The 57,671-nt window shown below is 52.6% G+C and carries 53 protein-coding genes (1 of these 53 running past the window's edge); 36 read left to right on the forward strand and 17 right to left on the reverse strand.

The window, feature by feature from the left end; genetic code table 11:
* Positions 1-147: 147 nt before the first annotated feature.
* Entirely contained in the window at positions 148-1,128 is a 981-nt protein-coding gene (locus tag OGV85_RS13355) for an IS5-like element ISKpn26 family transposase (protein WP_000019450.1), read from the reverse strand.
* Here OGV85_RS13355 and OGV85_RS13360 point away from each other — a divergent pair.
* The 5 genes from OGV85_RS13360 to OGV85_RS13380 all read left to right on the forward strand — a co-directional run bounded on the left by OGV85_RS13360 (position 1,127) and on the right by OGV85_RS13380 (position 5,186).
* Positions 1,127-2,812 carry an SGNH/GDSL hydrolase family protein gene (locus tag OGV85_RS13360; protein WP_286553652.1) on the forward strand — a complete coding sequence of 562 codons (1,686 nt, stop codon included), beginning with the start codon at positions 1,127-1,129 and terminating at the stop codon, positions 2,810-2,812. The two genes, OGV85_RS13355 and OGV85_RS13360, sit on opposite strands and share 2 nt — an antisense overlap.
* 573 nt (positions 2,813-3,385) lie before the next feature.
* On the forward strand, positions 3,386-3,790 hold the full coding sequence (locus tag OGV85_RS13365) for a putative holin (RefSeq protein ID WP_001275998.1): 405 nt from the start codon (positions 3,386-3,388) through the stop codon (positions 3,788-3,790).
* Positions 3,777-4,085 carry a phage holin family protein gene (locus OGV85_RS13370; RefSeq protein WP_016046623.1) on the forward strand — a complete coding sequence of 103 codons (309 nt, stop codon included), beginning with the start codon at positions 3,777-3,779 and terminating at the stop codon, positions 4,083-4,085. The genes OGV85_RS13365 and OGV85_RS13370 overlap by 14 nt, the downstream gene beginning before the upstream one ends.
* Positions 4,075-4,701 (forward strand): glycoside hydrolase family 19 protein, encoded by a 627-nt coding sequence (locus tag OGV85_RS13375; protein WP_181522741.1) that lies wholly within the window; start codon positions 4,075-4,077, stop codon positions 4,699-4,701. Before OGV85_RS13370 ends, OGV85_RS13375 begins: the two co-directional genes overlap by 11 nt.
* Complete coding sequence (locus tag OGV85_RS13380) at positions 4,698-5,186, forward strand: DUF2514 family protein (RefSeq protein WP_181522742.1); 489 nt, start codon at positions 4,698-4,700, stop codon at positions 5,184-5,186. The genes OGV85_RS13375 and OGV85_RS13380 overlap by 4 nt, the downstream gene beginning before the upstream one ends.
* A gap of 199 nt (positions 5,187-5,385) precedes the next feature.
* Here OGV85_RS13380 and mscS read toward each other — a convergent pair whose 3' ends face one another.
* Both mscS and OGV85_RS13390 read right to left on the reverse strand, forming a co-directional pair.
* The gene (mscS, locus tag OGV85_RS13385; RefSeq protein WP_181522743.1) at positions 5,386-6,264 is read right to left on the reverse strand and encodes a small-conductance mechanosensitive channel MscS; all 879 of its coding nucleotides are present in this window, start codon (positions 6,262-6,264) and stop codon (positions 5,386-5,388) included.
* A 364-nt stretch (positions 6,265-6,628) separates the two neighbouring features.
* A complete protein-coding gene (locus OGV85_RS13390; protein WP_071524479.1) occupies positions 6,629-6,832 on the reverse strand; it encodes a YfgG family protein in 204 nt (67 codons plus the stop codon).
* A 350-nt stretch (positions 6,833-7,182) separates the two neighbouring features.
* Here OGV85_RS13390 and OGV85_RS13395 point away from each other — a divergent pair, with 350 nt between their 5' ends.
* Complete coding sequence (locus tag OGV85_RS13395; RefSeq protein WP_061548215.1) at positions 7,183-9,453, forward strand: bifunctional diguanylate cyclase/phosphodiesterase; 2,271 nt, start codon at positions 7,183-7,185, stop codon at positions 9,451-9,453.
* On the opposite strand, the gene ppx is transcribed toward OGV85_RS13395, so the two are convergent.
* The 4 genes from ppx to purM all read right to left on the reverse strand — a co-directional run bounded on the left by ppx (position 9,433) and on the right by purM (position 14,935).
* Positions 9,433-10,974: an exopolyphosphatase gene (gene ppx, locus OGV85_RS13400; RefSeq protein ID WP_003037914.1), complete on the reverse strand. Its 1,542-nt coding sequence runs from the start codon at positions 10,972-10,974 to the stop codon at positions 9,433-9,435. The genes OGV85_RS13395 and ppx overlap by 21 nt on opposite strands.
* 4 nt (positions 10,975-10,978) lie before the next feature.
* A complete protein-coding gene (gene ppk1 / locus OGV85_RS13405; protein WP_003037917.1) occupies positions 10,979-13,045 on the reverse strand; it encodes a polyphosphate kinase 1 in 2,067 nt (688 codons plus the stop codon).
* A 214-nt stretch (positions 13,046-13,259) separates the two neighbouring features.
* The gene (purN, locus tag OGV85_RS13410; RefSeq protein WP_003037920.1) at positions 13,260-13,901 is read right to left on the reverse strand and encodes a phosphoribosylglycinamide formyltransferase; all 642 of its coding nucleotides are present in this window, start codon (positions 13,899-13,901) and stop codon (positions 13,260-13,262) included.
* Positions 13,898-14,935, reverse strand: a complete 1,038-nt coding sequence (gene purM, locus OGV85_RS13415; RefSeq protein ID WP_003838485.1) for a phosphoribosylformylglycinamidine cyclo-ligase — start codon at positions 14,933-14,935, stop codon at positions 13,898-13,900. The genes purN and purM overlap by 4 nt, the downstream gene beginning before the upstream one ends.
* Before the next feature lie 295 nt (positions 14,936-15,230).
* Between purM and OGV85_RS13420 the strand changes: the two genes are divergently transcribed.
* The 4 genes from OGV85_RS13420 to OGV85_RS13435 all read left to right on the forward strand — a co-directional run bounded on the left by OGV85_RS13420 (position 15,231) and on the right by OGV85_RS13435 (position 19,654).
* On the forward strand, positions 15,231-16,661 hold the full coding sequence (locus OGV85_RS13420) for a 6-phospho-beta-glucosidase (protein WP_016150748.1): 1,431 nt from the start codon (positions 15,231-15,233) through the stop codon (positions 16,659-16,661).
* A gap of 183 nt (positions 16,662-16,844) precedes the next feature.
* Positions 16,845-17,471: a uracil phosphoribosyltransferase gene (upp, locus tag OGV85_RS13425; RefSeq protein WP_003037929.1), complete on the forward strand. Its 627-nt coding sequence runs from the start codon at positions 16,845-16,847 to the stop codon at positions 17,469-17,471.
* Positions 17,472-17,567: 96 nt separating this feature from the next.
* Positions 17,568-18,857, forward strand: a complete 1,290-nt coding sequence (gene uraA / locus OGV85_RS13430; RefSeq protein ID WP_003037932.1) for a uracil permease — start codon at positions 17,568-17,570, stop codon at positions 18,855-18,857.
* 95 nt (positions 18,858-18,952) lie between these two features.
* A complete protein-coding gene (locus tag OGV85_RS13435; protein WP_211924219.1) occupies positions 18,953-19,654 on the forward strand; it encodes a DnaA inactivator Hda in 702 nt (233 codons plus the stop codon).
* A 33-nt stretch (positions 19,655-19,687) separates the two neighbouring features.
* Here OGV85_RS13435 and arsC read toward each other — a convergent pair whose 3' ends face one another.
* Entirely contained in the window at positions 19,688-20,047 is a 360-nt protein-coding gene (arsC, locus tag OGV85_RS13440) for an arsenate reductase (glutaredoxin) (RefSeq protein WP_003037937.1), read from the reverse strand.
* A gap of 123 nt (positions 20,048-20,170) precedes the next feature.
* A complete protein-coding gene (bepA, locus tag OGV85_RS13445; RefSeq protein WP_003037939.1) occupies positions 20,171-21,634 on the reverse strand; it encodes a beta-barrel assembly-enhancing protease in 1,464 nt (487 codons plus the stop codon).
* A 226-nt stretch (positions 21,635-21,860) separates the two neighbouring features.
* Between bepA and OGV85_RS13450 the strand changes: the two genes are divergently transcribed.
* The 4 genes from OGV85_RS13450 (at position 21,861) to iadA (ending at position 25,389) form a co-directional block, all read left to right on the forward strand.
* Positions 21,861-22,925 (forward strand): AI-2E family transporter, encoded by a 1,065-nt coding sequence (locus tag OGV85_RS13450; protein WP_003037941.1) that lies wholly within the window; start codon positions 21,861-21,863, stop codon positions 22,923-22,925.
* A 166-nt stretch (positions 22,926-23,091) separates the two neighbouring features.
* The gene (locus tag OGV85_RS13455; RefSeq protein ID WP_003847228.1) at positions 23,092-23,751 is read left to right on the forward strand and encodes a nucleoside recognition domain-containing protein; all 660 of its coding nucleotides are present in this window, start codon (positions 23,092-23,094) and stop codon (positions 23,749-23,751) included.
* Between the two features lies 1 nt (position 23,752).
* Positions 23,753-24,214 carry a YjiG family protein gene (locus tag OGV85_RS13460; RefSeq protein ID WP_003037948.1) on the forward strand — a complete coding sequence of 154 codons (462 nt, stop codon included), beginning with the start codon at positions 23,753-23,755 and terminating at the stop codon, positions 24,212-24,214.
* Between the two features lie 11 nt (positions 24,215-24,225).
* A complete protein-coding gene (iadA, locus tag OGV85_RS13465) occupies positions 24,226-25,389 on the forward strand; it encodes a beta-aspartyl-peptidase (protein ID WP_044714600.1) in 1,164 nt (387 codons plus the stop codon).
* A 153-nt stretch (positions 25,390-25,542) separates the two neighbouring features.
* Here the strand turns inward: iadA and bcp are convergent, their stop codons facing one another.
* Together bcp and OGV85_RS13475 are read right to left on the reverse strand one after the other, a co-directional pair.
* A complete protein-coding gene (bcp, locus tag OGV85_RS13470) occupies positions 25,543-26,013 on the reverse strand; it encodes a thioredoxin-dependent thiol peroxidase (protein WP_003037951.1) in 471 nt (156 codons plus the stop codon).
* Positions 26,013-26,585 (reverse strand): glycine cleavage system transcriptional repressor, encoded by a 573-nt coding sequence (locus tag OGV85_RS13475; protein ID WP_003037954.1) that lies wholly within the window; start codon positions 26,583-26,585, stop codon positions 26,013-26,015. Before OGV85_RS13475 ends, bcp begins: the two co-directional genes overlap by 1 nt.
* Before the next feature lie 145 nt (positions 26,586-26,730).
* Here OGV85_RS13475 and dapA point away from each other — a divergent pair, with 145 nt between their 5' ends.
* From dapA to ypfH, 6 genes are all read left to right on the forward strand, one after another.
* Entirely contained in the window at positions 26,731-27,609 is an 879-nt protein-coding gene (dapA, locus tag OGV85_RS13480; protein WP_003037957.1) for a 4-hydroxy-tetrahydrodipicolinate synthase, read from the forward strand.
* A 16-nt stretch (positions 27,610-27,625) separates the two neighbouring features.
* Positions 27,626-28,660 (forward strand): outer membrane protein assembly factor BamC, encoded by a 1,035-nt coding sequence (bamC, locus tag OGV85_RS13485; protein ID WP_032937846.1) that lies wholly within the window; start codon positions 27,626-27,628, stop codon positions 28,658-28,660.
* A gap of 111 nt (positions 28,661-28,771) precedes the next feature.
* Entirely contained in the window at positions 28,772-29,485 is a 714-nt protein-coding gene (gene purC / locus OGV85_RS13490) for a phosphoribosylaminoimidazolesuccinocarboxamide synthase (RefSeq protein ID WP_003037964.1), read from the forward strand.
* A 128-nt stretch (positions 29,486-29,613) separates the two neighbouring features.
* Positions 29,614-30,480 carry a KPN_02809 family neutral zinc metallopeptidase gene (gene ypfJ, locus OGV85_RS13495; protein ID WP_003037967.1) on the forward strand — a complete coding sequence of 289 codons (867 nt, stop codon included), beginning with the start codon at positions 29,614-29,616 and terminating at the stop codon, positions 30,478-30,480.
* A 15-nt stretch (positions 30,481-30,495) separates the two neighbouring features.
* Positions 30,496-32,511 carry a tRNA(Met) cytidine acetyltransferase TmcA gene (locus OGV85_RS13500; protein ID WP_061548212.1) on the forward strand — a complete coding sequence of 672 codons (2,016 nt, stop codon included), beginning with the start codon at positions 30,496-30,498 and terminating at the stop codon, positions 32,509-32,511.
* A 73-nt stretch (positions 32,512-32,584) separates the two neighbouring features.
* Entirely contained in the window at positions 32,585-33,283 is a 699-nt protein-coding gene (ypfH, locus tag OGV85_RS13505) for an esterase (RefSeq protein ID WP_003037972.1), read from the forward strand.
* Between the two features lie 103 nt (positions 33,284-33,386).
* On the opposite strand, the gene OGV85_RS13510 is transcribed toward ypfH, so the two are convergent.
* The 3 genes from OGV85_RS13510 to OGV85_RS13520 are packed head-to-tail and all read right to left on the reverse strand — an operon-like array spanning position 33,387 to position 35,102.
* Positions 33,387-33,587: a membrane protein gene (locus OGV85_RS13510; RefSeq protein WP_003037974.1), complete on the reverse strand. Its 201-nt coding sequence runs from the start codon at positions 33,585-33,587 to the stop codon at positions 33,387-33,389.
* Positions 33,588-33,614: 27 nt separating this feature from the next.
* Positions 33,615-34,742 carry a succinyl-diaminopimelate desuccinylase gene (dapE, locus tag OGV85_RS13515; protein ID WP_061548211.1) on the reverse strand — a complete coding sequence of 376 codons (1,128 nt, stop codon included), beginning with the start codon at positions 34,740-34,742 and terminating at the stop codon, positions 33,615-33,617.
* Between the two features lie 3 nt (positions 34,743-34,745).
* Positions 34,746-35,102 (reverse strand): ArsC family reductase, encoded by a 357-nt coding sequence (locus tag OGV85_RS13520; protein WP_003037978.1) that lies wholly within the window; start codon positions 35,100-35,102, stop codon positions 34,746-34,748.
* Between the two features lie 388 nt (positions 35,103-35,490).
* Here OGV85_RS13520 and ypfM point away from each other — a divergent pair, with 388 nt between their 5' ends.
* The gene (gene ypfM, locus OGV85_RS13525) at positions 35,491-35,550 is read left to right on the forward strand and encodes a protein YpfM (protein ID WP_001386977.1); all 60 of its coding nucleotides are present in this window, start codon (positions 35,491-35,493) and stop codon (positions 35,548-35,550) included.
* Between the two features lie 75 nt (positions 35,551-35,625).
* On the opposite strand, the gene acrD is transcribed toward ypfM, so the two are convergent.
* Both acrD and narQ read right to left on the reverse strand, forming a co-directional pair.
* Positions 35,626-38,739: a multidrug efflux RND transporter permease AcrD gene (gene acrD / locus OGV85_RS13530; protein WP_003847241.1), complete on the reverse strand. Its 3,114-nt coding sequence runs from the start codon at positions 38,737-38,739 to the stop codon at positions 35,626-35,628.
* Between the two features lie 184 nt (positions 38,740-38,923).
* Entirely contained in the window at positions 38,924-40,621 is a 1,698-nt protein-coding gene (gene narQ, locus OGV85_RS13535) for a nitrate/nitrite two-component system sensor histidine kinase NarQ (RefSeq protein ID WP_003037982.1), read from the reverse strand.
* 260 nt (positions 40,622-40,881) lie between these two features.
* On the opposite strand from narQ, the gene aegA reads away from it, so the two are divergent.
* From aegA to OGV85_RS13550, 3 genes are all read left to right on the forward strand, one after another.
* Positions 40,882-42,861: a formate-dependent uric acid utilization protein AegA gene (gene aegA, locus OGV85_RS13540; RefSeq protein ID WP_061547549.1), complete on the forward strand. Its 1,980-nt coding sequence runs from the start codon at positions 40,882-40,884 to the stop codon at positions 42,859-42,861.
* Between the two features lie 156 nt (positions 42,862-43,017).
* Positions 43,018-43,593: a GDP-mannose pyrophosphatase NudK gene (gene nudK / locus OGV85_RS13545; RefSeq protein ID WP_003838513.1), complete on the forward strand. Its 576-nt coding sequence runs from the start codon at positions 43,018-43,020 to the stop codon at positions 43,591-43,593.
* 123 nt (positions 43,594-43,716) lie between these two features.
* On the forward strand, positions 43,717-44,760 hold the full coding sequence (locus OGV85_RS13550; protein WP_003037987.1) for a DUF1176 domain-containing protein: 1,044 nt from the start codon (positions 43,717-43,719) through the stop codon (positions 44,758-44,760).
* Here OGV85_RS13550 and tkt read toward each other — a convergent pair.
* On the reverse strand, positions 44,750-46,744 hold the full coding sequence (tkt, locus tag OGV85_RS13555) for a transketolase (RefSeq protein ID WP_061547548.1): 1,995 nt from the start codon (positions 46,742-46,744) through the stop codon (positions 44,750-44,752). The genes OGV85_RS13550 and tkt overlap by 11 nt on opposite strands.
* A gap of 280 nt (positions 46,745-47,024) precedes the next feature.
* Between tkt and maeB the strand changes: the two genes are divergently transcribed.
* The 12 genes from maeB to eutH form a co-directional block, all read left to right on the forward strand.
* The gene (gene maeB, locus OGV85_RS13560) at positions 47,025-49,304 is read left to right on the forward strand and encodes an NADP-dependent oxaloacetate-decarboxylating malate dehydrogenase (protein ID WP_044714584.1); all 2,280 of its coding nucleotides are present in this window, start codon (positions 47,025-47,027) and stop codon (positions 49,302-49,304) included.
* Between the two features lie 160 nt (positions 49,305-49,464).
* A complete protein-coding gene (gene eutS / locus OGV85_RS13565; protein WP_003037995.1) occupies positions 49,465-49,800 on the forward strand; it encodes an ethanolamine utilization microcompartment protein EutS in 336 nt (111 codons plus the stop codon).
* 12 nt (positions 49,801-49,812) lie between these two features.
* Positions 49,813-50,292, forward strand: coding sequence for an ethanolamine utilization acetate kinase EutP (gene eutP / locus OGV85_RS13570; protein WP_003037998.1), 480 nt, complete (start codon positions 49,813-49,815; stop codon positions 50,290-50,292).
* Positions 50,270-50,974 carry an ethanolamine utilization acetate kinase EutQ gene (gene eutQ / locus OGV85_RS13575; RefSeq protein ID WP_003038001.1) on the forward strand — a complete coding sequence of 235 codons (705 nt, stop codon included), beginning with the start codon at positions 50,270-50,272 and terminating at the stop codon, positions 50,972-50,974. Before eutP ends, eutQ begins: the two co-directional genes overlap by 23 nt.
* A gap of 9 nt (positions 50,975-50,983) precedes the next feature.
* Positions 50,984-51,787 (forward strand): ethanolamine utilization cob(I)yrinic acid a,c-diamide adenosyltransferase EutT, encoded by an 804-nt coding sequence (gene eutT, locus OGV85_RS13580; RefSeq protein ID WP_003038004.1) that lies wholly within the window; start codon positions 50,984-50,986, stop codon positions 51,785-51,787.
* Positions 51,784-52,800 (forward strand): phosphate acetyltransferase, encoded by a 1,017-nt coding sequence (gene pta, locus OGV85_RS13585; RefSeq protein WP_048218375.1) that lies wholly within the window; start codon positions 51,784-51,786, stop codon positions 52,798-52,800. Before eutT ends, pta begins: the two co-directional genes overlap by 4 nt.
* Positions 52,801-52,837: 37 nt before the next feature.
* Complete coding sequence (gene eutM / locus OGV85_RS13590) at positions 52,838-53,131, forward strand: ethanolamine utilization microcompartment protein EutM (RefSeq protein WP_003835054.1); 294 nt, start codon at positions 52,838-52,840, stop codon at positions 53,129-53,131.
* Positions 53,132-53,245: 114 nt separating this feature from the next.
* A complete protein-coding gene (gene eutN / locus OGV85_RS13595) occupies positions 53,246-53,533 on the forward strand; it encodes an ethanolamine utilization microcompartment protein EutN (RefSeq protein ID WP_003038011.1) in 288 nt (95 codons plus the stop codon).
* A gap of 11 nt (positions 53,534-53,544) precedes the next feature.
* Positions 53,545-54,948 carry an aldehyde dehydrogenase family protein gene (locus tag OGV85_RS13600; RefSeq protein WP_061547547.1) on the forward strand — a complete coding sequence of 468 codons (1,404 nt, stop codon included), beginning with the start codon at positions 53,545-53,547 and terminating at the stop codon, positions 54,946-54,948.
* A 12-nt stretch (positions 54,949-54,960) separates the two neighbouring features.
* Positions 54,961-55,800 (forward strand): ethanolamine utilization protein EutJ, encoded by an 840-nt coding sequence (eutJ, locus tag OGV85_RS13605; protein WP_003838530.1) that lies wholly within the window; start codon positions 54,961-54,963, stop codon positions 55,798-55,800.
* Complete coding sequence (gene eutG / locus OGV85_RS13610; RefSeq protein WP_044701760.1) at positions 55,790-56,977, forward strand: ethanolamine utilization ethanol dehydrogenase EutG; 1,188 nt, start codon at positions 55,790-55,792, stop codon at positions 56,975-56,977. Before eutJ ends, eutG begins: the two co-directional genes overlap by 11 nt.
* A gap of 119 nt (positions 56,978-57,096) precedes the next feature.
* Positions 57,097-57,671: the 5' portion of an ethanolamine utilization protein EutH gene (eutH, locus tag OGV85_RS13615; protein ID WP_003038023.1), read on the forward strand. The gene runs 658 nt beyond the window's last position; only the first 575 of its 1,233 coding nucleotides appear in the window; its start codon is at positions 57,097-57,099; the stop codon falls past the right edge of the window.

Consider the following 57,671-nt stretch of genomic DNA (forward strand, 5'->3'; position numbering starts at 1 on the left):
GGAAGGTGCGAATAAGCAGGTCATTTCTTCCCAAGCTGACTCGCTGATTAAAATTTCGCGGATCTGGGCCGATTTTTTTCCCGCAAACACATCGAATCAGCCTATTTAGGCTATTTTTTCCACCATTTCTGGCGTTATTTCCGGTTTTTACTGAGATCTCTCCCACTGACGTATCATTTGGTCCACCCGAAACAGGTTGGCCAGGGTGAATAACATCGCCAGTTGGTTATCGTTTTTCAGCAGCCCCTTGTATCTGGCTTTCACGAAGCCGAACTGCCGCTTGATGATGCGAAACGGGTGCTCCACCCTGGCACGGATGCTGGCTTTCATGTATTCGATGTTGATGGCCGTTTTGTTCTTGCGCGGATGCTGCTTCAAGGTTTTTACCCTGCCGGGACGCTCGGCGATCAGCCAGTCCACATCCACCTCGGCCAGCTCCTCGCGCTGTGGCGCTCCTTGGTAGCCGGCATCGGCTGAGACAAATTGCTCCTCTCCATGAAGCAGATTACCCAGCTGATTGAGGTCATGCTCGTTGGCCGCGGTGGTGACCAGGCTGTGGGTCAGGCCACTCTTGGCATCGACACCAATGTGGGCCTTCATGCCAAAGTGCCACTGATTGCCTTTCTTGGTCTGATGCATCTCCGGATCGCGTTGCTGCTCTTTGTTCTTGGTCGAGCTGGGTGCCTCAATGATGGTGGCATCCACCAAAGTGCCTTGGGTCATCATGACGCCTGCTTCGGCCAGCCAGCGATTGATGGTCTTGAACAATTGACGGGCCAGTTGATGCTGCTCGAGCAGGTGGCGGAAATTCATGATGGTGGTGCGATCCGGCAGGGCGCTATCCAGGGATAATCGGGCAAACAGGCGCATGGAGGCGATTTCGTACAGGGCATCTTCCATGGCACCGTCGCTCAGGTTGTACCAATGCTGCATGCAGTGAATACGCAGCATGGTCTCCAGCGGATAGGGCCGTCGGCCATTGCCCGCCTTGGGATAAAACGGCTCGATGACAGCGGTCATATTCTGCCATGGCAGAATCTGCTCCATGCGGGAGAGGAAAATCTCTTTTCGGGTCTGACGGCGCTTAGTGCTGAATTCACTATCGGCGAAGGTGAGTTGATGGCTCATGATGTCCCTCTGGGATGCGCTCCGGATGAATATGATGATCTCATATCAGGAACTTGTTCGCACCTTCCCTAGATGGTACGCCAGAACAGACCCCTCAACATATAATCCACCAACTGCATACCCAGCGTATTTAAAAGATTTTATCTATCAAATAACTGGTAATGAACACGTCTCAGTATTCAACTGTGGTTACGGCGGGCAATCCGTTTCTGATTCCTGGGCTTTTGATTACTACGAGCCAACAGTTATAAATGTGTTTGGTATTCCAGATGTTGTTATGCTTGGATTTGGATTAAACGATATACAAAAGACTGATTACTCACCTGATATTTTTTTTAATGAATTTGAACGACTTGTTAAGAAGATAATCGCATATGGTAGTGTTCCAATAATTCTTACATCAAATCCGGTATGGCTCGTACGTAAAGGGCTTTTAAATAACTATGATATAACCACTTCTATTTGCTCAATACAAAAGCACATTGCAAAAAAATACTCTCTGATTTGCATTGATGCTAATTTAGAGTGCGAGAAATGGTTAATGAAAAATAACGAATCGCTCGGTAAATGGATGTCTGTAGAGCAGGACGGCGTGCATTTTACAGACAGTGGTTACGGTTTTATTGCCTCTGTAATTGCCAAGGAGTTAGTTGAAAGTATTGTTGACTCATCCGTTGGAGATATTCCTCCATGGATGGGAATATGCAGTTCAGGAGCGTCTGGTCTGGGAAATTTTACAGGGTCAAATAATAAATTTGGTGGCAATCTGATATGGAGTGAAAGTGACGTCACCCCGTTGTCGTCAATGTGCACGATATGGGTATGGAGCGATACAAGTGAAAATGTACTTCGTTATCGCTCAATCTCCAACGGTGGTGTTTCAGATAAATCTAACGCTCCGTCAGTAAAAGTCACGGCTGTTGGTTATTCCTACTCGATAATAGCTGACGAACCACTCATAAATTCTGGCATGGGTTTTTCGGGTGACTCCGTTCCATCAGAGCAATGTCAAATTATAGGTGTCCTCGCGTATGGTCTGAATAAAATAGAAGTAATTCCAAAACAATCCACATCTATGTTTTTAGGGTATTTTAACGTTAGTAATATACCAGTAAATGGCGTCAGCATAAAAAATGCCGGATTCTTTCCTGCGACTGGAGGTCCGTTCTTTATAAAAGAAATGTCTTTGTCTTCTGGCTTGATAGAGTCAGGGTTTGGTGCTGGGATAGCTAAAACAAACCTGTTCGGGGAAATAAATTTACCGATAGGCTCAGGGTTTATAATAAATCAATGCAACGCATATTACGAATCAACATCCGATAGGAATACAGGTAGCTCACCAGAGGTGGAGGGGTATCAGACAGGGATTATTCTATATAGAGATACAGGAGATATTCTTCTTGTCAGGCCTGTTCAGTGGAAAAGAAGTACTGGTGAAATATATTTTGGAGAAAGCAAGGCCAGCGCGGAAAATTTCATTCAGAACGGCGAGCAATTATGGTATATAGAACTTTCTACCGAACCATCAGGATATAGATTATCTGTGAGAGTTGGGGCAAATTCTACATCGTTCGATTATCCATATGGTAGTGAAATAGGCAGCATCGGCGGGGTGCACGGGGCTATCCTGAATGGCTTGCCAAACTCTTCATTCATCAGTGTATCGCTGACTAAAGTTTCCTAGAGTGAGATTGTTATTGTTAACCTCCTGTAATAAATTTACGGTAGGTTAACATCATTTTTTGCAATATACCTGTATTCATATTTTTCTCAAGACTATTATTTACATTTACAGATAATCCTCACATAGTATATGCATTATGTTTTTTTGTTGCAATTTTGATATCAACCGTCAGTAGATATACTCTCGAAAAAATAGATTTAATAGGAAATAATAAATAATACACTGAAATCGTAATACACGATTCTTGAAAATAAATGTGAAGTTATGTTTTTTTAATAGCTTGCTGAGTGACACCTTGCAAGCTATTAAGTAAAATTTAGCCGCATCATTCATAATCCAATATCATCAAAAAGGTAAAATACATATAAATATATTAGCGTGTTTAAATCGTAGATTTGAATACATCTATCCAATGACGAATGATTTTTTTAAGAATAAAATAAGATTATATTTATCACCCTTTTGGTAATTTCGTTAAGAGCTATCTTAGTTTTTCTAAACCATATATGGTTTATTGTGTATGATGGACTCACCAACTAAGGGGGTTTTTATGCACAGTAAACGGTGGTTGATATGTCAGCCCAGCTAACCAGTGAGTCTTTAAATCAGTGGCTTAGCATGGGTTCTCTGGCTGCGGTTATTGCCGGAGTTCCTCCAGAGGTGGCTCTTGGTGCTTTATCAGGTGCGGTAATATTTATTACCTCAGCTGTTGAGTATCCAATACGCCGAAGGGTTCTCCTGTCGATGCTCAGCTTTCTCTGCGGGCTTCTCTTCTACAAACCAACTGCATCAATCCTTATCGGCGTAGCCAGTCTGATCCCAACTATCACGCAGGATTCATTCGAGAAAGGGATCGTCTTCTCTGCTGGCGCGTTCGTGTCGGCAATCGTCGCAGTACGTATTGGTATCTGGCTCTATCACCGCTCCGACAATCCACGCGATTTAATCCCGGGGAGAAAAGACGATGACAACTCATGAGCTGCTTTTACTGATTGCCAATGCGGTTATCTGTTCTGCGATAGCAATCCGCGTCGGAACCTTCCGGCGTAATGGTTCGCAACATCGTCGGTGGGGGGGGTGGATAGCCTACTTCCTTATCGTGGCATCTGCCAGCATCCCCGTCCGCGCCGCATATGCAATCTGGTATCACACACCAATGGCCGCTGATTTATCAGAGGTAATCATCAATGCTGTCATGCTTGCCGCCGTTCTGAAGACACGCGGTAACGTCGTGCAGATATTCAAAATATCGAGGTCTCAACATGGACATTAACCAGTTCCGGCGTGCTGCCGGTATTACTGAGCAACTGGCCGCGCGCTGGTATCCACATATCTCCGCAGCCATGAATGAATTTGGCATTACCAAGCCAGATGACCAGGCGATGTTTATTGCGCAAGTCGGTCATGAGTCCGGAGGGTTTACCCGGTTACAGGAAAACTTCAACTACAGCGTATCAGGACTGTCGGGTTTCATCCGCGCCGGGCGTATCACTCCAGACCAGGCTAATGCGCTTGGCCGTAAAACGTATGAGAAGTCTCTTCCGCTGGAACGCCAGCGCGCGATCGCCAATCTGGTGTACAGCAAACGCATGGGCAACAACGGTCCTGGCGACGGATGGAATTACCGTGGTCGCGGGCTTATCCAGATCACCGGTCTGAACAACTACCGGGATTGCGGTAACAGTCTGAAGGTTGATCTGGTAGCGCAGCCTGAACTGCTGGCACAGGATGAATACGCAGCCCGTAGCGCGGCGTGGTTCTTCGCCAGTAAAGGTTGTATGAAGTATCCAGGCGACCTGGTGCGCGTCACGCAGATTATCAACGGTGGCCAGAACGGTATCGACGACCGGCGATCGCGTTACGGTGCTGCCCGTAAGGCGCTGTTATGATCTGTTCATTAGTCAAAGCGTACTGGAAACAGTTGCTTATCGTGGTGATGCTTGCTGCTCTGGTAGTCGGTGGCATGGTTGCCTGGAATGTTCATGGCAACCGCCAGTATGACGCCGGGTATGCGCAAGCGCAGGCAGATCAGAAACAGGCTGATGATAAGGCCAGGTCACAACGTGATCAGGAGAAGACGCAAATTGAACGTGAAGCACAATCCCGTATCGATGTGGCGCGTATTGACGCTGAGCATGCTAATACCGCTGCTGACGGCCTGCGCGCCGAGCTTGACAAAACCAAGCGACTCGCCGAACACTATACCGGATCTTTCCCCACTGGCACGCCAGCCAGCAAGGTCATCGGTGTGCTCGCCGACATGCTTGAAGAAAGCAACCGATCTTACATCGCAGCAGCAGAAGAGGCTGAGCGATATCGGTCTGCAGGACTCACATGCGAGCGACAGTACGACTCCCTGAAAGCGGGGTACTGATTTTCTGTGACGGTATATAAAACGGTATGAAAAATTTCGTTTATTTAAAAGTTGTTGCCAGTCAATTGCTTATGTTGTCCGTAAATAATTGAGTGGGAATAATAGCCTTTTCTGTTAGCGGTTTCTGAACCGGTAATATGTAAAAAAACCCTCTTTTTATAGAGGGTTTTTTATTGCGCTCATACCGAAGCGCTGTGAATTAATCAACCAATTGTAGCTGGGGTTGAGATTGGGGGGCTACGTTCTCAACGCGAATATCCATCTGCGGATACGGCAGGGAGATATGGTTGGCGTCCAGGGCTTCTTTAATGTTTTCCAGCAGATCGTAATAGGTATTCCAGTATTCGATGTTGGGCACCCATACGCGGACGTAAAAATTCAATGCTGAAGCGCCCAGTTCGCCCAGACGAACGGTTACCCCACGTTGCTTATCGATGCGGGTATCCTGCTCGATAATATGGTTAATCACGCGCTTAACGTCGGCTATCCGGCTCTGATAGCCGACGCCAATCACCAGATCGATTCGGCGGAAAGGGTGGCGGGAATAGTTAATGATATTGTCAGCGATGATCTTACCGTTTGGAATGACCACTTCTTTGCTGTCGGCGGTGAGCAAGGTAGTGGAGAAAATATGCACCTTTTCCACCGTTCCGGTAACTGCCCCAATTTGTACCAATTCTCCGGCGCGGAATGGACGCAGGGAGACCAATAATACGCCAGCGGCAAAGTTGGAAAGCGATCCTTGTAGCGCGAGTCCAATGGCCAACCCGGCGGCACCAATGACGGCAATAATGGAGGATGTTTCGATACCGACGCGACCCAATGCGGCAACAACGGCAAAGGCTAGGGTAATGTAACGTACCAGCGCGGTGAAGAACTGGATAATGGTTCGGTCAACTTTACGTTTTAACAGTAATTTTTCCAGACCACTGGAGATCAGGCGAGAGACAAATTTACCGACAAACAGTAAAATTACGGCGGCAACGATATTCCAGCCGAATTGAATAACCGCATCGCTGTGTCCAGCGATCCATTCAAGACCGCTGCTTATTTTCGGAAATAATGAAAAACCACTCATGGTATTACCCTGTAGAATTTAAAATGGTAATGATTCAAATAAGCATTTAATTTCATACACAATATTAATGCTTTCACCTGTGATATTTTCTGGTGATATTAATTGACGTCTATTTGAACACAGTGTGTCTTTTTATACCCAGTAAATCGGAACGTAAAAATGAACGCGAATGGTGCGGTGAAGTGGGATTAAAAGATTGTGAATTTGTGCGAAAAACACGGTCTATTATCCGATAACTCCGTGCGTGTGGTGGGTAAGGCAGCGTATTGTTTCATCACTCAAATCCCTTACCGGATGGTTAAATGTCAGGCGATTAGCCATCCGGTAAGGAATCTTAATGCTGAGATATTACAGGCGCGAGCGATCAGCGCACGTCGGTTTGAGCAGGAGATGCCTGTTGCGGCTGGGTGATCTGCTGAGAGTCTTTTTTGTTCTGGTGGTGGTGCCACGCACCTATAGCGGAGTAGACGAAGCGTCCGAAGAAGAAGAGAAAGCTGATAAGCAGTACGATCCGGATCATGCGACTATTAAATCGGTGTCGTTTGCGTAGGCTGGTAACCTGGCTCACAAAAGGTTCCTTGTAGTGTACCCAACTGAGGGCGATACTCACATTAAGGCATACTGTGAGGCAATGGTCAATTTTTCGTTATGTAAAATTGCTTCAGTTGTTTTATCCTCATATGTTATGAAAATTAATATTATTATTTGCATTAATAATGAATTAACGATAAGAAACGATGAAAATAGTAATAATTGATTAATGAGGGGCTTTTTTTTTGATATATATCAAACGTCACCCTTTACTGATAACTAAAATCGATGAGACATAGTAATGTATTTAACTTCATCGTTTTAGAGTCAGGTGGGATGCCTGTCTGAATACCCCCTGCAGGATGTGCGGGATTCTACTGAGCATCTATGAAACTCAATAAAAATTATATTTGTATGAGAGATAGATGGTGGGCGTTACCTCTCATCATACCATCTTTGCTGTTGCCTATATTGAGCACTGCCAATACCTATGCCCATATTAGTACTGGGACCGTAATTCTTTTCTACATGCCTTTGGCGTTGATGATTAGCCTGATGCTATTTTTTGGCTGGGCGGCATTGCCGGGAATTATCATTTCCATTATCTGCTACAAATATCCGCAGGTTGGGTTATTTGAAACGCTCTCAATAATTTCGCACTTTATTGTAACGATAGTGCTGAGTTGGGGAGGGTATAAAGTATTTGCACCCCGGCGGAACAACGTATCTCACGGTAACTCCCACCTGATGTTTCAGCGCATGTTTTGGCAGGTCTTCTGCCCGGCGACGCTGTTTCTGATCCTCTTCCAGTTTGCCGCATTTGTGGGCGTTTATGAGAGTAAATCCGGCATGGTGGGGGTTATGCCCTTTAATACTGGCACGTTGATCAACTATCAGGCTATGCTGGTCGGGAATCTGATTGGGGTTCCTTTGTGCTACTTTATTATTCGCACGATCCGCAACCCTTTGCATGTCAGAGGCTATTTTTCTCAATTAAAGCAGCAGTTTGATACCAAAGTTACCAAAACTGAGTTTGCGGTCTGGCTGATTATATTGGCTGTACTTATGGCATTGCTGTGTATGCCGTTAAATGAACAAAGCTCAATATTCAGCACAAATTATACTCTGTCGTTGTTGCTACCTGTCATGCTCTGGGGAGCAATGCGTTACGGTTACAGATTTATTTCGCTGATATGGTCTGTCGTACTTATTACCGCAATTCATTATTACCAGCGCTATATGCCCTGGTATTCTGGCTACGATACCCAGCTTGCCATTACCTCATCGAGTTATCTTGTTTTCTCCTTCATCGTGAACTTCATTGCCGTACTGGCAACGCGCCAACGCTTTGTTACCCGGCGCAACCATCGTCTGGCATTCTTTGATCCGATGGTGCATCTGCCAAATTTGCGCGCATTGAACCGGGATTTGAAAAAAACGCCATGGTCAGTGCTCTGCTTTTTGCGTGTTCCGGGCATGGAGCTACTGGTAAAAAATTACGGCATTATGCTGCGTATCCAGTACAAGCAAAAACTCTCACAGTGGATAACGCCACTGTTGGCACAGGATGAGCATGTCTATCAGTTATCGGGTAATGACTTAGTTTTGCGTTTTAACACTGAGTCGTATCAGGAGCGCATTGAAGCCCTGGACAGGCATATCAAGCAGTTCCGTTTTATTTGGGATGGCATGCTTTTACAGCCGCAGGTGGGGATCAGTTTTTGCTGTGTCCGTTCTCCTGTTAACCATATCTATCTGTTACTGGGAGAGTTAAGCACCATTGCCGAGCTTTCTCTGGCGACCAATTCACCAGAGAACTTGCAGCGCCGAGGCGTCATGCACTTGCAACGTGACCTGAAAGATAAGGTTGCGATGATGAATCGTCTACAGCTGGCGTTGGAGCACAATCGTTTTTTCCTGATGGCGCAGCCGATTTTTGGCGTACGCGGCGACGTTTATCATGAAATCCTGCTGCGCCTTGAGGGAGATGACGGTGAAACCATCCCGCCTGATTGCTTCTTGCCGATCGCGCATGAGTTTGGCTTGTCGTCCAGCATCGATATGTGGGTGATTGAAAATACGCTGAAGTTTATGGCACAGAATCAGGAAAAAATGCCCGCCCGTCGGTTTGCCATTAACTTGTCACCCACGTCGATATGTCGCGCCCGACTTCCGCATGACATCAACCAGCTACTGGTTAAGTACAAGGTTGAAGCGTGGCAGTTGATTTTTGAAGTCACGGAAAGCAACGCCTTAACCAATGCGGAACAGGCACAGGCAACGTTACTGCAGTTGCAATCACTGGGCTGTCAGATTGCGATTGATGATTTTGGGACGGGTTACGCCAGCTATGCGCGGCTGAAGAATGTGAGTGCCGATATCCTGAAAATTGATGGCAGCTTTATTCGCAGTATCGTTTCGAATAGCCTCGACTACCAAATCGTGGCCTCTATTTGCCATCTGGCTCGGATGAAAAGAATGCTGGTGGTTGCAGAGTACGTCGAAAGTGAAGAAATACGCAGTGCGGTAATTTCGCTGGGGATTGACTACATGCAGGGGTACTTGATTGGTAAACCACAGCCATTGCATGAAACGCTGGAAGAACAGGCGCCAGACGCGCTGGCACCTGTTCTGAGTTTATGCGGCGATATCGGGTGAGGTTTCTTCTTCAATTTTGAGACGCCAGCCGGTTACGCCCTCCCAGTATTGCTGCTCTTTTTCCAGATCGAGCAGCACCAGCGCATTTTGGCTAAACCAGTCATGCGGGAAACGTAAGGTCCAGTGGTTGTCGTCGGTTATCAGAGTCAGGGTTGGCGGCGTGGTGGTCGCCTGACGCTGATTATTCAGCAGCACGCCCAGGCGTAACAGTTGAATTAACGGCAGAAACTGTTTTTTCTTGAACAGTGTAAAGCGGGGCAAGTCATCCAGTTTCACCGCTTTGCGATGATAACGAACTAATGTTGCCATCATCAGTTGTTGTTCCTGATTAAACCCCGGTAAATCGCTGTTTTGTAAGATATAAGCAGAGTGGCGATGTAAGCCGCTGTGGTTGATGTTCAGCCCAACCTCATGCAGCATCGCTGCCCAGCGCAGTAATGCTTCCAGTTGAGGATTGGCCAGTTTGGGCTGTTGCGTATGCCACTGGTCGTACATTTGCATCGTTGTTTCCAGCACGCGCCGGGCCTGTTCACTGTCAATGTTGTACTGGTTCGCCAGACTACTGGCGGTACGACTACGAACGTCCTGGTGGCGAAAACGTCCTTCCATCTCGTACAGTACGCCTTCGCGTAGCGCGCCATCAGAAAGGCGAAGTTCGCGGATAGCCAGCGCGTCAAAAACGCCGCACAGAATCGCGAGCCCAGGAACAAATACCGCTTTTCGCTCCTCTGACAGCCCCGGCAGGCTGAGCGCATCAAATGACGCATGCTTCAGCACTTCAGATGTCAGTTTGTCCAGGCGTTCGGGGGTGATAAAACCGTCTTTTTCACCCATCTCCAGCAGCACTTCGTGTGCCGCTTTAATCGTGCCTGACGCGCCCATTGCGACGTTCCAGCCCTGAATGCGAAACTGCCACGTTAAAGTTTCAAGCTTTTGCGCTGCCGCCATGCGGGCACGCTGGAAGTTTTCCCGGCTGATAACACCGCCCGGGAAATACATCTGGGCAAAACTGACGCAGCCCATACGGCGGCTTTCGACCAGCTTGGGTTCGAAATCTTCGCCGATCACCAGTTCTGTTGAGCCACCGCCGATATCGATAACCAGCTTGCGGCCTTTTTCCGGCTGAGTATGCTCCACGCCCATAAAAATCAGTCGGGCTTCTTCGTTACCGGAGATAATCTCAATCGGGTAGGGGATGACTTTTTCCGCTCGCTTGAGAAAATCGGTCGCATTCAGCGCCTGACGCAAAGTATGGGTTCCCACGATGCATACGCTTGACGGGGGAAAGCCCTGCAGGCGTTCGGCGAACAGCGACAGGCAGCTTAATCCGCGTTCCATTGCCTCTTCGCTCAGCTTGTTATCTTCGCCGAGACCATCCGCCAGATGAACGCGCTGTTTCAGCCGCCCGATAATCTGCATTGCGCCATCAACCACGCGGGCAATGACCATATGGAAACTGTTTGAACCAAGGTCGACCGCAGCAAATTCCTGCGGTCGTGGAGTCTTGTCGTGTATTGGCATATCTTTAGTCAGGTTGCTCGAGTGATTTGATGTAGTCGTAAATCGCCAATTGTGACTGAACCTTACGGCGGTTTCCGCGCGGTACGTAGCGATTACTGAGTTCTTTATCGATGAAGCGGGCCTTCACCGTGTCGCTGAACAGGATATCGATAATATCCAGCACGCGCTGCTTAAGGCGTGGGTCAAGAAGCGGTGTAGCAACTTCGATACGATAATCGATGTTTCTTGTCATCCAGTCTGCGGAGGAGAGATACACCTGCTTGTCGCCCCCGTTCTCGAAGATGTAGACCCGGTCATGTTCAAGATAGCGATCAACGATGCTGATAACACGAATATTGTCGCTAATGCCTTCCAGGTTTGGAATCAGTGAGCACATTCCGCGAATCAACAAATTAACCGGTACGCCTGAGCTTGAGGCCGCATAGAGACGATCAACCAGGCCTTTATCGACCAGGTTGTTCAGTTTTAGCGTGATACCTGAAGGCTGGCCTTGCTGCGCATTGGCGATCTCTTTGTCGATCATCGCGTACAGCAGACGGCGTGAGTTCTGCGGAGAAACCAGCAGATAATCGAACGTCACCGGACGATACGGGTTTTCGATGAAGTTGAACACCCGACGCACTTCGTTGGTGATGCGTGAATCAGCGGTCAGCAACGAGTAGTCGGTGTACAGCCGCGCCGTTTTTTCGTTGAAGTTGCCCGTCCCGATATGCGCATAGCGCACGACTTCATCACCTTCTTTACGCGAGATAAGGAACAGTTTGGCGTGAATTTTCAGACCCGGCGCGGAGAAGATGACGTGAACGCCCGCTTCGGTCAGGCGCTTGGCCCAATGAATGTTGGCTTCTTCATCAAAGCGCGCCTGCAATTCCACTACCACGGTGACTTTTTTACTGTTATGCGCGGCATGGATCATCGCGTCGATGATGCGCGAGTCTTTTGCCACACGGTAGATGTTGATCTTTATCGCCAGCACGCTCGGGTCGAAAGACGCCTGGCGCAACAGTTCAAGAACGTGCTCAAAGGTGTGATACGGGTAATACAGCAGCACATCGCGCTCGCGGATTGCATCAAATCCGTTACGGAATTTCTCATTGTCGAACCAGATGTGGCGCAGACGCGGCAGCGGTTTATTCACCAGGTTGGCTTTGCCAACGTTGGGGAAGTTAATAAAGTCTTTGAAGTTATGGTAACGCCCGCCGGGAACAATTGAGTCGTAGCGAGAAATCGTCAGTTTTTCACGTAGCACCTCGACCAACGCATTGGGCATGTCGCGCTGATAGACAAAGCGTACAGGCTCTGCGGTCAGACGCTGTTTCAGGCTGGAGGACATCAGCTCCATCAGGCTCGATTCCATCTCGTGCACCAAATCGTATTCGGCGTCACGGGTCATTTTCATCGAATAGGCGTTAAGTGCGTCGTAATCAAAGAACCCTTTGAAAATATCGTCCAGGCAGTAGCGTAAGATGTTGTCCAGCAGGATCATCGGTTTGCGACGCCGCGGGGTTTCCGGCGGCAAATTCACAAAACGGGGAACCTTGTCGGAAGGGATTTCCAGCAGCGCGTAGCGGATTGTATCGCCGCGGATAATCTCTACCGCCAGATAGGTGTAGTCATCTTTCAAAAACTGGACTAAATCCGTCTCGCGGTTAATCAGGATCGGCGTGATGTGCTGGCGAAGATATTGCTTGAAGTAATGACGCAACCAGCTCTGCTGATTGGCCGATAGCTGACGTTCGTTGATTAAGAAAATCTGATTGCGCGCCATCTCCAGCAGCAACTCGTTGTACAGACCGTCAAATTCCTGATCGGCTTTTAATACGCGGGCCTGGATTTTGCCTAACAGATGGCGGGAGTGAGAGTTTGAACCCTGTTCTTCGCTAATAATGATTCGGCGCTTCAGTTCGGCAAAACGGACCTTATAAAACTCGTCGAGGTTATTGGAATAGATGCCTAAGAAACGCATCCGTTCGATCAACGGGTTTGACTTATCAGCAGCTTCCTGGAGTACGCGTTCGTTGAACGCTAACCAACTGAGTTCTTTCTCGATGTATAGCTTTTCCTGACCCATTACCACTTTTACTCCGTTTCATTCACGGGACACTACCGATTTATTATGGCGAGCATTGCTCTCAGATGTCCAACTGTGCCAGAAAAATATGACAATAAACCGTCTGATAGCAAAGAGAAAGGGGGGGCGTAGATGAATACCGGTGGTATTAACCGGAAAAGGTAGTTATGCCTGTAAGCCGGATGGTGACATGCGGCTTACAGGTTGAATTTTATTATTCGTCGGCGGCGTAGCCTTGCGGCGGCAGACGAACGCCATCCAGCCATGCAGCGTTATCACGCATCTTCAGGCGACCATCAATAAACCAGCTTACCACCAGTGGGTAAATGGTATGTTCCTGAGCCTGAACCCGTGCCGTGACATCATCTTCGCTGTCGCCTTCAAATACCGGAACTTTGGCCTGAAGAATAACCGGTCCGCCGTCCAGTTCATCAGTGACGAAGTGGACTGAGGTACCATGCTCTTCATCGCCGTTTTCCAGTACCTGGCGGTGCGTATGCAGGCCGGGATACTTTGGCAATAAAGACGGGTGGATATTCAGCAATCGTTCAGAATAGTGCGCGACAAACGCCGGGCTGAGAATGCGCATATAACCGGCCAGCACCACGACATCCGGCGCCCAGGCGTCAATTTCTTGTATCAGTTGGCGGTCGAAGGCTTCGCGACTTGCAAACTGGGCGGCTTCCAGCGAGTACGCTGGAATATTCGCTTCGCGTGCGCGTTCAAGGCCGAACGCATCGGCCTTGTTACTGAATACTGCACGTATGGTGCCATTGATTTTTTTCTGTTCGCAGGCGTCTATTATCGCCTGCAAATTGCTTCCGTTACCGGAAATGAGCACCACAATGTTTTTCATTCAATGACCACACGCTGTTCGGAATCAGAAGCTTTGATGATACCGATTTTCCATGCGTTTTCACCTTTCTCATTGAGCAAAGCCAGGGCTTTATCCACTTCCGGAGCTGGCAGGGCGATAACCATACCTACGCCGCAGTTAAAGGTGCGATACATCTCATGCTGGCTGACGTTACCCGCCGTTTGCAGCCAGTTGAAGACGGCTGGCCACTGCCAGGAAGACTCGTCGATCACGGCCTGCGTGTTGTCTGGCAGAACGCGTGGAATATTTTCCCAGAAGCCGCCGCCGGTCAGGTGGGCAATGGCGTGCACATCAACCTTCTCGATCAGTTCCAGAATGGATTTTACGTAAATGCGGGTCGGAGCCAGCAGGTGATCGGCCAGCGACTTGCCTTCAAGCTCGGTGGTTTCCGGGTCACAACCGCTGACTTCAACGATTTTACGCACCAGAGAGTAACCGTTGGAGTGCGGACCGCTGGAGCCGAGCGCAATCAGTACGTCGCCGTCAGCCACTTTAGAACCGTCGATAATCTCTGATTTTTCGACGACGCCAACGCAGAAACCTGCCACGTCGTAATCTTCGCCGTGGTACATCCCCGGCATTTCAGCTGTTTCCCCACCGACCAGCGCACAGCCAGACTGCAGGCAGCCTTCGGCAATCCCGTTAATGACGCTGGCTGCGGTGTCCACATCCAGTTTGCCGGTTGCATAGTAGTCGAGGAAGAACAGCGGCTCAGCGCCCTGAACCACGAGGTCGTTGACGCACATTGCGACGAGGTCAATGCCGATAGTGTCGTGGCGTTTCAGATCCATCGCCAGACGCAGTTTTGTACCAACGCCATCAGTGCCGGAAACCAGTACCGGTTCACGATATTTTTGCGGCAATGCGCACAGCGCACCGAAGCCACCCAGACCACCCATAACTTCCGGACGACGCGTTTTCTTTACTACGCCTTTGATTCGATCAACCAGAGCATTACCTGCATCAATATCAACACCGGCATCTTTGTAGCTAAGAGAGGTTTTATCGGTCACTGCCTGCTTCCCCACATGTTTACTTGCAGTAAAAGTTAAATTCGGCGCAATTCTAACAGGGAAAGCAAACGTTTGCGAGCCTGCTCTGCATCAAGTTTTATCTGCTGGTTTTTTCAGCATTTTACAATCATTTATCTATTTGTTTGAACTGCGCCACGAAAATGAAACCGGGTACAGCCTTGTGCTTGAAACCTGCCAGCCGAATGCACAGTATCGTACTGAAACCGGTTTCTGTTTTCTGTTGCGGGCCTCATTTGGAGCGTTTTGCGCAGAGTCATCACGATAGGGGAAGGGGATGTCAGGATTTAAAGCAGATTTCATGTGGGGTGGCGCTGTCGCCGCTCATCAACTGGAAGGTGGCTGGCAGGAGGGCGGTAAAGGAATTAGCGTTGCCGATGTCATGACGGCGGGGGCGCATGGCGTGGCGCGTGAAATTACTGACGGTGTGATTGCCGGTAAAAACTACCCTAACCACGATGCCATCGATTTTTATCATCGCTATAAAGACGACATCAAGCTGTTTGCCGAAATGGGGTTTAAATGTTTTCGCACTTCTATTGCCTGGACGCGGATTTTCCCTTTAGGTGACGAAGCGCAACCCAATGAAGCTGGCCTGCAGTTCTATGATGATCTGTTCGACGAATGTCTGAGATATGGCATTGAACCGGTGATTACGTTGTCGCACTTCGAGATGCCCTACCATCTGGTGACGGAGTACGGCGGCTGGCGCAACCGTAAGCTTATCGACTTTTTTGTCCGTTTTGCCCGGGTGGTTTTCACTCGTTACCAGCACAAAGTGAAGTACTGGATGACGTTTAATGAGATTAACAATCAGGCAAATTATCACGAAGACTTCGCGCCCTTTACTAACTCTGGCCTGAAATATCTGCCTGGTGAAGACCGCGAGCCGGTCATGTACCAGGCGGCGCACTACGAGCTGGTGGCAAGCGCGCTGGCGGTGAAGGTCGCGCGTGAAATTAACCCGGCGCTGCAAATTGGCTGCATGATTGCGATGTGCCCAATTTATCCGCTGACCTGTGCGCCGAACGACATGATGATGGCGATGAATGCTATGCACCGGCGTTACTGGTTTACTGACGTCCATGTGCGCGGCAAATACCCGCAGCATCTTCTCAATTACTTTACCCGTCGTGGCTTTGAACTGGATATCACCGAGGAAGACCGTCAGGCGCTGACCGAGGGCTGCGTTGATTACATCGGCTTTAGCTATTATATGTCTTTCGCGACCCAGGCAACGGCGGACAACCCACAACTGGATTACGACGAGTCGAAAAGCCTGGTTTCTAACCCGTACGTGCAGAAGTCGGACTGGGGCTGGCAGATTGATCCCGTCGGTCTGCGCTATTCGCTGAACTGGTTCTGGGATCATTATCAGTTGCCGCTGTTTATTGTTGAAAACGGCTTTGGGGCGATTGACGTGCAGCAGGCCGATGGCTCGGTGGATGATTCCTATCGTATTGACTATATGGCCGCGCATATCCGCGAAATGAAAAAAGCGGTGGTGGAAGATGGCGTGGATCTGATGGGTTATACCCCGTGGGGCTGTATTGATTTAGTCTCGGCCGGGACGGGGGAGATGAAAAAACGCTACGGCTTTATCTATGTTGATAAAAATAATGACGGGAGTGGGACATTAGCACGCTCGCCGAAGAAATCTTTTTCATGGTATCAAAACGTCATCCAGAGTAATGCTGAAAATCTATAAAATTCATAGCATTGATAACAACCCCCGCACTTATTGTGGGGGTTGTTTTATACTCATCATCCAGACGCAAACGATTTTGGTTGATCCATATCAAGCGTATGCAGTGTTGCGCCAGAGACGAAAAGCGGTATAATCCGGCGATTTTTTTTGTGGTTGCCACTCGTCTGAGGAAAGGAGAAGAGTATGAAGATCGTGGAAGTCAAACACCCACTCGTCAAACACAAGCTGGGACTGATGCGTGAAAACGACATCAGCACTAAACGCTTTCGTGAACTCGCCTCGGAAGTTGGCAGCCTGCTGACTTATGAAGCAACCGCCGGTCTGGAAACCGAAAAGGTGACCATCGAAGGCTGGAACGGCCCGGTTGAAGTTGACCAAATCAAAGGTAAAAAAATCACCGTTGTGCCAATCCTGCGTGCGGGCCTGGGCATGATGGAAGGCGTTCTGGAAAACGTTCCGAGCGCGCGTATCAGCGTGGTCGGTATGTACCGTAATGAAGAGACGCTGGAGCCGGTTCCGTACTTCCAGAAGCTGGTTTCTAACATTGATGAGCGTATGGCGCTGATCGTTGACCCGATGCTGGCAACCGGCGGTTCCGTTATCGCTACCATCGACCTGCTGAAAAAAGCAGGCTGCAGCAGCATTAAAGTCCTGGTGCTGGTTGCAGCGCCGGAAGGTATCGCGGCGCTGGAAAAAGCGCACCCGGATGTTGAGCTGTACACTGCCTCCATCGATCAGGGACTGAACGAGCACGGATACATTATTCCGGGGCTCGGCGATGCCGGCGATAAGATTTTTGGTACCAAGTAAACGAATAAGTGAAAAGAAGCCGACTTTAAGAGTCGGCTTTTTTTTGAATAAAACAACCCAATCGCTAATAACAAACAACACTCAGAGGAAAACACTATGACGCGCCGTGCTATCGGGGTGAGTGAAAGACCGCCGCTTTTACAGACAATCCCGCTTAGTTTACAGCACCTGTTCGCCATGTTTGGCGCAACGGTACTGGTGCCAGTCCTGTTTCATATCAACCCAGCTACCGTTCTGCTGTTTAACGGTATTGGTACTTTACTGTATCTCTTTATTTGTAAAGGTAAAATTCCGGCTTACCTCGGTTCAAGCTTTGCGTTCATTTCCCCAGTTCTGCTGCTGCTGCCGCTAGGGTATGAAGTGGCGCTGGGCGGTTTCATTATGTGTGGCATCCTGTTCTGCCTGGTTTCGTTCATCGTTAAGAAAGCCGGTACTGGCTGGCTGGATGTAATGTTCCCGCCTGCGGCGATGGGCGCAATCGTTGCCGTTATCGGTCTGGAGTTGGCGGGTGTCGCTGCGGGTATGGCGGGATTGCTGCCTGCGGAAGGACAAGCGCCAGACTCAACAACCATCATCATCTCAATGGTGACGCTGGCGGTGACGGTATTTGGTTCCGTGCTGTTCCGTGGCTTTATGGCGATTATCCCGATTTTGATTGGGGTGCTGGCCGGGTACGCGCTCTCCTTCGTGATGGGGGTCGTGGACACCACGCCGATAGCGCAGGCTCACTGGTTTGCTCTGCCGACGTTCTACACACCGCGCTTTGAATGGGTCGCTATTCTGACTATTCTGCCTGCGGCGCTGGTGGTTATTGCTGAACACGTCGGCCACCTGGTGGTAACGGCGAATATCGTGAAAAAAGATTTGATTCGCGATCCTGGCCTGCATCGTTCTATGTTTGCTAACGGCCTGTCGACGGTGATCTCCGGCTTCTTCGGTTCTACGCCGAACACCACGTACGGCGAGAACATCGGCGTCATGGCGATTACCCGCGTTTACAGTACCTGGGTTATTGGCGGTGCGGCGATTTTCGCCATTCTGCTCTCCTGCGTGGGTAAACTGGCTGCGGCGATCCAAATCATTCCGCTGCCGGTCATGGGCGGTGTATCTCTGCTGTTATACGGCGTGATTGGCGCTTCCGGTATTCGCGTGCTGATCGAGTCAAAAGTTGACTACAACAAAGCACAGAACCTGATCCTGACCTCGGTCATTTTGATCATCGGCGTCAGCGGCGCGAAAGTTCACATCGGTGCTGCTGAGCTGAAAGGCATGGCGCTGGCGACCATTGTGGGTGTCTGTCTGAGCCTGATTTTCAAAGTTATCAGCCTGCTGCGTCCAGAAGAAGTGGTGCTCGACGCCAAAGACGCCGACACTGAGCAACAGTAAACCTTTGACCGGGTGGCGATGCTGCCCGGTTCTATCGCGACGCATTTCTGTGTTAAACTCAACGCGATTTTATGAAATCCTGGGTTGAGGTATCTCTGAACACACCGGCACAGCTCTCTTTGCCACTTTATCTTCCTGACGACGAAACTTTCGCAAGTTTCTGGCCGGGGGATAACTCCTCTTTACTGGCTGCACTGCAAAACGTGCTGCGTCAGGAACATAGCGGGTATATTTATCTCTGGTCGCGTGAAGGCGCTGGCCGTAGTCATTTGCTGCATGCAGCCTGTGCGGAACTGTCCGCGCGCGGCGATGCGGTAGGCTACGTGCCGCTCGACAAACGCACCTGGTTCGTCCCCGAGGTGCTCGACGGGATGGAGCATTTATCGCTGGTATGCATCGATAACATCGAATGTGTGGCCGGTGATTCGCTGTGGGAAATGGCGATCTTTGATCTCTACAACCGTATCCTGGAGTCGGGGAAAACACGCCTGCTGATCACCGGCGATCGTCCACCAAGACAGTTGAATCTGGGATTGCCGGATCTCGCTTCGCGTCTGGACTGGGGGCAAATCTACAAGCTGCAACCACTTTCCGATGAAGATAAGCTGCAGGCGTTGCAATTACGCGCCAGACTTCGCGGATTTGAACTGCCGGAAGATGTGGGCCGCTTTCTGCTTAAGCGTCTGGATCGGGAAATGCGTACGCTGTTTATGACGTTGGATCAGCTTGATCACGCATCGATCACCGCCCAGCGTAAGCTGACCATTCCGTTCGTAAAAGAAATTCTGAAGTTGTAAGCGCCGCAGCCAAATGACTGCGGCAGGTTTCGGTTAACCGACGATTTCCAGTACCTGCTCCGGCGGACGTCCAATTCGAGCCTGACCTTTGGCAACTACGATCGGGCGCTCCATCAGTTTTGGGTTTTCCACCATTGCCTGAATCAGCGCATCTTCACTCAGATTTTTGTCCGCCAGGTTAAGCGATTTATAGAGATCCTCTTTCTGGCGCATCAGCTCACGCGCGCTGGACATACCCAGCATCTGCAGAAGTTCACGCAGGGTCGCGGCGTCAGCCGGGGTTTCCAGATACAGCACCACTTCCGGGTCCACGCCATTGGACTTCAGTAATTCCAGCGTTTCACGGCTCTTGGAGCAGCGTGGGTTATGGTAGATTTTAATCGCGTCTGACATGACTTCTCCTTGCATAACAATACTGCCGGATGGCGGCCAAAAGACCTTATCCGGCCTACATATCGCGTCTGACGTAGGCCGGATAAGACGCTACAGCGTCGCCATCCGGCAAGGGTTCGATAATTACATCTTCGTGTAGGGTTTAAAGCGCTCTTGCAGCTGGCGTAGCTGGTCGATACGAGCATCGTATCTGGCCTGTTGCTGGCTACCCAGTTTCACCTGAGAGCTTGCGCTGCTGAGCATCGAAATCGCCTGATCCAGACGTCCAGCGAGGGCATACCCCTCCGCCCGCGCCGCCAGCTCCTGATCGCGGTTGTTCAGGTTGGCTTCCGTTTGCGCTAACAGATCCCAGCCGTTAGGGTCGTCCTTATGGTTAAACGTATAGCGATTCAGGATGGTTGCCGCCTCTTTGGCTTGCCCGCCCTGTAGATACGCATTCGCCAGGTTGAGCTGCAGTACCGGGTTAGTGCGCAGGTCGCGGGCGTTTTTCAGGCGGTTAATGGCATCACTGGTTTTCTTCTGGCCGAGATCGATATCCGTTGCCAGGTCGAGATACCAGGCATTGTTCGCGTCTGCTGCCAGCAGCGGTTGCAGCGCTTTACGCGCCTCGTCATATTTGCTGGCTTCCATCGCCTGCAATGCCCGACCATATTGCGCCGCACGTTGCTCACGTACGTTGCCTTTCGACCAGTTACTCAGCAGGTCATCGGTCAACTGGTTACGACCAGAGTTGTACATGCCCAAGGTTCGTGCCTTAGCCAGATAAAAATCTTCTGACGACTGGACGACCACCGGACGCATCTGGTTGGCGCGGTTACGGGCATCTGACAGGCGGCTTTCAGGCAGAGGGTGAGTCAGCAAAATTTCCGGCGGACGCGAAGAGTAACGGGCCTGATCGAGCAGTTTTTCGAGGAACGTCGGCATGGCCTGGGGATCGAATCCCGAGCGTTGTAGCACCTGAATACCGATGCGATCTGCTTCCTGTTCGTTTTGTTGCGTAAAGCTAATCATCCCCTGACGTGTTCCCGCCAGCGTACCGGTCAGCGCCGCCATACCCGCTTGCGGGCTAGCCATCGCTAATAAAATTGAACCTAGCGCACCTACCCACGTTAGCGGCGCACTGCGTTTCTGATCTTCCATTGCACGCGCCAGGTGGCGCTGAGTGACGTGGGAGATTTCGTGCGCCATGACCGATGCTAACTGGCTTTCGTTGTCGGAATAGCGGAACAGTGCGGAGTGCAAGACAACGTTGCCGCCAAAGAAAGCAAAGGCGTTGATTTCATCGTTGTTAATCAAAAAGAATGTGAAGGGTGTTTTTACCGAGTCGGCGTGCGAGACCAGACGCATCCCCAGCGCATTAATGTATTGGGTGAGCAATGGATCATTAATTAATGGCGCACTGCCGCGCAGTTGGCGTACGTAATAATCGCCCATCTGCATTTCCTGTCCTATGGAAAGCGTACTGCCTGCCGACGTTCCCATATCAGGCAGGGTGTCCGCAGTATCAGCAAATGCGGGCGCAACCTGACCGATAGTCAGTGCGGCAATGAGGGTAGCAACCAGGTTTTTTTTCAACTGCCTGAACATAACCTCTGTCCTGTATTCTTTTTTGAGATAGCCATTTGACCAATGCTGTGAAGTATCGTTCACACTCCGCAAGCTTACGGAGTGTAACTGCGAAACCTGACGATGAACACCCAGGAAAAATGTCTTTTCACTTTGCGTAATCAGCCATAAAAAGCGAAGTCTTTTTTGTGACATTTCGATACAATTCGGGATCGCAATCCCGCTATTGGGTTCATGGAAGGGTTTTATGCTCGAAATGTTGATGCAATGGTATCGTCGCCGCTTTAGCGACCCCGAAGCCATCGCCCTGCTGATTATTCTGGTTGCCGGTTTTGGCATCCTGTTCTTTTTTAGCGGTCTTCTGGCGCCGCTACTGGTCGCCATAGTGCTGGCGTACCTGCTTGAATGGCCGACTGTGCGGCTGGAACATATTGGGTGTTCACGGCGTTGGGCGACATCGATTGTGCTGGTGGTGTTTGTCGGTATTTTGCTGCTGATGGCGTTTGTGGTGATGCCCGTTGCATGGCAGCAGGGGATCTATCTGATCCGCGACATGCCTGGCATGCTTAATAAATTGTCTGATTTTGCTGCCACCTTGCCGCGGCGTTATCCGGCGCTGATGGATGCGGGCATCATTGATGCGATGGCGGAAAATATGCGCTCGCGAATGCTCACCATGGGCGATTCGGTGGTGAAATATTCGTTAGCCTCACTGGTTGGATTGCTGACCCTGGCGGTCTATCTGGTTCTCGTCCCGTTGATGGTGTTCTTCCTGATCAAAGATAAAGGACAGATGCTGAACGCCGTGCGCCGGGTGCTGCCGCGTAATCGTGGGCTGGCGGGGCAGGTGTGGAAAGAGATGAACCAGCAAATCACCAACTATATCCGCGGAAAGGTGCTGGAAATGGTGGTGGTCGGCGTGGCGACCTGGCTCGGCTTCCTGCTGTTTGGTCTCAACTATTCGCTGCTGCTGGCGGTGCTGGTAGGGTTCTCTGTGCTGATCCCGTATATCGGCGCTTTTGTGGTGACGATTCCGGTAGTTGGCGTGGCGCTGTTTCAGTTCGGGCTTGGCACCGAGTTCTGGAGCTGTTTTGCCGTGTACCTGATTATCCAGGCGCTGGACGGCAATCTGCTGGTTCCCGTGCTGTTCTCCGAGGCGGTCAATCTGCATCCACTGGTGATTATTCTCTCCGTGGTGATTTTCGGTGGTCTGTGGGGATTCTGGGGCGTATTCTTTGCGATCCCTCTGGCGACGTTAATCAAAGCGGTAATGCACGCCTGGCCGGATGGTCAGGTCGTTGACGAACCCTAATCTGCAAGATCCGGCGATATCATGTCGCCGGATCCGAACTTGTCTGACCTCTATCCACACTTTCTGAATAATCTCTTCTGCTGTCGTTTTTCTCCGCATTTGTCTTTAACTTGACCTGCGTGATGTCTTTCTGTCACGCAAGGAATAAGACCAACAGGAGAACAAAATGGGTCACAACACACACACGCAGCAAAAGGTGGGATGGGGCGGTTATCTCGCTTTTTTTATTACGATTATCCTTTTTTCCGGCATGTTTGCGAAAAGTACCGAATGGTGGCGGGTCTTTGACTTCACCGTCCTCAACGGCGCGTTTGGGCAGATTAATGCCGCAGGCGATACGGCGGTCTCTTTTCGCGGCTCTGGAGGGATGGGAGCCAAAGACGGCTTCTTATTCGCGCTTGAACTGGCACCTTCCGTCATTCTTTCACTCGGGATTATTTCCGTCACCGAAGGATTGGGGGGGTTACGTGCGGCACAACAGCTGATGACGCCGGTCCTGCGCCCGTTACTCGGTATTCCGGGAGTTTGTTCGCTGGCGCTAATTGCGAATTTGCAAAATACCGATGCCGCGGCCGGGATGACCAAAGAGATGGCGGAAGAGGGCATTATTACTGAACAGGAGCGTGCCATTTTTGCCTGCTGGCAAACCAGCGGCAGCGCGTGTATTACCAACTATTTTTCCTCTGGCGCTGCGCTGTTTACGGTGGTTACCGTTCCGGTGATTACGCCGCTGGCGGTGATCCTTGTCTTCAAATTTGTGGGAGCGAACCTGCTGCGTTTGTGGATTGCGCAGCTGGAAAATCGCCGTCTGCAGCAGGAGGTCTGAGATGACAACGCAGGTACGTAAAAACGTCATGGATATGTTTATCGATGGCGCGCGGCGCGGGTTTACAATTGCTACAACCAGCCTGTTACCTAACGTGGTGATGGCGTTTGTGATTATTCAGGCGCTGAAGGTGACGGGATTGCTCGAGATTGTCGGGCGGGTGTGCGAACCGGTGATGGCGTTGTGGGGGCTACCGGGGGAATCTGCCACCGTGCTGCTGGCGGCGGTGATGAGTATGGGAGGCGGCGTCGGCGTTTGTGCCAGTCTGGTTGTTGCTGGTACGCTTTCGGGACATGATGCGACTGTATTGCTACCGGCAATCTACCTGATGGGCAATCCGGTGCAAAATGTGGGACGCTGCCTGGGAACTGCGGGGGTCCATCCCCGTTACTACCCGCTGATTATTGCGGTATGCGTCATTAATGCGCTGCTCTCTATTTGGGTTATGCAGGTAATTGCCTGACAAGGAAGGTTATGAACTGTTCAATTCTTAATTTGACGTTGTTCCAGCAGGGACACGTGTACGCACCGGAAGATTTAGGGCGACAGGATATACTGGTCTCCGGCAGTAAAATTGTTGCCATCGCCCCGTCAATTTCTCCTGAAGACTTTCCCGGTTGCGAGTGTATCAATCTTGACGGCGCGATTGTGTGCCCAGGATTTATCGATCAACACGTCCATCTGATTGGCGGCGGCGGGGAAGCAGGGCCGCATACCCGCACGCCGGAAGTACGCTTGTCACGCCTGGTTGAAGCTGGTGTAACTTCGGTAGTCGGTTTGCTGGGTACCGATGGTATTACCCGTCACCCGGAATCGCTGCTGGCAAAAACCCGCGCGCTGGAGTTTGAAGGCATCAGTGCATGGATGCTTACTGGGGCGTATTCTCTGCCTTCCCCGACCATCACCGGCAGCATCGATCGCGACGTGGCGCTGATCGATAAAATCATTGGCGTAAAATGTGCGATTTCGGACCATCGTTCCTCAGCCCCAGATACCTCGGTGCTGGCAAACATGGCGGCGCAGTCGCGCGTCGGTGGATTGTTAGGACGCAAACCGGGGATCAGTGTATTCCATATGGGCGATAGCCCACGCATGCTGGAACCGTTGTACCAGATCCTCAACTGCTGCGATGTGCCGATTACTAAACTGTTGCCGACACACGTTAACCGTGCGGAACCGTTGTTCCAGGCGGCGCTGGAGTATGCTCGTAAAGGTGGTTATATCGACATTACCAGCAGCATTGATGAGCCCGTCGACCCCGCCACGGCTATCGCCACGGCGCTGCGGCAGAACGTGCCACTGTCGCGCATTACCCTTAGCTCGGATGGCAACGGCAGCCAGCCGGAATTTGATGAGTTAGGTAATCTCATCGGTATCGGTGTCGCGGGGTTTGAATCACTGGCTGAAACGGTGCGCCAGTTGGTGAAAGTTCATGCCATACCGCTGGAACAGGCGCTCTGTCCGCTGACGCGTACGGTCGCAGAATTTTTAGGGCTCGAACATAAGGGGCGCCTGGCGGTGGGATGCGATGCGGACATTCTGGTGCTTAACGATGCGTTGGAGGTTAATCACCTTTGGGCGAAGGGAAAAGCCGTGGTCAGAGAGAAGAAGGCCTGCGTAAAAGGGACGTTTGAATAAACGTTTATGCGGATGTCAGCCTGAAAAAGTACAGATTCACGTTTATGCCGGGTGGCGGCTACGCCTCACCCGGCCTACAAGTTTCGCAATATTAATAAGCTGCGCAGGCCTGATAAGCGAAGCGCCATCAGGCTTTTTCCAGCAAAACGTAAATCAGGCGTTCTCTTTCAGCCAGTTCAGTACCACGTCGTGGTGATTGCTGGTTTTGAAGTCATCGAACACGTGCTCAATTTTGCCTTCGGCATCAATCAGGAAGCTGATGCGGTGGATGCCATCGTAGGTTTTGCCCATAAATGACTTCTCACCCCAGACGCCGAACTGCTCGCAAACCTGATGATCTTCATCGGACAGGAGCGTGAAATTCAGGACTTCTTTCTCCGCGAATCGGGAAAGCTTCTCTGGTTTGTCGGTGCTGATCCCCAGCACTTCAACACCAGCTTTTTTTAACTCATCCATGTTATCGCGCAAGCCGCAGGCCTGTACGGTACAGCCGGGTGTCATGGCTTTCGGGTAAAAATAAACCAGAACACGCTGTCCCTGGAAGTCGGTTAAATTTACTTGTTCTCCGTCTTGATCCGGCAAGCTAAATTTCGGTGCGATATCACCGGCTTTCAGTGGGTTCATTACTTAACTCCATCCTGTTCATCATGCTGTGAGTAATTGACGACGTTAATACTGCCTTGCGCATTGAGTTCTGTACAGAGTGCTTTAAACGCATCTTCAATATTTGCCGAATCATGTGACGCAGGACTATGTGCGGTAATTTGAATAAACAACTGCGCCGCCTTTCCATTCTCAGCCGGTTGCGTGCGTGAAACCAGTTCCGCAATATTCATTTGGTGGCTGTCAAACAGTGCGGTGAAGCGTTCAATCAAATGGGGAGAATCAGGGACATCGACCTGCACCCATACCGTAGCAGGCATCGCCGGACGAGGGCGCGCGGTCGTGCGCTTCATCACAATGAGTAAATCCAGCTCTGCGCCTTTTAATGGCAGGGTTGATTCAATCAGGGTGATGGCATTCCAGGTGCCCGACAGCAACATGATAAACGTGAACTCATCACCCAGCATGGCCAGTCGGCTGTCTTCGATATTACAGCCGCAACTGCTGACATGACGTGTGATGGTGTTCACAATTCCTGGGCGGTCGGCACCCAGCGCAGTAATGACCAGATAGTGTTGCGATGACGATGTCAAACCTGTTCTTCCTTTGAGCGGTGAGGTAATCATAAGGAAAGCATAAAAAAAACATGCATACAACAATCAGAACGGCTCTGGTCGCTTGCTTTTATTGTCGTACCAAACGTACCATTGAGACACTTGTTTGCACAGAGGATGGCCCATGTTCACGGGAAGTATTGTCGCGCTTGTTACGCCGATGGATGAGAAAGGTAAAGTCTGCCGGTCGAGCCTGAAAAAACTGATTGATTATCATGTCGCCAGCGGCACCTCGGCGATCGTTTCTGTTGGCACCACCGGTGAGTCCGCCACCCTGAGTCATGATGAACATGGCGATGTGGTGATGATGACGCTGGAGCTGGCTGACGGGCGTATTCCGGTTATTGCCGGAACCGGCGCCAATGCGACCGCGGAAGCCATTAGTCTGACGCAGCGTTTCAACGACAGCGGTGTTGTTGGCTGCCTGACGGTGACGCCTTACTACAACCGCCCAACCCAGGAAGGTTTGTTCCAGCATTTCAAAGCCATCGCTGAGCATACTGACCTGCCGCAAATTCTGTATAATGTGCCGTCCCGTACTGGCTGCGATATGCTGCCGGAAACCGTTGGTCGTCTGGCGAAAGTTAAAAATATTATCGCTATTAAAGAGGCCACGGGGAACTTAAGTCGCGTTCACCAGATCAAAGAGCTGGTTTCGGACGACTTTATTCTGCTCAGCGGTGATGACGCGACCGGACTGGATTTTATGCAGCTCGGTGGTCATGGCGTGATTTCTGTAACGTCTAACGTTGCGGCACGTGATATGGCTGAAATGTGCAAACTGGCGGCAGCCGGGCAATTTGCCGAGGCGCGGGTGATTAACCAGCGTCTGATGCCGTTACACAACAAACTATTTGTCGAACCCAATCCTATTCCCGTGAAATGGGCGTGTAAGGAGTTGGGACTTGTGGCGACCGATACGCTACGTCTGCCGATGACGCCAATCACGGACAATGCTCGTGAAATCGTCAAAGCGGCGCTTAAGCATGCTGGTTTGCTGTAAAGTTTAGGGAGATTTGATGGCTTACTCAGTACAAAAGTCGCGCCTGGCCAAGGTTGCGGGTGTTTCGCTTGTTATGTTGCTCGCGGCCTGTAGCTCTGACTCGCGCTATAAGCGCCAGGTGAGCGGTGATGAATCCTATCTGGAGGCCGCACCGCTTGCTGAGCTTCATGCTCCAGCTGGGATGATTTTGCCGGTTATGTCGGGCGACTATAATATCCCGGTAACCAACGGCAGTGGTGCCGTGGGTAAAGCGCTGGATATTCGTCCACCGGCTCAGCCGTTAGCGTTAGTCACTGGCGCTCGCACGCAAATCGCAGGCGATACCTCAACGTTGCTGGTGGAAAATGGTCGTGGCAACACGCTGTGGCCGCAGGTCGTGAGCGTCATTCAGTCTAAAAACTACACGATCACCAAACGTGATGATGCCAGCCAGACGCTGACCACCGACTGGGTTGACTGGAACCGTCTGGATGAAGACGAGCAGTACCGTGGACGTTATCAAATCTCGGTTAAACCGCAGGGCTATCAGCAAGCGGTAACGGTGAAACTGGTTAACCTCGAGCAGGCGGGTAAACCCGTAGCCGATGCGGCATCAATGCAGCGTTACAGCGCTGAGATGATGAACGTTATCTCTGCTGGTCTGGATAAGAACGCCACCGACGCCGCGAATGCCGCGCAGAACCGCTCTGCAGCCACCATGGATGTTCAGAGCGCAGCCGATGACACCGGTTTACCAATGCTGGTGGTACGCGGACCGTTCAACGTGGTATGGCAGCGTCTGCCAGCAGCGCTTGAGAAAGTGGGGATGAAGGTAACCGACAGCACCCGTTCTCAGGGTAGCATCGCGGTGACCTACAAACCTCTGTCTGATAGCAGCTGGCAGGAGCTGGGCGCAAGTGACCCAGGTCTGGTATCCGGCGACTATAAACTGCAGGTCGGTGATTTAGACAACCGCAGTAGCTTGCAGTTTATCGATCCGAAGGGGCATACCCTGACGCAAAGCCAGAACGACGCGCTGGTCGCTGTCTTCCAGGCAGCGTTCAGTAAGTAAAAATAAAGGGCTGGATAACTCCAGCCCTTTTTTTCTGATATGATACGCAAACGTGTGCGTCGGCAGAAAAACGCAATATTTATCGTTAATTCACACCCAGGAGTAATAAAGATGCAAAAGCAAGCTGAGTTGTATCGTGGTAAAGCGAAGACCGTATACAGCACGGAAAACCCGGACCTGTTGGTGCTCGAATTCCGCAATGATACGTCAGCAGGGGATGGCGCGCGCATTGAACAGTTTGACCGTAAAGGCATGGTGAACAACAAATTCAACCATTTCATTATGACTAAACTGCAAGAAGCGGGTATTCCTACCCAGATGGAGCGACTGCTTTCTGATACCGAATGTCTGGTGAAAAAGCTGGATATGGTACCGGTTGAATGTGTGGTACGTAACCGCGCGGCAGGCTCTCTGGTTAAGCGTTTAGGCGTTGAGGAAGGTATTGAACTGAATCCGCCGCTGTTTGATCTGTTCCTGAAAAACGATGCTATGCACGATCCAATGATTAACGATTCCTATTGCGAAACTTTTGGTTGGGTGAGCAAAGAGAATCTGGCACGTATGAAAGAGCTGACCTACAAAGCTAACGACGTGCTGAAAAAGATGTTTGATGATGCTGGTCTGATTCTGGTCGACTTCAAACTTGAGTTTGGTTTGTATAAAGGTGAAGTCGTCCTGGGTGATGAATTCTCACCGGACGGTAGCCGCCTGTGGGACAAAGAAACTCTGGATAAAATGGACAAAGATCGCTTCCGCCAGAGTCTGGGCGGCCTGATCGAAGCCTATGAAGCCGTCGCGCATCGCCTGGGTGTGAAGTTAGACTAATCTTCCCCTGAGCCGGCGATCGCTCTCCGGCTCATTAACCCCACCTGATTTGATTACTATTTCTTATGGTAATCCTGTTCCGAACCGCCTACGATCATCATCATAATGAATAAAAAGTTGAGGTGATTATGCGCTGGCAAGGGCGTCGTGAAAGTGACAACGTGGAAGACAGACGAAACAGCTCTGGCGGCGGCCCCTCTATGGGTGGGCCTGGTTTTCGTCTGCCCAGTGGTAAAGGCGGTATCATCCTGCTGATTGTGGTGCTGGTGGCGGGTTATTATGGCGTGGATCTCACCGGATTAATGACCGGCCAGCCGGTCTCCCAACAACAATCATCACGCTCCATCAGCCCAAACGATGATGAAGCGGCAAAATTTACCTCGGTGATTCTGGCTACAACAGAAGATACCTGGGGACAGCAGTTTGAAAAAATGGGCCGCACCTACCAACAGCCGAAGCTGGTGATGTACCGGGGCGCGACGCGCACCGGCTGCGGCGCGGGCCAGTCCGTGATGGGGCCGTTTTATTGTCCGGCAGATGGTACGGTATATATCGACCTTTCATTCTATGACGACATGAAAAACAAGCTGGGCGCTGATGGTGATTTTGCGCAGGGCTATGTTATCGCCCATGAAGTGGGTCACCACGTGCAGAAACTGCTGGGTATTGAACCGAAAGTTCGCCAGATGCAACAAAACGCCTCACAAGCTGAGGTGAACCGTCTTTCCGTTCGTATGGAACTGCAGGCGGACTGCTTTGCCGGTGTCTGGGGCCACAGCATGCAGCAGCAGGGCGTGCTGGAGTCTGGTGACCTGGAAGAGGCACTAAACGCCGCACAGGCCATTGGTGACGATCGCCTGCAACAGCAAGGACAAGGACGCGTCGTACCGGACAGCTTTACTCACGGAACCTCTGAACAGCGTTTTACCTGGTTCAAGCGCGGCTTTGATAGCGGCGATCCGGGACAATGTAATACCTTTGGTAAAGGTATTTAAGATACAGAGGCAGGGATGTCCGATAACACGGCGCTGAGGGCGTTAACCGAACAGATGGCTCGTGAGGGGATCCGTCGTTTGCTGATTATCAGCGGCGAGGAGAACTGGTGTCAGGGGCAGGCGTTAGCGCTACGCGACATATTACCCGGCGACTGGTTGTGGGTAGGGGCGAATGCCCCTGCTGAACCGAACTGTACGCCACAGGCGCTGCAAACGTTACTGGGGCGCGAGTTTCGTCATGCAGTTTTCGACGCCGGGCAGGGATTTGACGCTGCGGCGTTTGCCGCCTTAAGCGGTACACTGCTTGCCGGCAGTTGGCTGGTTTTGCTGACCCCACCCTGGCATTCCTGGCACACGCATCCAGACGTGGATTCACTACGCTGGAGCGATTGTGCTGAGCCCATTCCCACACCGCACTTTGTTGAGCACGTCAAACGGGTGATTTCCCTCGATAGACAGGCTCTGCACTGGCAGCAGCATCAGCCGGTTTCCTGTCCGCACTTTCCTGCTCGCGCAGCTTGGCTTGCGGCAACCGGCGAACCCCAACCAGAACAGGCGATGATATTAAATCATTTGCTGGCTATGCCTCCCGGTGTGGTTGCGGTGACGGCCGCACGGGGTCGGGGCAAATCCGCTCTGGCAGGGCAACTCATAGCGCGGATTAACGGCACTGCGATTGTGACCGCACCTGCCAAAGCTGCAACGGATGTGCTGGCACAATTTGCTGCAGAGCGTTACCGCTTTATGGCGCCGGATGCACTATTAAGCAGTTCTGAAACCGCAGACTGGCTGATTGTGGATGAAGCCGCCGCGATCCCCGCGCCGCTGCTACACCAACTGGTGGCGCGTTTTCCTCGTACGCTGTTAACCACTACAGTACAAGGCTACGAGGGAACGGGTAGAGGCTTCTTGCTGAAATTCTGCGCCCGCTTCCCCAATCTTCGACGCTATGAGTTGCAACAACCCGTACGCTGGGCACAGGGATGTCCGCTGGAGCAAATTGTCAGCGATGCGCTGGTGTTTGATGATGAAACGTTCACGCATGCCCCATTGGGGGAGCTTCACTTCTCGGCATTTGAGCAACAGTCCTGGGATGCTAGCCCGGCGCTGCCGTTAGCGGTATACCAGTTGCTCTCCGGAGCGCATTATCGCACCTCGCCATTAGACCTGCGGCGAATGATGGACGCGCCTGGTCAGCATTTTCTTCAGGCATCAACCGCTGACTCAGTGGCGGGTGCTGTCTGGCTGGTCGATGAAGGGGGACTATCCGCAGAATTAAGCCAGGCCGTCTGGGCCGGATATCGTCGACCGAGGGGGAATCTGGTTGCACAGTCGCTGGCGGCGCACGGTGGTGACCCGTTGGCGGCGACGCTCGTCGGGAGACGAGTCAGTCGAATTGCGGTTCATCCTGCGCGCCAAAGAGAAGGTATTGGGCAACAGCTGATTGTGCTGGCCCACCACTATTCCACATCGTGTGACTATCTCTCGGTCAGTTTTGGGTATACGGCTGAACTATGGCGTTTCTGGCAGCGCTGCGGTTTTGTGCTGGTGCGAATGGGAAATCACCGGGAAGCCAGCAGCGGCTGTTATACCGCCATGGCGTTGCTGCCGATCAGCGAAGCGGGAAAGCGCCTTGCCGAGCGGGAGCACCAGCATTTGCGGCGTGATGCGGAAATCCTTGCGCGATGGAATGGTGAGAGCATTCCGCTGGTCCCGCTGAAAGAGACTACGCTTAATGAGGATGACTGGGCTGAGCTGGCTGGGTTTGCCTTCGCGCATCGGCCATTATTGACGTCGCTAGGCTGTCTGAGTCGTCTGCTTGAGCACAGTGAATTACCTCTTCCGGCATTGCGCGGACGTATACAGGCTAAACGCAGCGACGCCGAATTGTGCCAACAGCTGAAGATCTCAGGTCGTAAAGCGCTGCTGGTCGTTCAGCGCGCCGAAGCGGCACAAGCGTTAAATCAGCTGGATGCTGAACGTGAACAGCGGCTACATAATCGCATTATGCAATGGCAATTTTTTCACTAACATCTTCAATTTCCTGGCATGGTCATTGCGGTTAAGCGGCGTAGAATGATTCTCATCAGTTAAGGAGATCGCCATGAAACATGACCATTTTGTTGTTCAAAGTCCCGATAAACCCGCTCAACAGCTACTGCTGCTGTTTCATGGCGTCGGCGATAACCCGGTTGCCATGGGTGAAATTGGCTCCTGGTTTGCGCCGCTGTTTCCGGATGCGTTAATCGTCAGCATTGGCGGGGCAGAGCCTTACGGTACGACTTCCGGACGTCAGTGGTTTTCGGTACAGGGCGTAACGGAAGAGAACCGCCAGGCGCGTATCGACGCGATTATGCCGGTGTTTATCGAAACCGTGCGCTACTGGCAGAAACAAAGCGGCGTTTCACCGCAGGCAACCGCGCTGATTGGTTTTTCTCAGGGGTCGATTATGTCGCTTGAGAGCATCAAAGCCGAGCCGGGGCTGGCGTCGCGGGTCATTGCCTTCAATGGTCGCTATGCCACCTTACCGGAGGTTGCAACTACCGCAACGACGGTGCATTTGATTCACGGTGGTGAAGACCGGGTGATAGAGCTCTCCCATGCCGTTGCCGCGCAGGAGGCATTAATTGCTGCGGGTGGGGATGTGACGCTGGATATCGTCGAAAACCTGGGGCACGCCATTGATGAACGCAGCATGCAGTTTGCGCTCGATCATCTGCGTTTTACCGTACCGAAGCACTATTTTGATGAAGCGCTGAGCGGCGGTAAGCCTCACGATGATGATGTGATTGAGATGATCTGATTGATAACCGTAGGCCGGATAAAACGCGAAGCGTTGCCATCCGGCACTTAACGCCCGGTGGTGCTAACGCTTACCGGGCCTACGTGACTTATTGGCCTGGAAATTATTTCTTCGGTTGATCCTTGTTCGGCCAATCGTCGTCGTCATCCCATTTATCGTTAAAGTCACGATGCGGGGGAAGCTCCGGTTTGTTGGCCAGATATTTCTTTGGATCGACGCGCTTGAGATCTTTGATAACGTTAAGCAGCACGCCTACCAGAAACACCAACACCAGAATCCACCAATATTTTGCTAGCCAGTCCATGTATTTTTCCTCTTGCAGGAACACTCATCAGGCGACGAGTTGCTCCATGATACGTTGATACATACGGGCAAGCAGCTGCAGGTCGGCGGCATTAACACATTCATTTATTTTATGAATAGTGGCGTTGACCGGCCCAAGTTCGACTACCTGTGCCCCCATGCGGGCAATAAAGCGCCCGTCGGACGTCCCGCCTGTAGTCAGTAACTGCGGTTTAATCTCATTATAGTGCTCAATGGCGTTCACTACTGCATCCACCAGTTTACCGCGTTCAGTCAGGAACGGCTGACCGGAAAGCCACCAGTCGACGGTATAGCGCAACTGATGTTTCTCCAGCAGCGCGTGAACCCGTGCTTTAATCATCTCATCGGTCAGCTCAGTGCTGAAACGGAAGTTGAACTGGATAAACAGTTCGCCGGGGATAACGTTGTTGCTGCCGGTGCCTGCCTGAATATTGGCAATCTGCATGCTGGTCGCCGGGAAGAACTCGTTACCCTGGTCCCACTCAATCGCCACCAGTTCGTTGAGCATTGGCGCCGCGCGGTGTACCGGGTTATCGGCCAGATGCGGATAGGCTACGTGCCCCTGCACGCCATGAATGGTCAGGTTGCAGGTCAGTGAACCACGACGTCCATTCTTGACCACGTCGCCAACGATTTCCGTGCTGGACGGTTCGCCAACCAGACAATAATCCAGTCGCTCATTACGCGCCATCAGTGCTTCAACCACCTTTACGGTGCCGTTTTTGGCGCTGGCTTCTTCGTCGGACGTTATCAAAAATGCCAGACGACCCTGATGGTTTGGATGCTGGGCGACAAAACGCTCTGCGGCCACGACCATCGCTGCCAGTGAGCCTTTCATATCGGCAGCGCCACGCCCGAACAGCATGCCATCGCGAATGGTCGGTTCGAACGGTGGATTGATCCAACGATCGACATCGCCGGCGGGCACTACGTCGGTGTGACCGGCAAATGCCAGGGTCTCACCTTTACCGCGCCATGCCCAAAAATTCTGTGTGTCACCAAAATCCATACGCTCAACGGTAAAACCTACCGCGCGCAGGCGTTCAATTATTAACGCCTGGCACCCGGCATCATCCGGGCTCAGGGAAGGACGGCGAATAAGCTGCTGTGTCAGCTCAATAACCGGGCACGACATAGACTACACCTCATTAAAAAACAGAGTATAACTGGATTCACTGAAACCAAGCAGCATAGGCTTACCCGGCGCGCAGAGCAATGGGCGTTTGATAATTGCTGGCATTTCAATCATCAATGCGGCGGCGGAAGCCGCATCGGTGATTTGACTGCGCGTGGATTCATCGAGTTTACGCCAGGTGGTTCCACGTGTATTGATCAGCGCTTCCCAACCTAATTCGCTGATAAAGGACTGTAATAGCGTATTGTCAAGACCGTCGACGCGATAATCATGAAAGCGATAGTCAATACCTTGTGCTTCCAACCAGCGTCTGGCTTTTTTAATCGTGTCGCAATTCTTAATGCCGTAGAGGGTGATCATTTGAATCCTTATTGACGTAATTTGAATATTTATTCTTTTATTATGTGGCAATGAATAATACATATTGTCATTCAATCGTTATAGAAAAATATAACATTGTTGAACAACAGTGAATAATGATTCCTGAAAGCTCCAAAAATACCGTATAACTAAAAATCAGAATCTGCCTGTTTGCATCAGACTGTTTTTCCATCAGAATTGCAAAAGTAGTAGATGATGTATGAATATTTCAAAATATTGCAGTAAGTCACATAAAATTTATGGGTATGGCGCATAGTGATCACATAAACCCCAAACACGGGAGGATGTAATCACAACCATCGGTTAAATGTTCTTCTTTTGATGATGATGATTTTGTAGAATGCTCATAATAATAAGAGAGGTTGTTATGATTGAACGTGAACTGGGGAACTGGAAAGACTTTATCGAAGTGATGCTTCGTAAATAATTTTCTGGAAGAAATTCATATCCTGTAAAGGATAAAAAAAGGCGACTCAACGTAAGTCGCCTTTTTTGTGCCCGATTATTCCGGGCGCGGTTTCAACGGGAAGCGTCTGCGTACCAGCACAAAGAACAGGGGCACGAAGTAAATCGCCAGGATAGTGGCTGAAATCATTCCACCCATTACGCCTGTCCCCACCGCATGTTGACCGCCAGAACCTGCGCCACTGCTGATGGTCATCGGCAGAACCCCAAAGATAAACGCCAGCGAGGTCATCAGAATCGGACGCAAGCGCTGGCGACAGGCGTGGAGCGTGGCATCGAGCAGATCGTGTCCTTTCTCGTTCATCTCATTGGCGAATTCAACAATCAAGATTGCGTTCTTCGCCGATAGCCCGATAACGGTAAGTAACCCGACCTGGAAGTACACGTCGTTTTCCAGACCGCGCATCCAGGTCGCCAGCAGAGCACCAATGACCCCCAGCGGCACAACCAGCATGACGGAGAAGGGAACTGACCAGCTTTCATACAGGGCCGCCAGACACAGGAATACCACCAGCAGAGAAATGGCGTACAGGGCGGGGGCCTGAGAACCCGACAGCCGTTCCTGATAAGACATCGCAGTCCATTCGAGGCCGAATCCGGTCGGCAACTGGCGCACCAGCGATTCCATTATGTCCATCGCTGTACCGGTACTGACGCCGGGCGCGGCTTCTCCGACAATCTCGACCGCGGAGTAGCCGTTGTAGCGTTCCAGACGCGGTGAACCGGTTTCCCAGCGCGACGTGGCAAAGGCCGAGAAAGGCACCATGCCACCGTTGTTATTACGGACGTACCACAAATTGATGTCGTCAGGGAGCATGCGATATTTTGCTGCCGCCTGCACGTAAACCTTCTTCACGCGACCGCGGTCCATAAAGTCATTGACGTAGCTGGAACCCCAGGCCGTTTGCAATGTATCGTTGATGTCGTCGATGGAAACGCCCAGTGCCTGGGCTTTGCGCTGATCGATATCAATTTGCAACTGCGGGCTGTCGTCCAGACCGTTATGACGAACGCGGGTCAGGGAAGAATCCTTCCCGGCCAGCTCAATCAACTTGTCGCGCGCGGCCATTAACGCGTCATGCCCCGCACCAGCGTGATCCTGCAGCTCCATATCGAAACCGGCAGAGCTTCCGAGGCCACTGATAGCCGGAGGGCTACTGGCGAAGACGCGGGCTTCTTTAATCTTATTAAAGGCCTTGGTCGCACGTTCAATGATGGCGAAAGAGGTTCCGGTAGTGGTGTCGCGCTCATCCCAGTCTTTTAAACGGACAAACATACGCGCCACGTTTTGACCGTTCCCGCCAGGGCCTGAACCGACCGTGGAAAAGACCGACATAATGTTGTCTTTCTCATGGGTGAAGTAATACTTCTCTACTTCCTCAACCACTTTCAATGTTTGCTGCTGTGTGGAGCCGCTGGGCAGCTGTACCGAGGTGGTAAACATGCCGCGGTCTTCCAGCGGCAGGAAGGAGGTTGGCAGGCGCAGGAACAGGAAAACCATTCCGCCGAGCAGCAGGCCGTAGATCAGTATCCAGCGCAGGCTGCGGTGCAGGATCCTGGCAACGCCTTTTTCGTAGCGCTCGGCGTTGCGATTAAACATTCGGTTAAACCAGCCGAAGAAACCGGTTTGTCCGTGATGCTCGCCCTTATGCAGCGGTTTGAGCAGGGTGGCGCACAGAGCAGGAGTGAGGATCATCGCCACCAGAACAGACAGCACCATTGCGGAGACGATAGTAATCGAGAACTGGCGGTAAATAGCCCCGGTAGTGCCGCCGAAGAAGGCCATCGGGATAAATACCGCCGACAGCACCATGGCAATACCAACCAGCGCGCCCTGGATTTGCCCCATCGATTTCCGCGTCGCTTCCCGCGGTGTGAGCCCTTCCTCACTCATAATACGCTCGACGTTTTCCACTACCACAATGGCGTCATCGACCAGCAGGCCGATCGCCAGCACCATCGCAAACATCGTCAAGGTGTTAACGCTATAGCCAAAGGCGTAAAGCACGGAGAAGGTACCCATCAGGACGACGGGAACGGCGATGGTGGGAATCAGCGTGGCGCGGAAGTTTTGCAGGAACAGGTACATCACGAGGAATACCAGCGCGATCGCTTCCAGCAGGGTTTTTACCACGTCGATGATTGAGGCTTTGACAAAGGAGGTGGTTTCATATGCCACCTTATATTCCAGCCCATGTGGAAAATATTGCGACAGCTCGTTCAGACGGTTAATGACCAGTTCCGCCGTCGCCATTTCATTGGCACCCGAAGCCAGCTTCACGCCCAGACCGGAGGCAGGATTTCCATTAAAGCGGCTGAGGTAATCATACTTTTCAGCACCCATTTCGACCGTCGCCACATCGCCCAGTTTAACTTCTGAGCCATCCTGGTTGACACGTAGAGTAATGGCGCGGAATTCATCCGGAGTCTGCAGTAGCGACTGGGCGTTGATCGTCGCGTTCAGCGCCTGCTTGTCCACCGAAGGCGTACCGCCAAGTTGTCCGACCGCAATCTGCGCATTTTGTGACTCGATAGCGTCGGTCACATCTTTAGCGGTCATCTGGAAACTGTTCAGTTTGGCCGGGTCAAGCCAGATACGCATGGAGTACTGTGAGCCGTAAGCGTCAATATCCCCCACGCCGTTAATACGGCTGAGCGGATCCTGAATGTTACTGGCGACATAGTCGGCGATGTCCTGCTTATCCATTGAGCCATCGGTGGAGACAAAGGCGATTGTCAGAATATTGGTGTCCCCGGTCTTACGCACCGTGACCCCCTGATCCTGTACCGCCTGCGGCAGTTTACGCATTGCCGATTGCAGCTGGTTTTGCACCTGCTGGACGGCCTCATCAGGATCGGTTCCGGCGACAAAGCTCAGTGTAACTGATGCCTGGCCTGTCCCGCTGCTCTGCGACGACATGTACATCAGGTTATCGAGACCAGTCATGTTCTGCTCGATCACCTGGGTGACGGTGTTTTCCAGAGTCTGAGCCGAGGCGCCAGGATAGTTGGCGGTGACCCGTACGTTTGGCGGCGCCAGATCGGGATATTGCTCAACGGGCAGTGAAAAAATAGCCAGGGCTCCTGTCAGGCACAACAGGATAGCTAACACCCAGGCAAAAATGGGGCGATCGATGAAAAAATTCGCCATTAAAAGAGGACCTCGTGTTTCTGCGTATCGTTATGGGTATGGCTTGCTTCACTTTAGCGGCAAGGTACGGGTCAAACGTGGAGAAAAAAAGAAGATAATGTAAATTATCATGCCCGTTTACAGCATACCTTTCGTGCCAACGCCGTCAGGCCTGGATCCAGACCCGACGGCGCTTTGCGGTTCTTTACGTTAGATCACTGTCTGATTCAGCCGAACGGAAACTGATGCTTACCAACGTTCCTCCTCCGGAAGGTTGAGAGAAGGTCAACGTGCCGCTTAGTCTTTCCGCCCGCTCACGCATAATATTTAGTCCATAGTGCCCTGTAGGCTCATGCGGCTCGCCAATGCCGATGCCGTTATCGCGGATATAAACCGTGTGGTTGCCGTCCGGAGCCGTTACGCAACTGACGGCAATTTCGCTCGCACTGGCATGCTTAATGGCGTTCAGCACCGCTTCGCGGATGATCTGCAACAGGTGCACTTGCATTTGCGCATCCAACGCCAGCGTGGGTAACCGACAGTCGAGTGTGAGTTTAGCTGAGGTTTGATTTTGCAGCGTTTCCAGCATTTCATGCAGGGCGGAGGGTAAGTCTGCCTGTTGTAAGGTCAGACGGAAGGTGGTGAGCAGTTCGCGTAGCTGACGGTAGGCATCGTTCAGCGCCTGGGAGAAATCCGCCATGATGCTTTGCGCTGGGGCGTTATCTTCCGGAATTGAACGCTTCAGCAGCGTCAACTGAATGCGTAAATAAGAGAGCACCTGTGCCAGCGAGTCGTGCAGTTCGCGTGCAATCGTCGCTCGCTCCTCCATTAACAACAGTTGCTGAAAATGTTTTTGTGCCTGGTTGAAGTACAACCCGCGTCCCAGCATTGAGGAAACGCTGTTAAGCAGCGGAGTAGAAGCATTGACGTTTGGACTTTGCCAGTGCAGTTCGCCGTAGACGGTTTCCTGCATAGTGACCGGCAGGATCTGCATCGGCAGCTCCAGGCTTTTAGTCCCTTCGCTAATCCGCCAGTTATCACCGACGGTGAGCTCAAGGAAATACGCGGCGTCATGTTCGCGGACGATCTGTAAAATATGGCGGAAGCAGTGCACGTCAATCTGGCTGGTATTTAACGCCTGGGAGCACTGATACAACACCTCCAGACGGCGATTGGCTTCATGGAGATCGTGAGTTTTCTCGGCAACAGACGCTTCCAGCGAGCGATAGAGCTTGTGTAATTCACTCGACATCTGGCTAAACGTTTTGCCCAGCAACCCCAGTTCATTGGGCAAACCGGTATCCAGCGGTGGGATATTAAACTGACCGTGTTCAATTTGCTGACTGGCCATCACCAGTTTATTCAGCGGACGCACTACCTGCTGGCGAATGCGCCGCAGGGTAAAGAAGACGAGGGTGAATATGCCGATCCCGCCAGCCAGCGAGATGCCAAATACCAGCATGACTTTACGCTCGGCATAATGTTGCAACGCCAGCACGAAGAGATCGATTTGATCGACGTAGTTGTTGATATTGGCCTGGTACCATTTTAAATCGCCGTCGATCAGGCGGGCATTCATTTCCAGCCAGTTAGCATGCAGACGTCCATAGCGGCTTTTTACCGCTTGTGGCACATACCACGCATTCAGATTCTGTAATGCTGGTGCGTTTAGCGCCTGCTGGAAAAGCTGGCGGTGGGCGTTAAGCTGCGGGCTCTGGCTTTGCAGATCGTAACCCAGACGGTAGCTTTGCATGCGCAATGAGCCAGCAACGTTGATGGCTTCGGCATCTCGCAAGCTGCTGGTCAGCGTGAGCAGCGCAATACCTGTTGAGAGAATTGACAGCAGCACTATGTAGAAAAAAGCTTTAGCCAGACTGGCCGAGACCGGACGCTTTACCGTCACTTGTGCATCCTCACACAATACACGTCGCGCCTGAAAACAGCGTGAACGATGCGGTGTATTTGATAAAGGTTAATAAAACGCCATGAAACTGGATGGTAACTGAAACACAATTTCATATGCGATGAAATAAATTGATCTGCCACAGGTTCTGCATAAATAGTTGTGCTTCCTGGGCAAATGAACATTGCCGCTTCCTTCCGTGTCGGTTAATAACACTCTTATAAAGAATAAGGTTTTTGCAACCAAAAAAGAAGGAAGCCATGAATCGTTTTATTATGGTCAATAGCCAGCAGTGCCTGGGATGCCATGCCTGTGAGGTCGCCTGCGTCATGGCTCACAATGGCGAACAGCATGTCCTGAGCCAACGGCATTTTCAGCCCCGAATTACCGTCATTAAACATCAGCAGCAGCGCAGCGCGGTGACCTGTCACCACTGCGAAGATGCACCCTGCGCCAGAAGTTGCCCAAATGGGGCAATTAGCCATGATAACGACAGCGTTCAGGTGAACCCGCAAAAGTGCATTGGCTGTAAATCGTGCGTCGTTGCCTGTCCTTTCGGCACGATGCAGATCGTACTCACTCCTGTCGCCAAAGGGAAGGTGAAAGCCACCGCGCACAAATGCGATCTGTGCCAGGGGCGTGAACAGGGGCCCGCCTGCGTAGAGAACTGCCCGGCGCAGGCGTTACAGTTGGTGACGGAAAATTCGCTTACCGGTCTGTCAAAAGCGCGTAGGCTGCGTACCGCAAGTCTGGAAAGCCAGCCATGGCACGCCAGCAGTACCGATTTTGTTCCACATGTCATCACCAAACGTGAGCAAATGCAGGCGACGCCTGCGCGTGGTGAACCGGATAAACTGGCGATTGATGCCCGGAAAACCAGCTTTGAAGAGATCTATCTGCCGTTTCGTACGGCGCAGGCGGAGCGGGAAGCCTCTCGCTGCCTGAAATGCGGCGACCACAGTATTTGCGAATGGACCTGTCCGTTGCATAACCACATTCCGCAGTGGATTGAGCTGGTCAAAGCCGGAAACATCGATGCCGCGGTTGAGCTTTCACATCAAACCAACTGCTTGCCGGAGGTGACCGGGCGTGTATGCCCGCAGGATCGACTCTGCGAAGGGGCATGCACGGTGCGTAATGAGCATGGCGCAGTCACCATCGGTAATATTGAGCGTTACATCTCCGATCGGGCGCTGAGTAAAGGGTGGCGACCGGACTTAAGCCATGTGCAGAAAGTGGACAAGCGTGTTGCCATTATCGGCGCGGGTCCGGCGGGTCTGGCCTGCGCGGATGTGCTGGCGCGTAGCGGTATCAGTGCCACCGTTTACGATCGCCATCCTGAAATTGGCGGTTTGCTGACGTTCGGTATTCCGGCCTTCAAACTGGATAAATCGCTGCTGACGCGTCGCCGTGAAATCTTCAGCGCTATGGGGATTCATTTCGAACTTAACTGTGAAGTGGGTAAGGACGTCGCACTTGAAAAGTTGCTGGAGGATTACGATGCCGTGTTCGTGGGGGTGGGAACCTATCGTTCCATGAAGGCGGACCTACCAAATGAAGACGCGCCAGGCGTATATGATGCGCTGCCGTTCCTGATTGCCAACACCAAGCAGGTGATGGGGCTGGATGAGTTGCCTGAAGAACCGTTTATCGATACCGCCGGACTGAACGTGGTGGTTCTGGGCGGAGGCGATACGGCCATGGACTGTGTACGTACCGCGCTGCGCCACGGTGCAAGCCAGGTGACCTGCGCCTATCGTCGTGATGAAGCCAACATGCCGGGTTCGAAAAAAGAGGTGAAGAACGCCCGGGAAGAGGGGGCAAACTTCGAGTTTAACGTCCAGCCGGTTGAGCTGGTGTTGCATGCCGATGGGCGAGTCAGCGGCGTGCGTTTCTTACGTACCCAACTTGGCGAACCTGATGCGCAGGGGCGTCGTCGCCCGGTTCCCATCGCCGGGAGTGAGTTTGTGATGCCCGCAGATGCGGTGATCATGGCGTTTGGTTTTCACCCACACGGCATGCCGTGGCTGGAGTCGCATGGCGTTAAGGTCGATAACTGGGGGCGCATTGCCGCCGATGTTGAAAGCGCATACCGTTACCAAACCAGTAACCCGAAAATCTTTGCCGGTGGCGACGCGGTACGCGGTGCGGATCTGGTGGTGACGGCCATGGCGGAGGGGCGGCACGCCGCCCAGGGGATCGTCGACTGGCTGGGCGTAAAATCAGTCAAATCTCACTAATCGGCGTCCAGGCCGGATAAAACGCGTTAGCGTTGTCATCCGGCAATGTGCCGCATGAATGCCTGATGGCGCTTTGCTTATCAGGCCTACATTGTTCCAAGACAAACCCGGTTTCACGGCGTAGTATTATTTCTCACTTCTTGCTGTGGAGCCGGTATGTCGCAAAAAATTACCCTCATCAAAGATAAAGTCCTCTCCGATAACTACTTCATCCTGCGCAATATCACCTATGACCTGACCCGTAGCACTGGGGAGGTGATTCGTCATAAACGCGAGGTTTACGATCGCGGTAACGGTGCCACAATCCTGCTGTATAACCCGGAGAAGAAAACGGTGGTCTTAATTCGCCAGTTCCGCGTCGCCACCTGGGTCAACGGTAATGAAGATGGTCAACTGATTGAAACCTGCGCCGGGCTGTTGGATAACGACGAACCGGAAGCGTGCATTCGCAAAGAGGCCATTGAAGAGACCGGATTTGAAGTGGGCGAAGTGCGCAAACTGTTTGAGTTATACATGTCGCCGGGCGGCGTGACGGAAATAATCCACTTCTTCATTGCACAATACAGTGACAGCCAGCGAGCAAACGCTGGTGGCGGTGTGGAAGATGAAGATATTGAAGTTCTGGAACTGCCGTTCACACAGGCGCTGGAAATGATCAAAACGGGTGAGATCCGTGACGGTAAAACGGTGCTATTGTTGAACTATTTGCAGTCGTCGCATCTCATGGACTAATGCGCGGGATTTATATTTCTTTACAAATTTACGGCCAATCCGACAATTCTTATTGAGCCACATCAGTCGCGCAAGGAAGATACCGCTTAGGCTGTGTGTTTTGACTTCGGGGTTGTACCGTCCATGCGCTATCGCGTTATTCTCCTTTTCCTGCTCGGGTTGCTACCAGCCCGATTGCTCTGGGCTGCGCCCGCGCAACAGGCGTTTTCTGACTGGCAGGTGACGTGTAATAACCAAAATTTTTGCGTGGCGCGCAATACCGGAGAGCACCACGGCCTGGTCATGACCTTGAGCCGCAGCGCCGGGGCACATACTGACGCCGTGTTGCGTATTGAACTGGGCGGGCTGGAATCGTCCAACGTCAAAGAGAGCGATATTGCGCCGCGTCTGTTGTTGGATGGTGCGCCGCTCTCGCTGAGCGGCGAGCACTGGCGTGTTACCCCATGGCAACTGATGACCGATGATCCGGCCACCATTAGCGCATTTTTACAAACCGTACAGGACGCGAAGGCGATTACCCTGCAAAAAGGTGCGCAAAATCTTTCGCTGGTCGGGCTAAAAGCCGCATTGTTGTTTATCGATGCCCAGCAAAAACGGGTTGGCAGCGAAACCGCATGGATCGAAAAAGGTGACGAGCCTCCGCTCAGTGTACCTCCTGCCCCCGCGCTGAAAGGCGTAGCGGTCATTAACCCAACGCCAACGCCTCTCACACAGCAAGAGCGCAGTGAACTGCTGGACTATGGTAACTGGCGAATCAACGGTATTCGTTGCTCTATCGATCCGCTGCGTCGCGAGATGCGCGTCACGGCCCTAACGGATGATAAAGCGCTGCTGATGATTGGCTGTGAGGCCGGAGCGTATAACACTATCGATCTGGCGTGGGTGGTTTCACGTACAACCCCGCTGACTTCACGCGCGGTACGGTTAAGTCTGCCTTTTAAAACGGATGCGGAAAGTCGCGATATGGAGCTGACCAACGCTGCGTTTGACGAAAAGTCGCGGGAGCTGGTTACCCTCGCTAAAGGACGAGGGTTGGCAGATTGCGGTATCCAGACCCGCTGGCGCTACGATGGTCAGCGTTTTCGCCTGGTGCGCTATGCCCAGGAGCCAAGTTGTGATAACTGGCATGGGCCAGATGCCTGGCCCACACTGTGGATCACACGTTAAGCACCTTGTGTGCTTTGTCGACGATGTTATCTACCGTAAAGCCGAAGAACGGGAACAGCTTGTCTGCCGGAGCCGACTCCCCATAGCCCGTCATCCCAACAATCGCCCCTTTCAGCCCAACATACTTGTACCAGTAGTCGGCAATACCGGCTTCTACCGCCACGCGCGCGCTGACGTTTGCCGGCAGGACCGACTCCCGGTATGCCTCATCCTGGGCGTCGAAGATATCGGTTGAGGGCAGAGAAACTACCCGTACGTTACGGCCTTCGCCGGTCAGTTTTTCCGCCGCCAGCAGCGTGATTTCCATTTCTGAACCGGTAGCAATCAGGATAACATCCGGCTTACCGCCGCCGTCCTTCAGCACATAGCCGCCGCGGGCAATTTGCTGCACCTGCTCAGGCGTGCGCTCAACCTGCGCCAGATTCTGCCGCGAGAGGATCAGCGCCGTTGGCCCGTCATGGCGTTCGACCGCCAGCTTCCAGCCTACTGCCGCCTCAACCTGATCGCATGGTCGCCAGGTACTGAAATTAGGCGTCAGGCGTAGACTGGCGAGTTGTTCGACGGCCTGGTGCGTGGGACCATCTTCCCCCAGGCCAATCGAGTCGTGGGTATAAACCATGATTTGTCGGGCTTTCATCAGCGCCGCCATGCGCGCGGCATTGCGGGCATATTCGACAAACATCAGGAACGTGGCTGTGTAAGGTACGAAGCCCCCGTGGTGCGCGATACCATTGGCAATGGCGGTCATGCCAAATTCCCGCACGCCGTAGTGGATGTAGTTTCCTGCATGATCCTCTTTAAGAGAGGAGGAGCCTTTCCAGATGGTTAGGTTGCTGGGTGCCAGATCAGCCGAGCCGCCGAGCAGTTCTGGCAGTATCGGCCCATAGGCGTTCAGGGTATTTTGCGAAGCTTTACGGGTGGCTATTTTGGCTGGGTTGGCTTGCAGGTCGGTAATATATTTCTGGGTTGTTGCTTCCCACTCCTTAGGCAGTCCGCCGCTCATCCGGCGAGTAAACTCTGCCGCCAGTTCCGGGTAGGCTTGTTCGTAAGCTGCGAATTTCTCCTTCCAGCCTTGTTGCGCTTTTTCGCCTTTCTCGCGTGCGTCCCACGCCCGGTAAATCTCTTTGGGGATTTCAAAAGCAGGATGATGCCACCCCAGTTTCTGCCGGGTCAACGCCACCTCTTCTTCGCCCAGCGCAGCGCCGTGCGCTTCCTCTTTACCGGCTTTATTCGGTGAGCCAAAACCAATCACCGTGCGGCAGATAATCAGCGACGGTTTATCGGTAACAGCCTGCGCTTCCTGAATGGCTTTTTTCACCGCCTCAGGGTCATGACCGTCAATGTCGTGCACTACATGCCAGTGGTAAGCCTCAAAGCGTTTTGCAGTATCGTCGGTAAACCAGCCGTCGGTTTCGCCATCAATTGAGATGCCGTTGTGATCGTAGAAGCCGATGAGTTTGCCAAGCCCCAGCGTGCCCGCCAGCGAACAAGCCTCGTGTGAAATACCCTCCATCAGACAGCCGTCGCCCATAAAGACCCAGGTAAAGTGGTTAACAATCTCATGGTCCGGCTGGTTAAACTGCGCTGCCAGCGTGCGTTCGGCAATGGCCATGCCGACGGCGTTGGCTAAACCCTGGCCCAGCGGTCCGGTGGTGGTTTCCACGCCCGGCGTGTAGCCAATTTCCGGATGACCTGGCGTCTTCGAATGGAGCTGACGGAAGTTCTTTAATTCTTCGATCGGCAGGTCGTAACCGGAAAGATGCAATAGGCTGTAAAGCAGCATTGAGGCGTGGCCGTTGGACAGAATAAACCGGTCACGATCGTACCAGGTGGGATCGGTCGGGTTATGGCGTAGAAAATCGTTCCACAGCACTTCGGCGATATCGGCCATCCCCATTGGTGCTCCTGGGTGGCCGGAGTTAGCTTTTTGGACGGCATCCATACTCAGCGCACGAATGGCATTGGCAAGCTCTTTACGGGTCATAGGAAATACTCCTTGAAAAGTAAAGTGTTAGATGCGTGTTGTGATTCACACTTTTGGGAAAATTGCGGGCGTTGTCAGCAAAAAGCATAGCAGACAAGCATGGTATTGCTGGATTAAGCAGGTAACATGGCTGTTATAAATTGATAACAAATTCTTTCTTTGAATGGTGAGAGTTTGGGGACCTTCAAAGTTTGTGCCGTTGACTGAGGTGATAATGTGCGGCTCAGTAGAATGGTTACCCGCGCCACTTTTTTGATAGATACGTGAAAGGAACAACAAGATGGATGACCAGTTAAAACAAAGCGCCCTCGATTTCCACGAATTTCCGGTACCCGGTAAAATCCAGGTTTCTCCGACCAAGCCTCTGGCAACGCAGCGCGACCTGGCGCTGGCCTACTCGCCGGGCGTAGCTGCACCGTGTCTTGAAATTGAAAAGGACCCGCTGGCAGCCTACAAATACACCGCGCGCGGCAACCTGGTTGCGGTTATTTCCAACGGTACGGCGGTGCTGGGCCTGGGCAATATTGGCGCACTGGCCGGCAAACCGGTGATGGAAGGTAAAGGCGTTCTGTTTAAGAAATTCGCCGGGATCGACGTGTTCGACATTGAAGTCGATGAACTCGATCCGGATAAATTTATCAATGTGGTTGCGGCCCTGGAACCCACGTTTGGCGGTATCAACCTCGAAGATATCAAAGCGCCGGAGTGCTTCTACATTGAGCAAAAGCTGCGCGAACGCATGAATATTCCGGTCTTCCACGATGACCAGCACGGTACAGCAATCATCAGTACTGCCGCAATTCTGAACGGTCTGCGGGTGGTTGAGAAAAATATCTCCGACGTGCGCATGGTGGTGTCTGGCGCAGGCGCGGCGGCGATTGCCTGTATGAACCTGCTGGTAGCGCTGGGTATGCAGAAACACAATATTGTGGTCTGTGACTCCAAAGGCGTGATTTACAAAGACCGCGAACCGAACATGGCGGAAACCAAAGCGGCTTATGCGGTGGTGGATGACGGTAAGCGTACGCTGGATGATGTCATTGACGGCGCAGATATTTTCCTCGGTTGCTCCGGTCCTAAAGTGCTGACGCAGGAAATGGTTAAGAAGATGGCGCGTGCGCCAATGATTCTGGCACTTGCTAACCCGGAACCGGAAATCCTGCCGCCGTTGGCAAAAGAGGTGCGTTCCGACGCAATCATTTGTACTGGTCGTTCAGACTACCCGAACCAGGTGAACAACGTCCTGTGCTTCCCGTTCATCTTCCGCGGTGCGCTGGATGTTGGTGCGACGGCCATCAACGAAGAGATGAAACTGGCGGCGGTGCACGCCATTGCTGAGCTGGCGCATGCCGAGCAGAGTGAAGTGGTGGCCTCTGCTTATGGCGATCAGGACCTGAGCTTCGGCCCGGAATACATCATTCCGAAACCGTTCGACCCGCGTCTGATCGTCAAAATCGCCCCTGCTGTGGCGAAAGCGGCGATGGACTCTGGTGTGGCAACGCGTCCGATTACCGACTTTGACGCTTACATCGATAAGCTGACTGAATTCGTCTACAAAACCAACCTGTTCATGAAGCCGATTTTCTCCCTGGCACGTAAAGCGCCGAAGCGTGTGGTGCTGACGGAAGGGGAAGAAGCGCGCGTACTGCATGCTACCCAGGAATTGATCACTTTAGGTCTGGCGAAGCCGATCCTGATTGGTCGTCCGAGCGTGATCGAGATGCGTATTCAGAAACTGGGGCTGCAGATCAAAGCGGGCGTCGATTTTGAAATAGTCAACAACGAATCCGATCCGCGCTTTAAAGAGTACTGGAGTGAGTATTATCAGATCATGAAGCGCCGTGGGATCACCCAGGAGCAGGCGCAGCGTGCGGTGATTGCCAACACTACGGTGATCGGTGCGATCATGGTGCAGCGTGGCGAAGCGGATGCGATGATCTGCGGTACGATCGGCGACTACCACGAGCACTTCAGCGTGGTGAAAGAGGTGTTTGGTCATCGTGACGGCGTGCATACAGCCGGGGCGATGAACGCCTTGCTGCTGCCAAGCGGTAACACTTTTATCGCCGATACTTACGTCAACGACGATCCTACGCCTGAGCAACTGGCGGAAATCGCCGTGATGGCAGCAGAGACTGTGCGTCGCTTTGGTATTGAACCGAAGGTGGCGTTGCTGTCGCACTCCAACTTTGGTTCCTCTGACTGCCCGTCGGCCAGCAAAATGCGCGAAGCGCTGGAGCTGATTAAGGCGCGCGCGCCAGAGTTGATGATTGACGGCGAAATGCACGGCGATGCCGCGCTGGTGGAAAGTATCCGTAATGACCGCATGCCGGACAGTCCGCTGAAAGGCTCAGCTAATATTCTGGTGATGCCGAATATGGAAGCGGCCCGTATTAGTTACAACTTACTACGCGTTTCCAGTTCTGAAGGCGTAACGGTTGGCCCGGTGCTGATGGGGGTTGCGAAACCTGTTCATGTATTAACGCCGATCGCCTCTGTTCGTCGTATCGTTAATATGGTGGCGCTGGCGGTTGTAGAAGCCCAAACGCAGCCGCTGTAATTTCACTTTAATTAATTTCCGGCGCGGGTTTCTCTCGCGCCTTTTTATTTTCCCTTTCTTAGTGATCTACTTCACCTTTTAAACCTGGTTGCCGAATTTTGTTATTTACTCTGACAAAAAATTGCCACGATAAGGGCAGTTTTAGCGGAGGCGGTGAGCAATGGAAAAAGAACGCATTATTCAGGAATTTGTGCCGGGGAAACAGGTCACGCTGGCGCATCTCATTGCGCACCCCGGCGAGGAATTAGCGAAAAAGATCGGCGTTCCCGAAGCGGGCGCTATCGGCATCATGACGCTGACGCCAGGCGAAACCGCGATGATTGCCGGTGACTTAGCCATGAAGGCGGCGGATGTACATATCGGTTTTCTCGATAGATTCAGCGGCGCACTGGTGATCTACGGCTCGGTAGGCGCAGTAGAAGAAGCGTTATTACAGACGGTAAGCGGTCTGGGTCGATTATTAAATTTCACTTTGTGCAACCTGACAAAAAGTTAATCAGAGGCGGCGATGAAACGTATTGCGTTTGTCGGTACGGTGGGGGCGGGGAAAACAACGCTCTTTAATGCGCTACAGGGGAATTATTCCCTCGCCAGAAAAACACAGGCCGTGGAGTTTAATGAAAATGGCGATATCGATACGCCAGGGGAATATTTTAGCCATCCGCGCTGGTATCACGCCTTAATTACCACGCTGCAGGATGTTGATACGTTGATTTATATACACGCGGCAAATGATAAAGAAAGTCGCTTACCTGCCGGGCTGTTGGATATCGGTGCCAGTAAACGACAAATCGCCGTTATCAGTAAAACGGACATGCCGGATGCCGACGTCGCCGCAACGCGACAACTACTTCGCGGGATGGGGTTTCAGGAGCCGATTTTTGAGCTCAATAGCCATGACCCGCGCAGTGTGCAGCACCTGGTGGATTATCTGACTGAGCTCAGCCAAAAGGAGGAAAGGGCAGGTGAAAAAACTCATCACAGCTAACGATATTCGTGCGGCCCACGCACGCGGCGAACAGGAAATGTCGGTTGTTCTGCGCGCCAGCATCATCACCCCGGAGGCGCGCGAAGTTGCGGAGCTGCTGGGCGTTACCATCAGTGAATGCGATGAATCCGCGCCAGGCGCCGTCGCTGCTGCTCCGGCTGCGGTGATTGATGGCAAAACGGAAAGCCAGCGTATTCGCGAAACCATCATTGCGCAGTTACCGGAAGGGCAGTTTACCGAAAGCCTGGTCGCGCAGCTGATGGACAAAGTCATGAAGGAAAAGCAGTCGCTGGAGCAGGGCGGAATGCAACCGAGCTTTAACTCGGTGACCGGCAAAGGCGGTGTGAAAGTCATCGACGGCAGCAGCGTGAAGTTTGGTCGTTTTGACGGCGCGCAGCCGCACTGCGTGGGCTTAACCGATCTGGTGACCGACCAGGACGGTAGCAGCATGGCCGCCGGGTTTATGCAGTGGGATAACGCCTTTTTCCCATGGACGCTGAACTACGACGAAATCGACATGATTCTGGAAGGAGAGCTGCATGTTCGCCACGAAGGCGAAACCATGATTGCAAAAGCCGGGGACGTGATGTTTATCCCGAAAGGCTCCAGCATCGAATTTGGTACGCCATCGACGGTGAAGTTTCTGTATGTGGCCTGGCCTGCGAACTGGCAGTCCTGCTAAGGCGGATGTATGAAGGATTTCATTACCGAAGCATGGCTCAGAGCGAATCATACGCTCAGCGAAGGGGCTGAAATTCATCTCCCCGCTGACGCTCGCCTGACGCCGTCTGCCCGGGAATTACTGGAAAGCCGACATCTGCGCATTAAGTTTATTGACGAGCAGGGCAGCCTGTTTATTGATGACGAAGAACAGCAGCCGCAGCCGGTTCATGGATTAACCAGCAGTGATACGCATCCACAGGCCAGCTGCGAACTGTGCCATCAACCGGTGGCGAAGAAACCGGACACCCTGACGCATCTGACGGCGGACAAGATGGTCGCCAAAAGTGACCCTCGGCTGGGATTTCGCGCCGCGCTGGACAGCACCATCGCCCTGGCCGTGTGGTTGCAGATTGAGATGGCAGAACCATGGCAGCCGTGGCTGGCGGATATCCGCTCGCGCCTGGGCAATATTATGCGCGCAGACGCCATGGATGAGCCGCTGGCAGCACAAGCTGTCGTGGGTTTAAGTGACGAAGATTTACACCGTCTTTCGCATCAACCGCTGCGCTATCTGGACCACGACCATCTGGTGCCTGAAGCCAGCCATGGACGTGATTGCGCGTTACTTAATCTGCTGCGTACCAAAGTCCGTGAAACGGAGACGGTGGCGGCCCAGGTATTCATCACTCGCAGTTTTGAGGTTATGCGACCGGACATTATGCAGGCGCTCAACCGCCTTTCCAGTACGGTCTACGTGATGATGATTCTGAGTGTTGCAAAGCATCCGCTGACGGTTAGTCAAATTCAACAGAGACTGGGGGAGAAGCAATGATCATTGAACGTGCTCGTCAACTCGCCCAACGCTCACCTGCACGAGTAGTGTTTCCGGATGCGCTGGATGTCCGGGTGCTGAAGGCGGCCAATTACCTGCATCAGCACGGTCTGGCACGCCCCATTCTCGTCGCCAGCCCGTTTGCGCTACGCCAGTTTGCGCTCAGCCATCGCGTAGCCATGGACGGTATTCAGGTTATTGATCCACAAAGCAATGTACAGATGCGTGAAGAGTTTGCCCTGCGCTGGCGGGCAACGGCGGGCGAAAAAACGCCGCCGGATGCGCGGGAGAAGCTCAACGATCCGCTGATGTTCGCCGCCGCGATGGTCAGTGCCGGTACAGCCGATGTGTGTATTGCGGGCAACCTGTCATCAACGGCAAACGTGCTTCGTGCAGGATTGCGCATTATTGGATTACAGCCTGGTTGCAAAACGCTGTCGTCAATTTTTCTGATGCTGCCGCAGTATCTCGGGCCGTCATTAGGATTTGCAGACTGTAGCGTTGTGCCGCAGCCCACCGCTGCACAGCTGGCGGATATCGCCATCGCCAGCGCTGAAACCTGGAAAGCGATCACAGGTGAAGAGCCGCGCGTGGCCATGCTGTCGTTTTCAAGTAATGGCAGTGCTCGCCATCCTAACGTCGCTAACGTGCAGCAGGCGACCGAGATCGTTCGTGAGCGTGCCCCGCAGCTTACAGTGGACGGTGAACTGCAATTTGATGCCGCCTTTGTTCCGGATGTCGCTGCGCAAAAAGCGCCCGCCAGTCCGTTAAAGGGCAATGCCAATGTGATGGTCTTCCCATCGCTGGAGGCAGGCAATATTGGCTACAAAATCGCTCAGCGTCTGGGAGGGTATCGCGCAGTAGGGCCATTGATTCAGGGGCTTGCCGCACCGCTTCATGATCTCTCTCGTGGCTGTAGCGTACAGGAAATTATCGAACTGGCGTTGGTGGCAGCAGTGCCGCGCCAGACTGACATGAGTCGTGAAAACGCCTCGCACACACTGGTTGTATAAGGTCCCGTTCAGGACCCCTTAATGAGAGGAAAACACAATGGAAGCATTAGGAATGATTGAAACCCGGGGCCTGGTTGCACTGATTGAGGCTTCTGACGCAATGGTTAAAGCGGCACGCGTGAAACTGGTTGGCGTGAAGCAGATCGGTGGCGGTCTGGTCACTGCCATGGTCCGTGGCGACGTAGCGGCATGTAAAGCTGCAACGGACGCAGGTGCTGCGGCAGCACAGCGTATTGGCGAGCTGGTTTCAGTGCACGTGATCCCGCGTCCGCACGGCGATCTGGAAGAAGTGTTCCCGATCAGCTTTAAAGGCGACAGCAACGACATGTAAGTCGTCCATGTGACGCCACAGACTTCATTGCTGGCGTCACCCTCTCTCCTTTTCACATTACCTTCTGCGGAGGGTAGGGGGAGGTTTTACCTGAAATATGCCACGGAGGCGCGTATGAAACTGGCAATCGTTACAGGACAAATTGTTTGTACCGTACGCCATCAGGGGCTCGCGCACGACAAGTTGCTGATGGTGGAAATGATTGACGCCCAGGGAAATCCCGACGGGCAATGTGCTGTTGCTATCGACAGCATCGGGGCGGGAACCGGAGAGTGGGTGCTGCTGGTCAGCGGAAGCTCCGCCCGTCAGGCGCACCGGAATGAATCATCGCCTGTCGATCTGTGCGTGATTGGCATTGTCGATGAAGTGGTGGCAGGTGGTCAGGTGATCTTCCATAAATAAGGCAGAAAATCATGAATCAACAGGATATTGAACAGGTCGTGAAAGCGGTACTGCTGAAAATGAAAGACAGCAGCCAACCCGTCAGTGCCGTTCAAGAAATGGGCGTTTTTGCCTCCCTGGATGACGCAGTGGCGGCAGCAAAACTGGCCCAGCAGGGGCTGAAAAGCGTCGCCATGCGCCAACTGGCTATCACGGCGCTACGTGAGGCGGGCGAAAAGCACGCCAGAGAATTAGCGGAACTTGCCGTCACTGAAACCGGCATGGGACGCGTCGAAGATAAATTTGCCAAAAACGTGGCGCAGGCGCGCGGCACGCCGGGTGTGGAATGCCTGTCTCCACAGGTTCTGACCGGTGATAACGGTCTGACGCTGATTGAAAACGCGCCGTGGGGCGTGGTGGCCTCGGTAACCCCATCCACCAACCCGGCCGCGACCGTCATTAACAACGCCATCAGCCTGATTGCCGCTGGTAACAGCGTGGTTTTCGCACCGCATCCGGCGGCGAAAAAAGTCTCTCAGCGCGCTATCACTCTGCTTAACCAGGCGGTAGTTGCCGCAGGCGGTCCGGCAAACCTGTTGGTGACGGTTACCAACCCAGATATCGAGACTGCCCAACGTCTGTTCAAGTACCCTGGTATCGGCCTGCTGGTGGTGACCGGTGGTGAAGCCGTAGTAGATGCCGCGCGTAAGCACACCAACAAACGTTTGATTGCCGCTGGCGCAGGTAATCCGCCGGTGGTGGTTGATGAAACGGCTGACCTGGCACGCGCGGCGCAGTCGGTAGTTAAAGGTGCATCGTTTGACAACAACATCATCTGCGCTGACGAAAAAGTGCTGATCGTGGTCGATAGCGTCGCTGATGAACTGATGCGTCTGATGGAAAGCCAGCATGCGGTGAAACTCACCACGGCCCAGGCCGAACAGCTGCAGCCGGTGCTGCTGAAAAATATCGATGAGCGCGGTAAAGGCACGGTCAGTCGTGACTGGGTAGGTCGTGACGCAGGCAAAATCGCTGCGGCGATTGGTCTGAACGTACCGGAGCAAACCCGTCTGTTATTCGTCGAAACCTCCGCGACGCATCCGTTTGCCGTCACCGAACTGATGATGCCGGTTCTACCGGTCGTGCGGGTCGCTAACGTCGATGAAGCCATTGAACTGGCGGTCAAGCTTGAAGGCGGTTGCCACCATACGGCGGCGATGCACTCGCGCAATATCGACAACATGAACCGTATGGCAAACGCCATTGATACCAGCATCTTCGTTAAGAACGGACCGTGCATTGCCGGTCTTGGACTGGGCGGTGAAGGCTGGACCACGATGACCATTACCACACCAACCGGGGAAGGGGTGACCAGTGCGCGTACGTTTGTGCGTCTGCGTCGCTGTGTGTTGGTAGACGCCTTCAGAATTGTATAAGGAGTAAATGAGATGGCGCACGACGAACAACGTTGGTTGACACCCAGACTGCTAAAAGCGGCAACGCTATGTAACCAGACGCCCACAAAGAGCGATTCACCGCTGTGGTTGGGCATTGATTTGGGAACGTGTGATGTGGTGTCGATGGTTGTGGACAGTGACGGACAGCCGGTCGCGGTTTGCCTGGACTGGGCCGATGTCGTGCGCGATGGCATCGTCTGGGATTTCTTTGGTGCGGTGACCATCGTTCGTCGCCATCTCGATACGCTCGAACAACAGCTGGGTTGCCGCTTTACCCATGCGGCAACCTCATTTCCACCGGGAACTGATCCTCGCATCTCTATTAACGTGCTGGAGTCTGCCGGGCTTGAAGTGAGCCATGTGCTCGACGAACCGACAGCGGTGGCGGATCTGTTGCAGCTCGATAACGCCGGCGTGGTGGATATTGGTGGTGGCACTACCGGGATTGCGATCGTTAAACAAGGCAAGGTGACCTACTCCGCTGATGAAGCAACCGGTGGGCATCATATCTCTCTGACGCTGGCCGGGAACCGTCGTATCCAGTTAGAAGAAGCCGAGCAGTACAAGCGTAGCAATGGCAAAGAAATCTGGCCGGTGGTGAAGCCTGTCTACGAAAAAATGGCGGAAATCGTGGCTCATCATATTGCGGGTCAGGGCGTTACCGATTTATGGCTGGCCGGTGGTTCCTGCATGCAGCCGGGCGTTGATGAGCTGTTCCGTAAGCGTTTCCCGGAACTGCAGGTGCATTTACCCCAGCACAGCCTGTTTATGACCCCGCTGGCGATTGCCAACAGCGGAAAAGAAAAAGCGGAAGGAATCTATGCAAGCTGAATTGCAGACCGCGCTCTTTCAGGCATTCGATACCCTGAATCTGCAACGCGTAAAAACGTTTAGCGTTCCACCGGTCACCCTTTGTGGGCTGGGAGCGCTCAGTACCTGCGGACAGGAAGCACAAACGCGCGGATTGACGCATATGTTCGTCATGGTGGACAGCTTCCTGCATCAGGCGGGGATGACCGCCGCACTGGAGCGCAGTCTGGCGATGAAAGGCGTGGCGATGACGCTGTGGCCATGTCCGGTGGGCGAACCGTGCATTACAGACGTCTGCGCGGCGGTCGCGCAATTGCGTGAATCGAAGTGCGATGGCGTTGTGGCCTTTGGTGGTGGCTCCGTACTGGATGCCGCCAAGGCAGTGGCGTTGCTGGTGACCAACCCCACTCAGACGCTGGCAGGCATGGACGAGCGCAGCGCGTTACGCCCACGTCTGCCGCTGATTGCCGTACCGACTACCGCCGGAACGGGCTCAGAAACCACCAACGTCACGGTAATAATCGACGCCGCGACTGGACTCAAAAAAGTGCTGGCCCACGCAACCCTGATGCCGGATGTGGCGATCCTGGACGCTGCATTGACGGAAGGCGTGCCTGCACATGTAACGGCGATGACCGGGATTGATGCACTGACGCACGCCGTTGAAGCGTATAGCGCGCTGAACGCGACGCCGTTTACCGACAGTCTGGCGATTGGCGCGATTGCGATGATAGGTAAATCGCTGCCGAAGGCCGTCGGCTACGGTCAGGATCTGGCGGCGCGCGAAAGCATGCTGCTGGCTTCCTGTATGGCCGGGATGGCGTTTTCCAGCGCAGGGTTGGGCCTGTGCCATGCGATGGCGCACCAGCCGGGAGCGACGTTGCATATCCCACACGGACAGGCTAACGCCATGCTGCTTCCTACGGTAATGGGGTTCAACCGCATGGTGTGTCGTGAGCGCTTCAGCCATATCGGACGCGCGTTAACCAACAAGAAATCGGACGATCGTGATGCTATCAACGCGGTCAGCGAGTTGATTAGCGAAGTGGGCCAGACCAAACGGCTCTCAGACGTTGGAGCAAAACCCGAACATTACAGCGCATGGGCACACGCCGCGCTGGAGGATATTTGTATTCGCAGTAACCCACGCACCGCCACGCAGGAACAGATTATCGACCTGTACGCGGCTGCCGGGTAATGCCTGTAGGCCGGATAAGGTGCTCGCACCGCCATCCGGCAATAACACGGCGTTAATGCCGGAGGCGACGTAAACGTCTTATCCGGCCTACAAATCACAAATGACAGGGAGTAGGGGCTATGGGAATTAACGAAATCATCATGTACATCATGATGTTCTTTATGCTGATTGCCGCCGTGGACAGGATCCTGTCGCAGTTCGGCGGTTCGGCGCGCTTCCTCGGTAAGTTCGGTAAGAGTATTGAGGGATCGGGCGGTCAGTTTGAAGAAGGCTTTATGGCAATGGGCGCGCTGGGTCTGGCGATGGTCGGTATGACCGCGCTGGCGCCAGTACTGGCGCATGTGCTCGGGCCGGTAATTATTCCGCTGTATGAAATGCTGGGCGCGAACCCGTCGATGTTTGCCGGAACGCTGCTGGCGTGCGATATGGGCGGCTTCTTCCTGGCGAAAGAACTGGCGGGCGGCGACGTGGCGGCATGGTTGTACTCTGGCCTGATTCTCGGCGCGATGATGGGGCCGACGCTGGTGTTCTCCATTCCGGTTGCGCTGGGAATTATTGAACCGTCTGACCGTCGTTATCTGGCGCTGGGCGTGCTGGCCGGTATTGTCACCATTCCGATTGGCTGTATTGCGGGTGGTCTGGTCGCGATGTACTCCGGTGTGGAAATCAACGGTCAGCCGGTGGAGTTCACCTT

It is taken from the genome of Citrobacter sp. Cf132 (genome assembly GCF_030333885.1).
Lineage (GTDB): Bacteria > Pseudomonadota > Gammaproteobacteria > Enterobacterales > Enterobacteriaceae > Citrobacter > Citrobacter freundii.

Excerpts from the sequence above, each read along its gene's own strand:
- OGV85_RS13360 (WP_286553652.1), top strand. The coding sequence starts at position 1,127 with ATGATGTCCCTCTGGGATGCGCTCCGGATGAATATGATGATCTCATAT.
- OGV85_RS13355 (WP_000019450.1), bottom strand. The coding sequence starts at position 1,128 with ATGAGCCATCAACTCACCTTCGCCGATAGTGAATTCAGCACTAAGCGC.
- OGV85_RS13365 (WP_001275998.1), top strand. The coding sequence starts at position 3,386 with ATGTCAGCCCAGCTAACCAGTGAGTCTTTAAATCAGTGGCTTAGCATG.
- OGV85_RS13370 (WP_016046623.1), top strand. The coding sequence starts at position 3,777 with ATGACAACTCATGAGCTGCTTTTACTGATTGCCAATGCGGTTATCTGT.
- OGV85_RS13375 (WP_181522741.1), top strand. The coding sequence starts at position 4,075 with ATGGACATTAACCAGTTCCGGCGTGCTGCCGGTATTACTGAGCAACTG.
- OGV85_RS13380 (WP_181522742.1), top strand. The coding sequence starts at position 4,698 with ATGATCTGTTCATTAGTCAAAGCGTACTGGAAACAGTTGCTTATCGTG.
- mscS (WP_181522743.1), bottom strand. The coding sequence starts at position 6,264 with ATGAGTGGTTTTTCATTATTTCCGAAAATAAGCAGCGGTCTTGAATGG.
- OGV85_RS13395 (WP_061548215.1), top strand. The coding sequence starts at position 7,183 with ATGAAACTCAATAAAAATTATATTTGTATGAGAGATAGATGGTGGGCG.
- ppx (WP_003037914.1), bottom strand. The coding sequence starts at position 10,974 with ATGCCAATACACGACAAGACTCCACGACCGCAGGAATTTGCTGCGGTC.
- ppk1 (WP_003037917.1), bottom strand. The coding sequence starts at position 13,045 with ATGGGTCAGGAAAAGCTATACATCGAGAAAGAACTCAGTTGGTTAGCG.
- purN (WP_003037920.1), bottom strand. The coding sequence starts at position 13,901 with ATGAAAAACATTGTGGTGCTCATTTCCGGTAACGGAAGCAATTTGCAG.
- OGV85_RS13420 (WP_016150748.1), top strand. The coding sequence starts at position 15,231 with ATGTCAGGATTTAAAGCAGATTTCATGTGGGGTGGCGCTGTCGCCGCT.
- upp (WP_003037929.1), top strand. The coding sequence starts at position 16,845 with ATGAAGATCGTGGAAGTCAAACACCCACTCGTCAAACACAAGCTGGGA.
- uraA (WP_003037932.1), top strand. The coding sequence starts at position 17,568 with ATGACGCGCCGTGCTATCGGGGTGAGTGAAAGACCGCCGCTTTTACAG.
- arsC (WP_003037937.1), bottom strand. The coding sequence starts at position 20,047 with ATGTCAGACGCGATTAAAATCTACCATAACCCACGCTGCTCCAAGAGC.
- bepA (WP_003037939.1), bottom strand. The coding sequence starts at position 21,634 with ATGTTCAGGCAGTTGAAAAAAAACCTGGTTGCTACCCTCATTGCCGCA.
- OGV85_RS13450 (WP_003037941.1), top strand. The coding sequence starts at position 21,861 with ATGCTCGAAATGTTGATGCAATGGTATCGTCGCCGCTTTAGCGACCCC.
- OGV85_RS13455 (WP_003847228.1), top strand. The coding sequence starts at position 23,092 with ATGGGTCACAACACACACACGCAGCAAAAGGTGGGATGGGGCGGTTAT.
- OGV85_RS13460 (WP_003037948.1), top strand. The coding sequence starts at position 23,753 with ATGACAACGCAGGTACGTAAAAACGTCATGGATATGTTTATCGATGGC.
- iadA (WP_044714600.1), top strand. The coding sequence starts at position 24,226 with ATGAACTGTTCAATTCTTAATTTGACGTTGTTCCAGCAGGGACACGTG.
- bcp (WP_003037951.1), bottom strand. The coding sequence starts at position 26,013 with ATGAACCCACTGAAAGCCGGTGATATCGCACCGAAATTTAGCTTGCCG.
- dapA (WP_003037957.1), top strand. The coding sequence starts at position 26,731 with ATGTTCACGGGAAGTATTGTCGCGCTTGTTACGCCGATGGATGAGAAA.
- bamC (WP_032937846.1), top strand. The coding sequence starts at position 27,626 with ATGGCTTACTCAGTACAAAAGTCGCGCCTGGCCAAGGTTGCGGGTGTT.
- purC (WP_003037964.1), top strand. The coding sequence starts at position 28,772 with ATGCAAAAGCAAGCTGAGTTGTATCGTGGTAAAGCGAAGACCGTATAC.
- ypfJ (WP_003037967.1), top strand. The coding sequence starts at position 29,614 with ATGCGCTGGCAAGGGCGTCGTGAAAGTGACAACGTGGAAGACAGACGA.
- OGV85_RS13500 (WP_061548212.1), top strand. The coding sequence starts at position 30,496 with ATGTCCGATAACACGGCGCTGAGGGCGTTAACCGAACAGATGGCTCGT.
- ypfH (WP_003037972.1), top strand. The coding sequence starts at position 32,585 with ATGAAACATGACCATTTTGTTGTTCAAAGTCCCGATAAACCCGCTCAA.
- OGV85_RS13510 (WP_003037974.1), bottom strand. The coding sequence starts at position 33,587 with ATGGACTGGCTAGCAAAATATTGGTGGATTCTGGTGTTGGTGTTTCTG.
- dapE (WP_061548211.1), bottom strand. The coding sequence starts at position 34,742 with ATGTCGTGCCCGGTTATTGAGCTGACACAGCAGCTTATTCGCCGTCCT.
- OGV85_RS13520 (WP_003037978.1), bottom strand. The coding sequence starts at position 35,102 with ATGATCACCCTCTACGGCATTAAGAATTGCGACACGATTAAAAAAGCC.
- acrD (WP_003847241.1), bottom strand. The coding sequence starts at position 38,739 with ATGGCGAATTTTTTCATCGATCGCCCCATTTTTGCCTGGGTGTTAGCT.
- aegA (WP_061547549.1), top strand. The coding sequence starts at position 40,882 with ATGAATCGTTTTATTATGGTCAATAGCCAGCAGTGCCTGGGATGCCAT.
- nudK (WP_003838513.1), top strand. The coding sequence starts at position 43,018 with ATGTCGCAAAAAATTACCCTCATCAAAGATAAAGTCCTCTCCGATAAC.
- OGV85_RS13550 (WP_003037987.1), top strand. The coding sequence starts at position 43,717 with ATGCGCTATCGCGTTATTCTCCTTTTCCTGCTCGGGTTGCTACCAGCC.
- tkt (WP_061547548.1), bottom strand. The coding sequence starts at position 46,744 with ATGACCCGTAAAGAGCTTGCCAATGCCATTCGTGCGCTGAGTATGGAT.
- maeB (WP_044714584.1), top strand. The coding sequence starts at position 47,025 with ATGGATGACCAGTTAAAACAAAGCGCCCTCGATTTCCACGAATTTCCG.
- eutS (WP_003037995.1), top strand. The coding sequence starts at position 49,465 with ATGGAAAAAGAACGCATTATTCAGGAATTTGTGCCGGGGAAACAGGTC.
- eutP (WP_003037998.1), top strand. The coding sequence starts at position 49,813 with ATGAAACGTATTGCGTTTGTCGGTACGGTGGGGGCGGGGAAAACAACG.
- eutT (WP_003038004.1), top strand. The coding sequence starts at position 50,984 with ATGAAGGATTTCATTACCGAAGCATGGCTCAGAGCGAATCATACGCTC.
- pta (WP_048218375.1), top strand. The coding sequence starts at position 51,784 with ATGATCATTGAACGTGCTCGTCAACTCGCCCAACGCTCACCTGCACGA.
- eutM (WP_003835054.1), top strand. The coding sequence starts at position 52,838 with ATGGAAGCATTAGGAATGATTGAAACCCGGGGCCTGGTTGCACTGATT.
- eutN (WP_003038011.1), top strand. The coding sequence starts at position 53,246 with ATGAAACTGGCAATCGTTACAGGACAAATTGTTTGTACCGTACGCCAT.
- OGV85_RS13600 (WP_061547547.1), top strand. The coding sequence starts at position 53,545 with ATGAATCAACAGGATATTGAACAGGTCGTGAAAGCGGTACTGCTGAAA.
- eutJ (WP_003838530.1), top strand. The coding sequence starts at position 54,961 with ATGGCGCACGACGAACAACGTTGGTTGACACCCAGACTGCTAAAAGCG.
- eutG (WP_044701760.1), top strand. The coding sequence starts at position 55,790 with ATGCAAGCTGAATTGCAGACCGCGCTCTTTCAGGCATTCGATACCCTG.